This window comes from Nocardiopsis nanhaiensis (assembly GCF_054778635.1).
This window is the reverse complement of record NZ_BAAGZJ010000029.1, coordinates 1-57,671: the sequence shown is the minus strand read 5'-3', so window position 1 is coordinate 57,671 and position 57,671 is coordinate 1. Positions and strand designations below refer to the sequence as shown.

At 68.1% G+C, this 57,671-nt stretch carries 48 protein-coding genes (1 of these 48 running past the window's edge); 28 read left to right on the top strand and 20 right to left on the bottom strand.

All coding sequences use genetic code 11. The annotated features are described in order from the left end of the window. The 6 genes from ACYVD1_RS15810 to ACYVD1_RS15785 form a co-directional block, all read right to left on the bottom strand. Window positions 1–977: the 5' portion of a dihydroxyacetone kinase family protein gene (locus ACYVD1_RS15810; protein WP_460772802.1), read on the bottom strand. Its footprint begins 727 nt before the window's first position; the window shows 977 of its 1,704 coding nt (coding positions 1–977); its start codon is at window positions 975–977; its stop codon lies beyond the left edge, outside the window. 43 nt (window positions 978–1,020) lie between these two features. Beyond that, window positions 1,021–1,890 (bottom strand): dihydrodipicolinate synthase family protein, encoded by an 870-nt coding sequence (locus tag ACYVD1_RS15805; protein ID WP_460772799.1) that lies wholly within the window; start codon window positions 1,888–1,890, stop codon window positions 1,021–1,023. A gap of 51 nt (window positions 1,891–1,941) precedes the next feature. Beyond that, a complete protein-coding gene (locus ACYVD1_RS15800; protein WP_460772797.1) occupies window positions 1,942–3,450 on the bottom strand; it encodes a tripartite tricarboxylate transporter permease in 1,509 nt (502 codons plus the stop codon). Further along, complete coding sequence (locus ACYVD1_RS15795; RefSeq protein ID WP_460772795.1) at window positions 3,447–3,845, bottom strand: tripartite tricarboxylate transporter TctB family protein; 399 nt, start codon at window positions 3,843–3,845, stop codon at window positions 3,447–3,449. The genes ACYVD1_RS15800 and ACYVD1_RS15795 overlap by 4 nt, the downstream gene beginning before the upstream one ends. 112 nt (window positions 3,846–3,957) lie before the next feature. After that, window positions 3,958–4,929, bottom strand: a complete 972-nt coding sequence (locus tag ACYVD1_RS15790; protein WP_460772793.1) for a tripartite tricarboxylate transporter substrate binding protein — start codon at window positions 4,927–4,929, stop codon at window positions 3,958–3,960. A 95-nt stretch (window positions 4,930–5,024) separates the two neighbouring features. Next, window positions 5,025–5,693, bottom strand: a complete 669-nt coding sequence (locus ACYVD1_RS15785) for a GntR family transcriptional regulator (RefSeq protein ID WP_460772790.1) — start codon at window positions 5,691–5,693, stop codon at window positions 5,025–5,027. Between the two features lie 633 nt (window positions 5,694–6,326). Between ACYVD1_RS15785 and ACYVD1_RS15780 the strand changes: the two genes are divergently transcribed. Both ACYVD1_RS15780 and ACYVD1_RS15775 read left to right on the top strand, forming a co-directional pair. Beyond that, window positions 6,327–7,658, top strand: a complete 1,332-nt coding sequence (locus ACYVD1_RS15780; protein ID WP_460772787.1) for a cytochrome P450 family protein — start codon at window positions 6,327–6,329, stop codon at window positions 7,656–7,658. Then, window positions 7,640–8,740, top strand: coding sequence for a cytochrome P450 family protein (locus tag ACYVD1_RS15775; protein ID WP_460772784.1), 1,101 nt, complete (start codon window positions 7,640–7,642; stop codon window positions 8,738–8,740). The genes ACYVD1_RS15780 and ACYVD1_RS15775 overlap by 19 nt, the downstream gene beginning before the upstream one ends. A 36-nt stretch (window positions 8,741–8,776) precedes the next feature. Here ACYVD1_RS15775 and ACYVD1_RS15770 read toward each other — a convergent pair whose 3' ends face one another. Next, on the bottom strand, window positions 8,777–10,504 hold the full coding sequence (locus ACYVD1_RS15770; RefSeq protein WP_460772781.1) for a helix-turn-helix domain-containing protein: 1,728 nt from the start codon (window positions 10,502–10,504) through the stop codon (window positions 8,777–8,779). A gap of 245 nt (window positions 10,505–10,749) precedes the next feature. Between ACYVD1_RS15770 and ACYVD1_RS15765 the strand changes: the two genes are divergently transcribed. From ACYVD1_RS15765 to ACYVD1_RS15705, 13 genes are all read left to right on the top strand, one after another. After that, window positions 10,750–12,465 carry a flavin-containing monooxygenase gene (locus ACYVD1_RS15765; protein WP_460772779.1) on the top strand — a complete coding sequence of 572 codons (1,716 nt, stop codon included), beginning with the start codon at window positions 10,750–10,752 and terminating at the stop codon, window positions 12,463–12,465. After that, window positions 12,462–13,832: an NAD-dependent succinate-semialdehyde dehydrogenase gene (locus ACYVD1_RS15760; protein ID WP_460772777.1), complete on the top strand. Its 1,371-nt coding sequence runs from the start codon at window positions 12,462–12,464 to the stop codon at window positions 13,830–13,832. Before ACYVD1_RS15765 ends, ACYVD1_RS15760 begins: the two co-directional genes overlap by 4 nt. A gap of 37 nt (window positions 13,833–13,869) precedes the next feature. Next, entirely contained in the window at window positions 13,870–14,919 is a 1,050-nt protein-coding gene (locus tag ACYVD1_RS15755) for a 2,3-butanediol dehydrogenase (RefSeq protein ID WP_460772774.1), read from the top strand. A gap of 127 nt (window positions 14,920–15,046) precedes the next feature. After that, a complete protein-coding gene (locus ACYVD1_RS15750; protein WP_460772772.1) occupies window positions 15,047–15,820 on the top strand; it encodes an SDR family NAD(P)-dependent oxidoreductase in 774 nt (257 codons plus the stop codon). Between the two features lie 414 nt (window positions 15,821–16,234). Next, on the top strand, window positions 16,235–17,128 hold the full coding sequence (locus ACYVD1_RS15745; RefSeq protein ID WP_460772769.1) for a LysR family transcriptional regulator: 894 nt from the start codon (window positions 16,235–16,237) through the stop codon (window positions 17,126–17,128). Between the two features lie 10 nt (window positions 17,129–17,138). Then, a complete protein-coding gene (locus ACYVD1_RS15740; RefSeq protein WP_460772765.1) occupies window positions 17,139–18,236 on the top strand; it encodes a TRAP transporter substrate-binding protein in 1,098 nt (365 codons plus the stop codon). Then, window positions 18,221–18,799: a TRAP transporter small permease gene (locus ACYVD1_RS15735; RefSeq protein WP_460772761.1), complete on the top strand. Its 579-nt coding sequence runs from the start codon at window positions 18,221–18,223 to the stop codon at window positions 18,797–18,799. The genes ACYVD1_RS15740 and ACYVD1_RS15735 overlap by 16 nt, the downstream gene beginning before the upstream one ends. After that, window positions 18,792–20,204 (top strand): TRAP transporter large permease, encoded by a 1,413-nt coding sequence (locus ACYVD1_RS15730; RefSeq protein WP_460772758.1) that lies wholly within the window; start codon window positions 18,792–18,794, stop codon window positions 20,202–20,204. The genes ACYVD1_RS15735 and ACYVD1_RS15730 overlap by 8 nt, the downstream gene beginning before the upstream one ends. A gap of 29 nt (window positions 20,205–20,233) precedes the next feature. After that, window positions 20,234–21,136: a VOC family protein gene (locus ACYVD1_RS15725; RefSeq protein ID WP_460772756.1), complete on the top strand. Its 903-nt coding sequence runs from the start codon at window positions 20,234–20,236 to the stop codon at window positions 21,134–21,136. A gap of 5 nt (window positions 21,137–21,141) precedes the next feature. Then, window positions 21,142–21,861, top strand: coding sequence for an SDR family NAD(P)-dependent oxidoreductase (locus ACYVD1_RS15720; protein WP_460772754.1), 720 nt, complete (start codon window positions 21,142–21,144; stop codon window positions 21,859–21,861). Between the two features lie 11 nt (window positions 21,862–21,872). Next, entirely contained in the window at window positions 21,873–22,979 is a 1,107-nt protein-coding gene (locus ACYVD1_RS15715) for a mandelate racemase/muconate lactonizing enzyme family protein (protein ID WP_460772752.1), read from the top strand. 93 nt (window positions 22,980–23,072) lie between these two features. Beyond that, a complete protein-coding gene (locus ACYVD1_RS15710) occupies window positions 23,073–24,119 on the top strand; it encodes a cyclase family protein (RefSeq protein ID WP_460772750.1) in 1,047 nt (348 codons plus the stop codon). Continuing rightward, a complete protein-coding gene (locus ACYVD1_RS15705; protein WP_460772748.1) occupies window positions 24,116–24,814 on the top strand; it encodes an SDR family oxidoreductase in 699 nt (232 codons plus the stop codon). The genes ACYVD1_RS15710 and ACYVD1_RS15705 overlap by 4 nt, the downstream gene beginning before the upstream one ends. Window positions 24,815–25,018: 204 nt before the next feature. On the opposite strand, the gene ACYVD1_RS15700 is transcribed toward ACYVD1_RS15705, so the two are convergent. The 7 genes from ACYVD1_RS15700 to ACYVD1_RS15670 form a co-directional block, all read right to left on the bottom strand. After that, a complete protein-coding gene (locus ACYVD1_RS15700; protein WP_460772746.1) occupies window positions 25,019–25,759 on the bottom strand; it encodes a maleylpyruvate isomerase family mycothiol-dependent enzyme in 741 nt (246 codons plus the stop codon). Beyond that, entirely contained in the window at window positions 25,760–26,584 is an 825-nt protein-coding gene (locus ACYVD1_RS15695; RefSeq protein WP_460772743.1) for a fumarylacetoacetate hydrolase family protein, read from the bottom strand. After that, window positions 26,581–27,732, bottom strand: a complete 1,152-nt coding sequence (locus tag ACYVD1_RS15690; RefSeq protein WP_460772741.1) for a cupin domain-containing protein — start codon at window positions 27,730–27,732, stop codon at window positions 26,581–26,583. The genes ACYVD1_RS15695 and ACYVD1_RS15690 overlap by 4 nt, the downstream gene beginning before the upstream one ends. 69 nt (window positions 27,733–27,801) lie before the next feature. Next, window positions 27,802–29,469 carry a (2,3-dihydroxybenzoyl)adenylate synthase gene (locus ACYVD1_RS15685; protein ID WP_460772738.1) on the bottom strand — a complete coding sequence of 556 codons (1,668 nt, stop codon included), beginning with the start codon at window positions 29,467–29,469 and terminating at the stop codon, window positions 27,802–27,804. A 4-nt stretch (window positions 29,470–29,473) separates the two neighbouring features. Continuing rightward, complete coding sequence (locus tag ACYVD1_RS15680; protein ID WP_460772735.1) at window positions 29,474–31,546, bottom strand: acetate--CoA ligase family protein; 2,073 nt, start codon at window positions 31,544–31,546, stop codon at window positions 29,474–29,476. Beyond that, on the bottom strand, window positions 31,543–33,072 hold the full coding sequence (locus ACYVD1_RS15675) for an FAD-dependent monooxygenase (RefSeq protein WP_460772733.1): 1,530 nt from the start codon (window positions 33,070–33,072) through the stop codon (window positions 31,543–31,545). The genes ACYVD1_RS15680 and ACYVD1_RS15675 overlap by 4 nt, the downstream gene beginning before the upstream one ends. Before the next feature lie 437 nt (window positions 33,073–33,509). Further along, window positions 33,510–34,343 carry a PaaX family transcriptional regulator gene (locus tag ACYVD1_RS15670; protein ID WP_460772730.1) on the bottom strand — a complete coding sequence of 278 codons (834 nt, stop codon included), beginning with the start codon at window positions 34,341–34,343 and terminating at the stop codon, window positions 33,510–33,512. Window positions 34,344–34,496: 153 nt separating this feature from the next. On the opposite strand from ACYVD1_RS15670, the gene ACYVD1_RS15665 reads away from it, so the two are divergent. The 8 genes from ACYVD1_RS15665 to ACYVD1_RS15630 all read left to right on the top strand — a co-directional run bounded on the left by ACYVD1_RS15665 (window position 34,497) and on the right by ACYVD1_RS15630 (window position 45,203). Continuing rightward, the gene (locus ACYVD1_RS15665) at window positions 34,497–35,864 is read left to right on the top strand and encodes an MFS transporter (protein WP_460772727.1); all 1,368 of its coding nucleotides are present in this window, start codon (window positions 34,497–34,499) and stop codon (window positions 35,862–35,864) included. A gap of 26 nt (window positions 35,865–35,890) precedes the next feature. Further along, window positions 35,891–37,342 (top strand): aldehyde dehydrogenase, encoded by a 1,452-nt coding sequence (locus ACYVD1_RS15660; protein ID WP_460772724.1) that lies wholly within the window; start codon window positions 35,891–35,893, stop codon window positions 37,340–37,342. A gap of 22 nt (window positions 37,343–37,364) precedes the next feature. Next, complete coding sequence (locus ACYVD1_RS15655) at window positions 37,365–38,465, top strand: NAD(P)-dependent alcohol dehydrogenase (protein ID WP_460772721.1); 1,101 nt, start codon at window positions 37,365–37,367, stop codon at window positions 38,463–38,465. Between the two features lie 623 nt (window positions 38,466–39,088). Further along, entirely contained in the window at window positions 39,089–40,912 is a 1,824-nt protein-coding gene (locus tag ACYVD1_RS15650; protein WP_460772717.1) for a sulfatase-like hydrolase/transferase, read from the top strand. After that, window positions 40,905–41,876, top strand: coding sequence for a formylglycine-generating enzyme family protein (locus tag ACYVD1_RS15645; protein WP_460772714.1), 972 nt, complete (start codon window positions 40,905–40,907; stop codon window positions 41,874–41,876). Before ACYVD1_RS15650 ends, ACYVD1_RS15645 begins: the two co-directional genes overlap by 8 nt. A gap of 173 nt (window positions 41,877–42,049) precedes the next feature. After that, window positions 42,050–42,352, top strand: coding sequence for a hypothetical protein (locus tag ACYVD1_RS15640; RefSeq protein ID WP_460772711.1), 303 nt, complete (start codon window positions 42,050–42,052; stop codon window positions 42,350–42,352). A 325-nt stretch (window positions 42,353–42,677) separates the two neighbouring features. Then, a complete protein-coding gene (locus ACYVD1_RS15635) occupies window positions 42,678–44,960 on the top strand; it encodes a S9 family peptidase (protein ID WP_460772708.1) in 2,283 nt (760 codons plus the stop codon). Window positions 44,961–45,062: 102 nt separating this feature from the next. Next, a complete protein-coding gene (locus ACYVD1_RS15630; RefSeq protein ID WP_460772705.1) occupies window positions 45,063–45,203 on the top strand; it encodes a hypothetical protein in 141 nt (46 codons plus the stop codon). Between the two features lie 166 nt (window positions 45,204–45,369). Here ACYVD1_RS15630 and ACYVD1_RS15625 read toward each other — a convergent pair whose 3' ends face one another. The 5 genes from ACYVD1_RS15625 to ACYVD1_RS15605 all read right to left on the bottom strand — a co-directional run bounded on the left by ACYVD1_RS15625 (window position 45,370) and on the right by ACYVD1_RS15605 (window position 49,431). Further along, a complete protein-coding gene (locus ACYVD1_RS15625; RefSeq protein WP_460772702.1) occupies window positions 45,370–46,461 on the bottom strand; it encodes an alpha/beta hydrolase family protein in 1,092 nt (363 codons plus the stop codon). A 213-nt stretch (window positions 46,462–46,674) separates the two neighbouring features. Next, complete coding sequence (locus tag ACYVD1_RS15620) at window positions 46,675–47,115, bottom strand: TolB family protein (RefSeq protein WP_460772699.1); 441 nt, start codon at window positions 47,113–47,115, stop codon at window positions 46,675–46,677. Window positions 47,116–47,177: 62 nt separating this feature from the next. Next, window positions 47,178–47,930, bottom strand: a complete 753-nt coding sequence (locus tag ACYVD1_RS15615) for a MerR family transcriptional regulator (RefSeq protein ID WP_460772697.1) — start codon at window positions 47,928–47,930, stop codon at window positions 47,178–47,180. Beyond that, window positions 47,917–49,137, bottom strand: a complete 1,221-nt coding sequence (locus ACYVD1_RS15610; RefSeq protein ID WP_460772695.1) for an MFS transporter — start codon at window positions 49,135–49,137, stop codon at window positions 47,917–47,919. Before ACYVD1_RS15610 ends, ACYVD1_RS15615 begins: the two co-directional genes overlap by 14 nt. 78 nt (window positions 49,138–49,215) lie before the next feature. After that, the gene (locus tag ACYVD1_RS15605; RefSeq protein WP_460772692.1) at window positions 49,216–49,431 is read right to left on the bottom strand and encodes a hypothetical protein; all 216 of its coding nucleotides are present in this window, start codon (window positions 49,429–49,431) and stop codon (window positions 49,216–49,218) included. Window positions 49,432–49,636: 205 nt separating this feature from the next. On the opposite strand from ACYVD1_RS15605, the gene ACYVD1_RS15600 reads away from it, so the two are divergent. Next, a complete protein-coding gene (locus ACYVD1_RS15600) occupies window positions 49,637–49,978 on the top strand; it encodes an ArsR/SmtB family transcription factor (protein WP_460772690.1) in 342 nt (113 codons plus the stop codon). Continuing rightward, a complete protein-coding gene (locus tag ACYVD1_RS15595; protein WP_460772687.1) occupies window positions 49,975–50,637 on the top strand; it encodes an SRPBCC family protein in 663 nt (220 codons plus the stop codon). The genes ACYVD1_RS15600 and ACYVD1_RS15595 overlap by 4 nt, the downstream gene beginning before the upstream one ends. A 35-nt stretch (window positions 50,638–50,672) precedes the next feature. Here ACYVD1_RS15595 and ACYVD1_RS15590 read toward each other — a convergent pair whose 3' ends face one another. After that, complete coding sequence (locus tag ACYVD1_RS15590; RefSeq protein ID WP_460772685.1) at window positions 50,673–53,969, bottom strand: BTAD domain-containing putative transcriptional regulator; 3,297 nt, start codon at window positions 53,967–53,969, stop codon at window positions 50,673–50,675. Between the two features lie 131 nt (window positions 53,970–54,100). Between ACYVD1_RS15590 and ACYVD1_RS15585 the strand changes: the two genes are divergently transcribed. From ACYVD1_RS15585 to ACYVD1_RS15575, 3 genes are all read left to right on the top strand, one after another. Then, a complete protein-coding gene (locus tag ACYVD1_RS15585; RefSeq protein WP_460772682.1) occupies window positions 54,101–55,687 on the top strand; it encodes an MFS transporter in 1,587 nt (528 codons plus the stop codon). Continuing rightward, the gene (locus tag ACYVD1_RS15580; protein ID WP_460772680.1) at window positions 55,684–56,298 is read left to right on the top strand and encodes an NADPH-dependent FMN reductase; all 615 of its coding nucleotides are present in this window, start codon (window positions 55,684–55,686) and stop codon (window positions 56,296–56,298) included. Before ACYVD1_RS15585 ends, ACYVD1_RS15580 begins: the two co-directional genes overlap by 4 nt. A 447-nt stretch (window positions 56,299–56,745) precedes the next feature. Beyond that, on the top strand, window positions 56,746–57,671 hold a 926-nt coding region (locus ACYVD1_RS15575), incomplete at its 3' end, for a transposase domain-containing protein (protein ID WP_460772678.1).

The following is a 57,671-nucleotide window of genomic DNA, read 5'->3' as shown; positions in this document are numbered from 1 at the left end:
GGCGCGTCGAGGAGCCCGGCCAGCTCGCCGTCGAGCGACAGGAGGGAAACCGAGGCGCCCGCCATCTCCAGGCTCGTGGCGAACTCCCCCACGTAGTGCCGGTGGACGATGACCCCGCGCTCACTCAGTACCCGGTGGACACGCCGGTAGATCAGGTACAGCTCCTCCAGAGGCGTCGCGCCCAGTCCGTTCACCATTACGGCGACTCGGTCCCCGGCCCCGGGGTCGAGCTCGGCCAGGATCTCGGTGAGGAAGCGGTCGGTAATCTCATCCGCGGTCTCCAAGGCGCCCCGGTGGCTCCCGGGCTCTCCGTGGATGCCGATCCCGACCTCCATCTCGCCCTCGTCCAGGGTGAAGGTGGGCTCGCCCGCCGCGGGGAGGATCGTCGGGGACAATCCCACTCCCATAGTGCGGGTGGCGTCCACGGTCCGCTGCGCCGCCGCGCGGACCGACTCCAGGTCGTCGCCGCGCTCGGCCGCGGCACCGGCGGTCTTGTAGGCGAAGAAGAGCCCCGCCACACCCCGCCGGGTCTCCTGCTTTCCTCTGGGTGCCGACATCACGTCGTCGGTGCCCAGTACCGTCGCCGTCTCGACCCCCTCCGCCGCCACGACGTCGGCTGCCAGGTCGAAGTTGTAGACGTCGCCGCCATAGTTGCCGTAGAGGTAGAGCACGCCAGCGCCCCCGTGACTGGCGCGCGTGGCCGCAGCGATCTGTTCGGCGGAGGGCGACGAGAACACGTTGCCCACCGCCACCCCTGTGGCCAGCCCTTGGCCAACGTAGCCGAGGAACAGCGGCAGGTGCCCTGAACCCCCTCCGGTGACGATACCCACGCGCCCGTCCAGCGGAGCGTCGGCACGGACCAGAGCCCGCCGGTCCACGGTGGCCGCTCTCAAGCGGTCCGGGTGAGCCAGCAGCAACCCCTCAGTCACCTCGTCGACGAAGTCCTCGGGCCGGTTGATGATCTTCTTCTGTGCCACGGTGCGCCTACCTCCCGTTCTCGCGCCCTCCGTCCGCCGGTGGTCAGGCCAGTGCTTCTGCCGTCTCCCGGAGGACCGACAGGTCGGCCTCGGACACGGCGTCCCCGCACACGCGCGCGGGTCCGGCGAACAGACCTTGGACAGCCAGTCCCGCCTTCAGGTGCGGGATGCTGCCCGCTTTGACGGCCGATACCGCTCGCTCGATCAGCGGTTGGGCCGCGCGGACGCCCTCGTCGTCCCCCTTGTTGAGGGCATCGCGCAAGGCCACGAAGGGTGAGGGGAACACCGAGGAGACCCCGGAAACCACTCCCTTTCCGCCGGAGCGGACGAATTCCTCGAAAGCGATGTCATTGCCGGACAGAACCGAGAAGCCGTCGGGGGCGGCCGCCAGGTAGCTCGAGACCGAAGCATCGGTCTCACCACTGATCTTCACGCCGCGGACACCCGCGTCGGCTAGACGGCTCAGGACCTGGGGCCGGGCTTCCGTGGTGGAGCGTGCCCGGAACAGATAGGCGTGGACCTCAGCGTCACCGGCCGCGGCCACCAGGCGCTCGTAGTAGCGCACTAGGGCATCCTCGGGGGCGGGTAGGAAGTGGGGGGTGATCGCGGCCAACCGGCTGGCCCCTGCGTCCACGGCGGCGCGGGCCAGTTGCGCGGCCTGGCGGGGCGCGGCCGCCCCCACGTGGGCGTAGACGCGGTCCGGTCCGAAGACGTCAAGCGCGATCCGGATGAGGCTCAAGCGTTCGTCGTCGTCGAGGGCGGTGAACTCCCCCGTGGTCCCGGCGACGAACACGCCGTCGACCCCCCGGTCGCGTACCGCGGTGAAGAGCTCGGAGGCGCCTTGGGGATCCAGTCCTTCCTCCCTGGTGAACGGGGTGGGAAGGGCGGTGATCACTTGTGCGTGCACGGGCATGCGTGGTTCTCCTCAGGGGAATCGTGATTGGCGCGGGGGGCGGTACAGGGGTCAGGCCGAGACGGTGGCGGCCTCGTCCCGGCGTGCCCGGCGCGTGCGCCAGGCGGAGCGGAGCGGCGGAATGGCGAGCGCGAGCACGCTCACCGCCAGCAGGAGCACTGCGATGGGGCTGGTCAGAATCGTCTGCGTACCGTCGATCTCCAAGGCCCTGCGCAGGTTGCCTTCGGCCAGGTTCCCCAAGATCAGGCCGAGGACGACCGGGCCGGGCGGGATGCCGAAGCGTTTGAGGAACAGGCCGACCAGCCCGAAGGCGAGCATGATCCCCACGTCGAACACGCTGTTGTTCACCGCGTAGGTACCGACCATGCAGAAGACGAGGATGACCGCCCAGAGGAAGTGCTGCGGCAGTTCCAGGAGCTTGGCCACCCCGCGCATACGCAGCAGGCTGATCACCAGGGCGACGACGGTCGCGATCAGCATGATGCCGGCGATGCTGTAGACCAGGTCGGGCTGGTTGGCGAACAGGGAGGGCCCGGGCTGGATGCCCCAGACCACCATGGAGCCGATCATGACGGCCATGACCGAGTCGCCGGGCAAGCCCAGGGCCAGGGTCGTGGTGACGGATCCGCCCAGGGTCGCGTTGGACGAGGTGTCGGCCGCGGTGAGTCCCTCCAGGGAGCCCTTGCCGAACTCCTCCGGCCGTTTGGAGGCCCGGCGCGCCTGGTCCCAACCGAGGATGCCCGCGATGTCACCGCCAGTTGCGGGGACGACGCCGACGACGCCGCCTACACCGCCGCCGACCGCGAGCGGTTTGAACATGGTGCGCCAGTCACCCCGGGTGGGGAACCAGCGGCCGAACGCCTTGATCGGCTCCGCGGCACGGCCCCGCCGGTGCACCAGGATCTGGTTCATCACCTCAGCGATGCCGAACAGACCGATGATCGCGGCGATGAAGGGGATGCCGTCGGAGAGCTCGGTCGCGCCGAACGTGAACCGGGGCGTACCCGTGATCGGATCGCGGCCCAGAGCCGCCAGGAGCAGGCCGAGCACGCCCGCCATGAGCCCCTTCACGATCCGCCCTCCGGACACCCCGACCATCATCGTCAGGCCGAAGACGACCAGGGCGAACATCTCGGCCGGACCGAAGTTCAAGGCCAGCTGTGACAGCGGGACCGCTGCGATCATGAGCAGGATGACACCGACGAGCGTTCCCCATGCGGAGGCGAAGGCTGACGAAGTCAGGGCCAGACCGGCCTTCCCCTGGCGCGACATGGCGTAGCCGTCGAAGGTCGTGGCGATGGAGGCCGGCGTTCCCGGTGTGTTGATGAGGATCGCCGGAACACGGTCGCCGAAGTTGGCCGCGACGTAGATGGTGAGCAATACGGCCAGGCCGGGCAACGGGTCGAGCGAAAGGGTGAAGCCGCTGGCCAAGGCGACGGCCATGGTCGCTGTTACACCGGGGAAGGCACCGACGAGCATGCCCAGGAGGGCGCCAACGGCGATGCACAGGATGACGGTGGGATCCAGCAGCGCGCTGAACCCCTCGATGATCGGACTCATAGTGGCACTCTCAGGAGGACGCCGAACAGCAGGTAGAGGACCCCTGTCGCCAGGACGGGGAAGAGGATCAGCGCCTTCCAGCCGCGGCCGCCGCCGAACCAGGTCAGAGCGATGAACAGGACCGTGGTCGAGACCCGGAAGTCGATGAAGTACCAGAGCACCCCGTATCCCGCGACGGCCGCGAGCATCAGGACCAGGCGCCGGGTGCCCTCACGCGTGGCGGGTTCGGGTGCGGTGTCCGCGGCGGCGTTGGAAGGCCTCCGAAAGGCTTGCACGGCGAGGCAGGCGCTCAGGGCCAGCAGGACGACCGACAACAGTTCGGGCCACCAGCGGGGGCTGAACTGCGTGAGCTGCGCGCCCTCGGGGATCTGCGCGGCCAAAGCGAACACGGACACGGCGAGCAACGCGCCGGCCCCGGCGGGGGCGAGGTCGCGGAGCCTGCGGCGGGGCGCCCGTCCTGTGCCTCCGGCGGCGTTGCCTGGTCAACAGCTCGGGTGGGCACAGCACTCAGTCCTGTTCCGTGATCAGGTCGCCGAAGCGGGCGTACTCCTGGTCGACGAACTCGGCGAACTCGCCCGAGGGCACGTTGACCGGGATGTCCCCGGAGTCGGTGATGACGGAGACGAACTCCTCCGAGTCGGCAGCCTGGTCGAAGGCCTCCTCCAGCTGCTGGAGCACCTCCTCGGGCACGCCGGCCGGAGCTCCGATACCTCCCCAGCCACCGATCACGACGTCCAGGTCCTGCTCGGCGGCGGTCTCCACCCCAGGCAGGGCCTCCGACGGCTCGGAGTCGAAGACCGCGAGGACCCGGATCTGGTCGTCAGCGTGAGCGGGCGCGGTCTCGGACAGGCCCGCGATCACCGCATCCACCTGGCCGCCGACGGCGGCCGTGACAGCGGGGGATCCGCCGTCGAAGGGCACCGGCTGGAACTCGGCGTCGGCGACCTGCCCGAGTTCGGTGGTGGCCGCCTCCCAGATGGACCCGGCCCCCGAGTTGGAGACCGAGACGGAGCCCGGATCGGCCTGGGCGGCCTCGACCAGGTCGTCGAGGGTCTCGTGGGGGCTGTCCTCTGGCACGGCGATAGTAGCGGGGACCGAGACCATCTGTCCGACGAGGTCGTAGTCCGCGGGGTCCACCTCGTAGCCCTGGTGATCGAGCATGACGGTCTCCACCGGCAGATATCCGATGCTGTAGCCGTCCGCGGAGCGTCCGGCCAGGTCCTCCAGGCCCACGGAACCGGCTCCGCCGCTGCGGTTCTCGACGACGATGCCCTGTCCGAGGACCTCCTCCATCTCGGAGGCGAGGGTGCGGGCCGCCAGGTCCGAGGCGCCTCCGGCCTCGTAGGGCACGACCAGGGTGAGGTCCTCGCTGGGGTACTCCCCCGCGTCCTCGTTGACGCCGCCCCGGTCGGCGCACCCCGCGGTCAGGGCGGTGATCGCCAGTGCGGACGCCGTCAGGCGGAAGGTACTGGAACGCATGGTGCTCTCCGGTGTTTCGGTGGTGTCGGCTCCGTAATGGCGTCGCGGGACATGAGCCGTGGGACGGGGACCGGGTGTTCAGTGGCTACCCGGGGTCAGTCGGATCCGGGGGTCGTGTAGGGCTCCCTGAGCCTGAGCCGGGCGTTGTCCAGGTGCCCGCGGAGCTCCTCGAAGACCGCGTCGGGCTCACCGGTCTCGACCAGTCCGGCCAGTACCTCGTGCGCGGCGACTGAGGGTCCGAGGTCGGTGTAGCGCTCGTTGGACGCCAGGAGCAGGACCTCGATGGTCGGTCGGTACTGCGCCCACACGTCAGCGAGGCGCCGGTGTCCGGCTACGTCGTAGAAGACGGAGTGGAACCGCACGTCGGCGGCGGTGAAGGCCTCCGGGTCGTGTGCCTCTCGCGCCCCACGCATCTGTTCGAGCGGAGGTCGGAGCTCCCGAGCGAGCCTGTTCCGGTCGCGCCCGATCCCGATCTCCAGGGCCAGGCGCTCCAGCGAACCCCGTAGGGAGAAGAGCTCGTCGATGTCCTCACCGTTCAGTCCGACGACCGTGGCACTTCGGCGGTTGGTGTCGATGAGCCCTTCGGAAGCCAGGGTCTTGAGTGCGTCACGGATCGGGCCGCGGCTCAGGTTGAACTGTTCGGCCAGGTGCCCTTCGACCAGCGACGTTCCCGGGGCGTAGCGCCCGGTGATGATCAGGCGCCGGAGCTCACTGGCGACCTTGTCACCCAGTGCCTGGTGCTTGATCGGCAGGATCTCCGGCATGATGTCCTTTCGGTTAACCGTTAACGGTTAACGGTTAACCAGATTGGCTCACCGTGTGACGTGTGTCAATAGCTGCAACGAGGGGCACCTGAGTGAGTGTTGCGAGGTCGGGCGCGCTTTCCTTGCGTTGCAGGGGCTCCCAGCGGAGAGAACCCGAGGATTCCGATCTCCGACCCGGACCTCGGCCACGCCAAGACAGCGGCCAGTGGCCACCGTCGGTAATCAGAATGTTTCCCAAGAGTGAACTTTCAGCGCTCAACGACCCCCTCGACCACCGGTGCTGTGAAACGGGCCGACGCGTTCCCGCTGATTCACACCGCGAGACCCCGAGGAGTGCACGCTGGCATCCGGGCGAGCCGGCTTCAGTGGAAGCCACCGTGAATCGGCTGCAGGATGAGCAAGGCCATGACTCTGGGGATCAGCTACATGACCCCGGGCGATCGAACCTTCGCCCAGGTCAGCGCGGTCGGCCCGTGGGGGCGCCGAGCGGGCGGGCGCGCTCGCCCGACACGGAATGTGGGAAGCCCTGTAGGACAGGAGTTGTGGGTGTTGCGCGATGGGTCTAAAGTCCGGGTTGTGACATAAGACTGAACCGTCCCGTCACCCCCAGCCACCCTCTTGGACAGGATCTCCTTGGCCCCCCGCTGCCCGTACGCCGAGCTCCACTCCGCCGACTTCCACGCGGACCCGCACGCGGTCAACCGCCGTATGGTCCAAGAGCACGGGCCCGTCTTCCCCGCGGAGATCTTCCCCGGGATCAGGGCCTGGATCGTCGCCGACTACTCGAAGATCACCGCCTGGTGCCGGGACACCCGCACCTTCCGCCGCGACTCGCGCCTGTGGCGGGACTGGCGGGAAGGCCGGATCCCCGACGACGCGCCCGCCGTCGCGATGATGATGCACCGGCCCAACCTCCTCTTCACCGACGGCGACGAGCACGCCCGGCTCAAGCGCTCGGTGGTCGACTCCCTCGGGCGTATCCCGGAGAGCAGGGTCGGCGACATCACCCGCCTGCACGCCCACACCCTCATCGACGCCTTCACGGAGCGGGGCCGCGCCGATCTGGTCTCCGAGTACGCGCGCCTGCTGCCGCTGCTGGTGCTCTGCGACCTGTTCGGTTTCTCGCGCGACGTCGGTGAGCGGGTCCTCAACTCCTTGAGCGACCTGTGGGACGGCATCGACGCCGCCAAGGCCAACGGCGAGTACGAGCGCGCCCTGTCCGACGCGATCTCCGCCAAGCACGCCGCCCCCGGGGAGGACGTCACGTCGTGGCTGCTCCAGCACCGGGCCGGGCTCTCCGACGAGGAGATGCTGCACCAGCTGGTCGTGACCATCGGCGCGGGCGCCGAGCCCACCGCCAACCTCATCTCCGGAACCATGCGAGCGCTCATGGCGGACGCCGAGGTCAGGCGCGCCTTCAACAGCGCCCGGGTCGGGGTCGGTGAGGCGATCGACCAGGTGCTCTGGCGCGACCCGCCAGTCAACAACTACCCCGTCCTCTACCCGGTGGAGGACGTGCGGGTCGACCTCGACACGGTGATCCGGGCGGGCGAGCCGGTCCTGCTCGGGTACGCGGCCGCGCACGCCGAACTGTCCGGAGGGGGTCCCGACATCGAGCTGGGCAACCGCGCCCACCTGGCCTTCGGTGTCGGCCCGCACCGCTGCCCCGCCCAGGGGTTCGCCTACGCCATCGCCCAGGTCGGGGTGGAGACGCTGACCAGACGCCTCTCCGACGTGCGGATAGCGGAGGGCGACGCCCAGTGGCGCCCGGCGCCGTTCGCGCTGGCACTGTCCCAACTCCCCGTCATGTTCACCCCCGTACCCCCGAAGGGCACCACACCGCCATGGCAGCAGACATCCCCGTCCTCCACCCCTACGACCTCCACCGACAGACAGCCCGACTACGCGAGCGAGGCCCCGTCGTCGAAGTTGAGATCACTGGTGGCGTGGTTGTTCGGGCGCTGACCGGCCACGACGTCATCACCGAGGCCCTGGCCCACCCGGACGTGCGCAAGGAGGCCCGGCACTGGCGTCCCTGGACCCGAGGCGAGATCCCCATGGACTGGCCGCTGATCTCCTGGATCGCCCCGGACAACATGCTCACCGCGGACGGTGACCGGCACCGCCGCCTGCGCACCCTGGTCTCTCAGGCGTTCACCCCCCGCCGGGTGGAGGTCCTGCGGCCGCGCGTCGAGGAGATCACCGACGAGCTCCTGGACTCCGCCGAAGCCGCCGGTCCCGGGCCGGTCGACCTCAAAGCCGCGCTGTCGCTGCCCCTGCCCATGACGGTGATCTCCGAACTGTTCGGGGTCGGCGTCGAGCACCGGGACACCCTGCACACCCTGGTGCACCGGGTCTTCGACGCGACCACCACACCGGAGGTGGCGGCCCAGACCAACACCGACCTGCAAGCCTTCCTGGCCGGGCTGGCCGAGGCCAAGGCGGTGGACCCCGGGGACGACCTCACCAGCGCCCTGCTGGAGGCGCGCGCCGAGGGGGACGAGAAGCTCTCCCACACCGAGCTCGTGTGGACCCTCATCCTCATGATCGGCGCGGGCTACGAGACCACGATGAACCTCATCAGCAACGCCGTGCACGCGCTGCTCACCCACCCCGAACAGCTCGCCCAGGTGCGGAGCGGCGAGGCCTCGTGGGCCGACGTCGTGGAGGAGACCCTGCGCTGGGACGGCAGCATCCAGTACCTGCCGCTGCGCTACACGGCGGCCGAGGTCACGCTGTCCGGGGTGCGCGTGCCCGAGGGCGAGGCCCTGCTGATGGGCTTCGGCGCCGCGGGCCGCGACCCCGCCCAGCACGGAGCGGACGCGCACGTCTTCGACCTCACGAGGAAGCAGCGCGGGCACCTGGCGTTCTCGCACGGCCCGCACTTCTGCCTGGGCGCGGGGCTGGCCCGGCTGGAGGGAATCACCGCCCTGGAGAAGCTGTTCACCCGCTTCCCGGACATCCGCCTTGCCGAGGGCGAGGAGGTCCCCGAGGCCCCGTCCATCGTCTCCAGGGGCGCCGAGCGCCTCCCGGTGGTCCTGGGCTGAGGCACTACCCGACTTCAGCTACCGAGGCGAAGGGGCTCAGAGTGACCGCTCGTCCGCGTTGATCCCCAGCTGGCGGAGGCGCCGGTACAGGGTCGTACGCCCGATGCCCAGCGTCGCCGCGGCCTCGGACTTGTTGCCGCCAGCGATATTCAGGGCTCTGAGAATGGCCTCGCGCTCAGCCGTTTCAAGGGGGGTCAGTCGGCGCCGCGGCGGTGCCTGCCGGAGGTGCTGCGGCAGGTGTCGGCGCTGGATGACCGGAGCCTGCGCCCCGCTCACCACCGCGGCCAGGGTGTCGGACAGTTCGGCGACGTTTCCCGGCCAGCTCCACTGCACGAAGGCCTGCAGCGCCGCTGGTGTCAGGGCGTGTCGGCCGTCCGGGTCGACACGGCTGAGGACCTGCTTGACGAGGCCGGGGATCCGTTCCGGGGCTCGGGCCAGGGCCACGGTGCGTTCTGCCGGACCGGTCTCGTCGACCAAGGTGCGCACAGCCGCACACGCCTGCTCGCGGCATGCCGTGAGCAGGAGGGTGCTCGTGCGCCGCCCCGCGGATACGGCCGCCCGGTGCTGGGTGACGAGTTGGACCAGCTGGCGGGTTTCGTGTTCGGGGACGTTCTCGCCGCGCCGGACCAGTACATCCGTGCCCTCCGCCAGGAGGTCGGCGATCTCGGCCCAAGGCGTGGTCGGCCCCGGCGCGACGGTGACGACCTCGAGACCCGCTCCGGCGCGGTCCCGGTTCGCGTGCAGCTCTTCGGCGACCGTCGCGCGGCCTGACCCGCGCGGCCCCTCCACGATGGTCAAACCGCTGTCGGTGGCCTCCAACGCGGGTGCCGGCCCGAGGACGTGGCGGGTCGGCTCGGTGCGGCTTGCGCCGCGTTCACCCGGGGAGGAGAAGTGGAGGACGAAGTGGGCCCGCGGCCCGCCGGCCACCCGTCGTGCCAGCACCTCCGAGGCCGCCCCGTCGAGTGAGAGGCGTGCGGTGTCGCCGCTCGACCAGTCATGGGCGTTGAGCAGCTCCCAAAGCGTGACATGGGAGTTGACGCTCACGTACGGCAGACCCGGCGTGTTGACCAGTATGGACTCGTGGTCCATCACCACCGTCGGCCGGCCGGAGTTCCTGAACCGCATGAACGACATGGCCAGCGCGAGGTCCTGGGGCCGGGCCGAACTCCGCAGCCGCTCTTCGATCTGGTGGCCGATCTCCAGGGTCAGCGACAGCATCATCGGATTGGCGACCTCGATCGGCCCGCCGACCGAGACCGAACCGAGGACTGATCCGGCGGGTGTGCACACGGGAGCCGCCGCGCAGGCGAGGGCGGAGAGGGCGTCGTTGTAGTGCTGGCTGCCCTCGACGTAGACGGCACGCCGCTCGATCATCGAGGTCCCGAGCCCGTTGGTGCCGACGGAGTCTTCGGAGTAGTCGAACCCCTCCGCCGCGTGCACGCTGTCCAGACGCCGGAGCACGCTGCTGTCCGCGGCACGGCGGGAGACGATGTTGCCGGTGCTGTCGCTGAGGAACACCGTGGCACCGGTGTCGGCCAGCTGGTGCTGCCAGCGGTCGAGGACGGGCGCCGCCGCCCGGCACAGGATGGATTCGGTGTCGATGTCCTGGTAACGCTGGCTCAGTCCCGCGGTGTCGACGCTGTTGCCGATCGACCGGCGCCAGCTCCGAAGGATCAGGTCCGGCACCACCCCCTCGGCCCGAACCTCGCCGCGGAGTCCGACGCGCATGAGTTCCTGGCGGGTCTCCCGGACCACATCTGGCATCGAATCGCCTCCTATGCCGGTTCAGCTCTGCACGTGGACTTCTGGCAACTGTGCCCTCGAAGCCGCCGCAACTCCAATACGCGATGCGTCCGGCAATATTTCGTTCCGAGTATCAGCGCAGTTAACGGCACGTGTCGAACTGTGTTTCAGATCGGAACACCGCTGCTCCGGCCTGCTCTCCCACCATGGTGTCACGAACGTGAGGCACACCACATAGGCCGTTCAGGCCGGAGGAGACAAGCACCATGGGAGCCAACCCCGACCAGACCCGCTGGCTCGACGCACTCGTCGTCGGTGCGGGTTTCGGCGGCATCTACGCGCTGCACAAGCTGCGCAACGAACTCGGCCTCGACGCGGTGGCCGTCGACAAGGCGGGCGGAGTGGGCGGCACCTGGTACTGGAACCGGTACCCGGGTGCGCTGTCGGACTCCGAGAGCTTCGTCTACCAGTACTCGTTCGACCGGGAGCTCTACGAGCAGAACCCGTGGCGGACGAAGTACGTCACCCAGCCGGAGATCCTCGAATACCTCAACGGGGTCGTCGACCGCTACCGGCTGCGCGAACACTTCCGGCTCGAGACGGGCGTGACGGGGGCCGAGTTCGACGAGGAGACCGGAACCTGGACCGTGCGCACCGACCGCGGCCTGGTATTCCGGTGCCGCTACCTGGTGACGGCGGTCGGTCTGCTCTCCGCCACCAACCTGCCCCGCATCCCCGGCATCGAGGACTTCCGGGGACGGGTCGTGCACACCGGAGCGTGGCCGGAGGGCCTCGATCTCACCGGCAAGCGCGTCGGCGTCATCGGCAACGGGTCGACCGGCGGCCAGGTGATCACGGCGATCGCACCCGCCGTTGAGCACCTGACGTCGTTCCAGCGCACGCCCCAGTACACCGTGCCCGCCGGAAACCGGGAGCTGACCGCCGCGGAGCAGCGGTCCCACCGCGAGAACTTCGAGGACAAGTGGGAGCACGTGCGCAACTCCAGCGTCGCCATGGGCTTCGAGGAGAGCGCCGTCCCCACCTTCAGCGTCTCCGCGCAGGAGAGGGAGCGGATCTTCCAGCGCTCCTGGGACGAGGGCGGCGGTTTCCGCTTCATGTTCGAGACCTTCAGCGACATCGCCACCGACCCGGCCGCGAACGAGGAGGCGGCGGAATTCATCCGCCGCAAGATCGCCGAGATCGTCGAGGACCCCGAGACCCGGCGCAAGCTCACCCCTACCGGTGTGTACGCGCACCGGCCGCTGTGCGACTCGGGCTTCTACGAGACGTTCAACCGCCCGAACGTCAGCCTGGTCAACATCAAGGAGAACCCGATCGTCCGCATGGACCGGGACGGGGTCGTCACCGAGGACGGCACCGCGCACGGGCTCGACGTGCTGGTGTGCGCCACCGGGTTCGACGCGGTCGACGGGAACTACAAGCGGGTCGACATCCGCGGCCGGGACGGCGAGCTGCTCAAGGACAGCTGGGCCGACGGGCCGACCAGCTACCTCGGTGTCGCCACCACCGGCTTTCCGAACATGTTCATGATCTTGGGCCCGAACGGCCCGTTCACGAACCTGCCGCCGTCGATCGAGACGCAGGTGGACTGGATCGTCGAGACCGTGCAGCACACGCTCGACACCGGCGTTTCCTGGCTCGACGTCAAGCCGGAGACCCAGGCCGCATGGACGGAGACCTGCGCCGACATCGCCAACCAGACGCTGTTCCCGCAGGCTGCCTCCTGGATCTTCGGTGCCAACATCCCCGGCAAGAAGCGCACCGTCATGTTCTACCTGGGCGGGCTGCAGAACTACCGTGCACTGCTGTCCGAGGAGTCCTCCGCTGACTACCCCGGCTTCGTCACCAGCGCCGACACTCTCGTACCGGCCGTATCCGGACCTGCCTTAGAACCGGCCGGGCCTCCCGGCCCGCCAGAAGTACCACGAATGCCAGAAGTGCCGCGAAAGGACCAGCAGTGACCAGGTACGCAACCGTCGACCCCGCCACGGGCAAGCTGGTGCGCGAATTCCCCGTCATCTCCGACGCCGAGGCAGAGCGGGCACTCGGGCGCGCCGCCGACGCCTACCGCGGCTGGCGCGGGACCGACCTCGCCGAACGGGCCGCCGTGCTGACCCGTACGGCCGAGCTCTACCGGGAGAACGCCGCCGAGCTGGCCGAGCTGACGACCCTGGAGATGGGCAAGCCCATCGCACAGGCCAGGGGCGAGATCGAGCTGTCGGCCAAGATCTTCGACTACTACGCCACGACGGGCCCGAAGTTCCTCGCCGACGAGGAGCTCGACATCGCCGGATCCGGTCGGGCCGTGGTACGCACGGCTCCGATCGGGCCGCTCCTGGGGATCATGCCGTGGAACTTCCCCTACTACCAGGTGGCCCGCTTCGCCGCGCCGAACCTGCTGCTGGGCAACACCGTCCTCCTCAAACACGCCGGCAGCTGCCCGCAGCAGGCACTGCGCATCCACGAGATCGCCGAGGCGGCCGGCACGCCGGACGGCGTCTACCAGAACGTCTTCGCCGACACCGACCAGGTCGCGTCCATGATCGCCGACCCGCGGCTGCAGGGCGTATCACTGACCGGATCCGAACGGGCTGGCAGCATCGTCGGCGGACTGGCCGGGAAACACCTGAAGAAGTGCGTGCTGGAGCTGGGGGGCTCGGACCCGTTCCTCGTTCTCTCCGGGACCGACCTGCAACAGGCGGCCTCAGCTGCCGCCACCGGGCGTTTCGCCAACACCGGTCAGGCCTGCACCTCCGCGAAGAGGATCATCGTCGAGGCCTCCGTGTGGGACGAGTTCCTGCCGGGATTCCTGGCCGAAGCGGAGAAGTGGCGCACCGGGGACCCGATGGACGCCGAGACCCGGCTCGGGCCGATGTCGTCGCTGTCGGCCCGCGACGAGCTGGCGGAGCAGGTCGCCGACGCCGTCGCCCAGGGTGCCACGCTCCACATGGGGGGCGGGATCCCCGACGGCGACGGTGCGTTCTACCCGGCCACGGTCCTCTCCGGGGTCACCCCGTCGATGCGCGCCTACCACGAGGAGCTTTTCGGCCCGGCGGTCGTGCTGCACAAGGCGGAGTCGGCGGATGCCGCCGTCGAACTGGCCAACGATTCGCCGTACGGGCTGGGCAGCACCGTGTTCGCCCGCAGCCAGGCCCAGGCCGACGCCGTCGCCGATCGTCTCGACGCCGGAATGGTGGGCATCGGCACCACGGTCAAGAGCGCCCCGGATCTGCCCTTCGGCGGGGTGAAGAACTCCGGGATCGGACGCGAACTCGGCCGCTTCGGCCTCGACGAGTTCGCGAACAAGAAGCTCATCCGGATCGCCTGAACGACGGCGGTCCGGCAACGACTGCAGGAGGACACACATGCGCGCAGCTGTCTACTACGGAAACGGTGACCTGAGGATCGAGGACGTCCCCGAGCCGACCCCCGGGGACGGACAGGTGAAGGTGCGGGTGAGCCGCAACGGGATCTGCGGAACCGACCTGCACGAGTACTACGACGGGCCGATCTTCATCCCGCCCGCCGATCCGCACCCGCTGACCGGCAGGAGTATGCCGCTGGTCATGGGACACGAGTTCTCCGGTGTGGTCACCGAGACCGGTCCGGGCGTCACGGGCGTGCAGGAGGGCGACCCCGTCGCCATCGAGCCGATCTACCGCTGCGACCGGTGCAGGGCGTGCCGCACCGGCAGCTACAACGTGTGCAGCACGATCGGTTTCCACGGGCTCATGGCCGACGGCGGCATGGCCGAGTACACCGTGGTCCCCCAGCACCAGGTCCACGTGCTGCCCGACGGCGTACCGGTCGAGACAGGTGCGCTGGTCGAGCCCATGGCGGTCGCCTACCACGCGGCTGTGAAGGGGCAGGTGAACGACCAGAGCAGGGCACTGGTCTACGGCGCCGGGCCGATCGGTATCGGCATCTGGTTCGCCCTGCGCGGGATGGGGCTGAGCGAGATCGACGTGGTCGAACCGTCGGCCACCCGACGGAAGGCGATCGAGGCGCTCGGTGCCCGCACGCTCGACCCGTCCGAAGTGGACGTCCCGGAGCTGATCGCCGACCGCACCAGCGGCGAGGGGGTGGACGCCGCCTTCGACGCGGCGGGCGTCGCCCCTGCGATCGAGTCGGCGGTGCAGTCCGTAGGCGAGCACCGGCCGCTGGTCAGCGTCGCGATCTACGACCAACCACTGGTCACACCGCTGATCCACTTGGTACTGCGGGAGCGCCGCATCCAGGGGACCCTCTGCTACACCCGCGACGACTACCGCGCCGTCATCGACCTCATGGCCCGCGGCCACTACGACACGACCGGCTGGGTCGACACCGTTCCGCTCAGCGGCGTCGTGGAGCAGGGCTTCGAGGAGCTTCGGGCAGGGCGGCGGATGAAGCTGCTCGTCGACCCCGCTGGTTGAGCCGCCACCCCATCGCTCTTCCCCCGAACCCGGCGCTGTCTACCGCCCCGGACGGCCGGGGCGCCGCGCGGGTCCGCGCGGGCGCTACCCCGAACCGCCGCACACCCCCGACCGACAGGAGAAGGCCATGACCGTCGCACACGTCACCGGCGCCGCCCAGGGCATCGGCAGGGCGATCGCACTGCGGCTCGCCCAGGACGGCCACGACGTGGCCGTCTCGGACCTGCCCGGCAAGCAGGAACAGCTCGAATCCACCAGCCAGGACATCACCGCCCTCGGCGTCCGCTCGGTCGCCCTGAACGGCGACGTCTCCGAGGCCGCGTCGGTGTCCGGCCTGGTCACCGGCACCGCGGACCAGCTCGGCTCACTGGACGTGATGGTCGCCAACGCTGGGGTCGCCCAGACGAAGGCGCTGCTGGACGTCACCCCCGACGAGTACGACCGCGTGCACGCGGTCAACGGCCGCGGCATCTTCCTGACCTACACGGAAGCCGCCCGGCAGATGATCCGCCAGGGGAACGGCGGCAAGATCATCGGCGCCTGCTCGATCGCGGGGCACAAGGGCTTCGGTCTGCTCGGCGTCTACAGCTCCTCCAAGTTCGGTGTCCGGGCGCTCACCCAGGCCGCTGCCCAGGAATGGGCCGAGCACGGCATCACCGTCAACGCCTACTGCCCCGGCATCGTCGACACGCACATGTGGGTCGAGGTGGACCGCGACCTCGGTGCCATCAACAACGTGGGGACGGGCGAGTCCATGCGGGCCATGGCACAAGGCATCACGCTCGGCCGTGTCGCCACCGGTGACGACGTGGCCGGGTACGTGTCCTACCTGGCGGGGCCGGACTCCGACTACATGACGGGACAGTCCGTGCTCATCGACGGCGGGATGCTGTTCACCTGACGGGAGGGCAGGTACAGGGAGCGGGGTACCCGGCGGGGAGCCGGTTGCCCCGCTCCCTCCTGTCGGATCCCGGTACGCCACGGACGAACCGCAGCACCCACCCGGCCCCATCCCGTACCCCGGTGTCCTGTTCGCGTCGTCCGCGCTTGTCCGCCGCCCCTTGACACACCGGCGGCCACTCGGCATTTCGGTGCTCGGAAGGCGTGCCCCGCGTCGGCTCCCACGGCTTGTCGCTGGTCCGCGCCCCGCAGCTCCCCTCCCCGCCACCCGAAACACGGCGCGGCCGCGTGTTTCCATTTATTCCTTCTGCGAATGGATCAAGTGATATTTGGACATTGTCCTGTATGACACACCTGGTTAAGCTCCAGGAGTCAGAGCAGTACACGGGAAATTAACACGAAGGGAGGGTTGAAGATGGACCTGCGCCAACTCGAGTACTTCGCCAAGGTCGCCGAACACCGGCACTTCGGGCACGCCGCCGATGAACTGCACATCACCCAGCCGCCGCTGTCCCAGACGATTTCCGCGCTGGAACGGGAGCTGCAGGTGACCCTCCTGGACCGCACCACCCGTCGCGTCGAACTGACCGAGGCAGGCCAGGTCCTCCTGACCCACGCCAAGGACATCCTGGGTCTCACGGAAGCCGCCAAGGGAGAGGTCGTCGAGATGGCCAAGGGCTCCCGCGGAACAATCAGACTCGGTGTCATCGGCTCGGCCATGTACCTGCAGCTACCGGCTGTCGTGCACGCACTCCGCGGCGCCTTGCCGGAGGCCGGCATCCAGGTGGTGCCCGAGTACTTCACCTCGCCCCAGATGCGGATGCTGGGCGACCACCGGTTGGACATCGGACTCGTCCGCAACTCGGTCCCGGACGACACCATAGACACGGTGTCCCTCGGCTACGAGTCGCTCGCCGTGGCAGTGCGCGACGAAGACGTCCTGGGCCGCACCGTCGCACAGCAGGAACTCGCGAACCGCAGCGTCCTCTGCTACCCGGCGGACCAGTCCATCATCGGACGGCTGGTCCAGCACTCGCTGGTAGACGGCCTGACGGACCCTCCGTCCTTCATCGAGGTCCCGCACACCTCCAGCATGCTGGCCATGGTCGCCGCCGGCGTCGGTGTCGCGGTGATCCCCGAATCCGCGACCGTGCTGCAGCTCGCCGGCGTGCGCTACGCCCGTATAGGGGACCTTCCCCGAATCGGCCTCGAAGCCGCGTTCCGCAAGAGGGAAATGAGGCCCTTGGTTCGCGCAGCGGTCGAGGTCATCGAATCAGTCGACATCCCTCGGCTGTCGGACCATCCCTAGGAGCATTCACATGGCACCAACCCCCCGGCAGAGGTGTGCCCAATTCGCTGCCGCCATGGCGGGCACCTTAGTCCTGACGGCATGCGCGCAAGGCGCTGCATCCGACGAAGCGGAGACGACGGAACTCGAGCTGGCCACGTTCGTCGGACCGAGCACCCCCTACGGCGAGGTCCTGACCGAGTTCGCCGAACAGGTCTCGGCGGACACGGAAGGCAGGGTCACCGTGGAGATTTTCTGGAGCGGCTCCCTGCTCTCGGGCGAGGACATCCTGAACGGCGTCGAAACCGGACGCGTGGGCATGGGCTACGTCAATACGTCCTATCATCCGACAGAATTGCCGCTGTCCCAGCTGGTCTCGGTCCCCTTCCAGACGGACAGCACCGAGACCGCCCAAGCAGCTTGGAACGAGCTGCTCGAGACCAACGGGGCCTTCGCCGCCGAGTGGGAGTCAAACAACGTGGTGAACCTGGGGATCCAGTCCGTGACCCCCATGATCGTCAGCGGCGAGAACGGGCCGACGGGCGTCGAAGAGATCTCGGGGCAACGGATCCGGGCCACCGGCTACACCGCCCAGGCCGTCCAGCTGGCCGGCGGCAGCCCCGTCGGACTGACCATCAACGAGCTCTACGAGTCCCTCGAACGCGGGGTCATCGACAGCTACACGTCGATGAACCTGGGCACCGTGCCTTCCCTCAGCCTCCACGAAGTCTCCCCGTACATAGCCGACCCGGGCCTCGGCATCTACTCCATCGTCGGCCTCGTCGTCAACCAGGACACCTTCGACGGCCTGAGCGGAGCAGACCAGGAAGCGCTCGGCGCCGCCGGGCGCGACCTCGGCGAAAACTACCTCGAGACCGTCGACCGGGTCGAGGACGAGGCGTGTTCGACCATCGAGGAGGCCGGCGGCAGCGTCACCGTTTGGGACGCACCCGAGGTCGACGCGTGGCGGGACCTCGTCGGTGACGAGCTGATGGACAACTGGAAGGCGGACGTCGCCGACACCGGGAGCGGTACCGACGCCGACGGGTTCGCCGCAGCGTACGCCCAGGCGATCGAGGCGAATCCCACCGACGCCGAAGGGGCTCTGGGACGATGCGCGAGCCAGTAGACCCCCGAACCGACCGCACACGCGGCGCCGGCTCCCTGGTGAGCCGGTTCACCACCGTGCCCCTCGGCTACTTCACCGCGTTCGTCATGGCGGCGCTGCTGGGGCTGACGCTGACCGACGTCGCGCTCCGGACACTCTTCGGCCGCGGCATCGACGGCACACTCGAATACACCGAGACCCTGCTGGTCATCGGCGTCTTCGCCTCCCTTGCCTATGCGCAGAGCACCGGAACCCACATCGCCACCTCCGTGGTGACGTCCAACGTCCCGGCGCCGCTCGCGAGGACGCTCAACGCCGTCGTCGGCGCTGTCGGCGCCCTCGTCCTTTCAGTCACCGCATGGGCCGCCGGGGAACGCTTCCTGCAGTCGCTGGCGACGAACGAATACGCCATGGGCGTCGCACGGGTGGACCTGTGGCCGGCGAGGCTCGCCGTGGCCGTGGGCCTGGCCGTCTACCTGTTCGAGTACCTGCGCACCATCCACCGCGGCCCGTCCCGCGTGTCACTGATCGAAGAAGGCCGCTCGGAGTTCGAGCACGAAGTGAAGCGGGCCGAAAATGACTGAAGGCATCATCGTCACGATCGCGGTCGTCGTCCTGCTGCTGTTCATCGTCTCGGAAGTCCCCATCTGGGTCGGTCTCCTGTCCTCCGGGGCGGTCGGGCTGCTCCTGTTGGACGGCTTCACCCTGACGGCCAGTGCCCTGGGGACCACCGCGTTCAGCATGGTCTCCAACTACTCCCTCTTCGTCATCCCGATGTTCATCCTGATGGGCGTCCTGGCGAGCAACTCGGGCATCGCGTTCGACATCTACGACGTGGCCCGGCGTGTGACGAGGAGGGTCCCCGGCGGGTTGGGCGTCGCGACGGTCCTGGCCGCCGGCGGGTTCTCCGCCGTCACCGGTTCCAGCGGCGCCACGGTGGCCACGGTCGGCAAGGTCGCCGTCGGAGAGATGACGCGCAACGGCTACCGGGCGAACCCCTCCGCGGCCCTGGTCGCGGCGGGCGGTACCCTCGGCGTCCTGATCCCTCCCAGCGTCATCCTGGTGATCTACGGGTCCCTCACGACCCAGTCCATCGGAACGCTGTTGCTGAGCGCGGTCGTCCCGGGGCTCCTCACCTTGGCCGCCTACGCGGTCACGGTCGTCGTCCTGTACAAGGCCGGAAGGCTGACCGCCGACGGACGCGCGGCCTCGAAGGACCGCCCGTCGGGGCCGTCGGGATCAGCGGGGCCGGACACCGCTCAAGCAGGAGGGGGCCTTGCGCTGGCCCGGGCGGACGCCGCGCCGAGGACCCGGGTGCCCAGGAAGAGCGTCGCCGGAACGGCCTACATCCTGCTGCTGTTCACGATCGTCATCGGCGGCATCTACTCAGGGATCTTCACCGCAACCGAGTCAGGTGCCATCGCCGCGGCGGTCGGCGTGGTGATCCTGGTGGTCAGGACGTACCACCGGGGAGTCCGCCGGACGGCGGTGACCGTTCTGGACTCCTTCAAAGAGGCAACGGCGATGTCGAGCATGATCTTCGGACTGCTCATCGGCGGATCGGTGTTCTCGTACTTCCTGGTGAAATCGGGCCTGCCCTCGGACGCGGCCCAGATGGTCGACGAAGCCGGGATGAGCAGCTATGCGCTTCTCGCCGTGGCACTGCTCATCATGCTGGTCCTGGGATTCTTCCTCGACTCCCTCTCCATCCTGATCATCGCCATTCCCCTGATGTATCCGATCATCTCCGCGGAAGGGCTCGACCCGATCTGGTTCGGAATCCTCACCGTGAAGGCCATCGAGATCGGTTTGCTGACCCCGCCCTTCGGAATCAACGTCTTCGTTGCGCTCGGTACCTCCAAGAAAACCACCCTCGACGGGATCTTCCGGTCGGTGCTCCCCTTCATCGTCGCCGAAGTCGTCGTCATCCTCATTCTCATCGCCTTCCCAAGCCTGACCTCGTTCCTGCCGTCACTCGTCGGCAGCTGACCGCACGCAACCGGAAAGCAGGAAACTCCATGGCACTGCGCCTACACCACACGAACGTCTGCTCGGACGACATGCACAAGCTCCAGTGGTTCTACGGAGACGTCCTCGACCTGTTCCAACTCCCACAGCCCCCGATGGTCGGCGACACCGAATCCGACCAGGACGGCTCCGAGGAATGGGGCGACTCCGCCGCCTTCTTCGTCGCCGGACACGAAACCGAACTACAGATCCACGCCACACTCCGACGCCCCTACGTCAGCCACGAACACAAACACGCGATCAACCCCCTGGCCAACGGCCACTTCTGCTTCCGAACCGACACCATGGACGAAGTCCTGGCCCGACTCGACCACCACGGAATCCCCTACTCCGACTACGGCTACTGGGCAGTCCAAGGATGGCGACAGGTCTTCCTCTCCGACCCCGCAGGCAACATCATCGAAATCCACCAGGTCGACGAACTGGGCGAGCTCGTCGAATTCGAGCCCGAAGGCCCTCTGCGCCTACACCACATCAATGTCTGCTCGGACGACATGCACAAGCTCCAGTGGTTCTACGGAGACGTCCTCGACCTGTTCCAACTCCCACAGCCCCCGATGGTCGGCGACACCGAATCCGACCAGGACGGCTCTGAAGAATGGGGCGACTCCGCCGCCTTCTTCGTCGCCGGACACGAAACCGAACTACAGATCCACGCCACACTCCGACGCCCCTACGTCAGCCACGAACACAAACACGCGATCAACCCCCTGGCCAACGGCCACTTCTGCTTCCGAACCGACACCATGGACGAAGTCCTGGCCCGACTCGACCACCACGGAATCCCCTACTCCGACTACGGCTACTGGGCAGTCCAAGGATGGCGACAGGTCTTCCTCTCCGACCCCGCAGGCAACATCATCGAAATCCACCAGGTGGACAAGGGCGAATAACGACGATGGCGAACAACACCAACAAGACGGTCGTCGTCACGGGGGCCAACGGGGTCTTGGGCCGCGCGCTGACCGGGCAGCTGGAGGCGACGGGGTACACGGTCGTCGGCGTCGACCGTGAAGCGGCCGCCGCACCCGGGGGCGTCGGGGTCGAAGCCTGCGATATCACCAGCACCGAACAGGTGTGCGCGCTCCTGGCGGGTATCGCTGACCGCGGCCTGTCCGTGTACGGCCTCGTCAACTGCGCCGCCGTCATCCCCACAGCCGGGTTGTGGGAGATCGAACGGGACGAGTTCCTGCACACCGTGCACGTGAACACCTGGGGCACCCTGAACATGTCCCGGGAGGCGGCACGGCTGATGAAGGACTCATCAGAGGGCCGGATCGTCAATATCGCCTCCGTCGCCGGCTACGCCGGCGGACTCGTGGGCGGACCCGACTACGCGGTATCCAAGGCCGGGGTCATCGTCCTGACCAAGGTCCTGGCGAAGGAGCTCGCGCCCCACAACATCACGGTCAACGCCGTGGCACCCGGTGCCCTGGCCAGCCCTGCCACGGAAGCCCTCACCGACGAACAGCGCGAGCAGGTCGTCGGCAGTATCCCGCTGGGCCGGTTGGGCGACACACGCGAAATCGTCGCGTCGGTCTCCAACCTCCTCGCCGACCACGCCGGATACATCACCGGATCGACCCTGGACGTCAACGGCGGCGTCTACCTCCGCTAAGGGGCACTGCTATGAGCCGCATCGCAACAATCGAAGCCATCCCCTACTGCATCGACTACGCCAAGACCCTCAGGTTCGCCTCGGGCTTCGTGGACAGGGCCGACCACGTCCTGGTCAGGATCCGGACGGACGACGGTGTCGAGGGGGTCGCGGACGCCCCGCCGCGCCCCTACACCTACGGGGAGACGCAGCAGTCGATCCGGACCATCATCGACACGGTTCTGGCACCGCAGCTGCTCGGAGCACGGGTCGACGACACGGCCCGCATCCACGAGGTCCTGAGGCGGACGGTCAACAACAACGTCGCGAAAGCCGCGATCGACATCGCCCTCTGGGACATCAAGGCCAAGTCCTACGGGACGACGCTGACCAGGATGCTGGGAGGGTTCACTGACAGGGTCCAAGTGGCCCACATGGTGGGATTCGCGGAGACCCGGGACGTCCTGGCCGAGGTCGACTCCCTGATCGAGCGCTACGGGATCACCGCGTTCAAGGTCAAGGTAGGGCGCCCGGACGTACAGCAGGACATCGACGTCTGCCGTGCCCTCCGCGAGAAGTTCGGCGACGGCATCACCATGTACGTCGACGGCAACCGCGGGTGGAACGCCCGTGAGAGCGCCTTCGTCATGGACGCGCTGTCCGGACTCGGGCTGGAATTCGTGGAGGAACTCAATCCCGCCAGCGAGGCCTTCGGCCGACGCGGCATCGTACGGGCAGCCTCCGTGCCGTTCGTCGTCGACGAGTCCGCGCCCACACCGTCCGACGTCTGGAGATCGCTACAGGACGGCGACGGGACCGCGGTGTCCATCAAGACGGCCCGGACCGGTTTCACGGACTCGCTGCGGATCTGGGGCCTGTGCTCCAGTGCCGGCGTCGACATGGTCATGGGCAACCAGATCGACACCCAGGTCGGCTCCTCGGCCACCGTCGCCTTCGGCGCGGCGTTCCGGGAGACCTCGACGATGGCCGCCGAGGTGTCCAACTTCCTGGACATGAAGGACGACCTCCAGGCCGAGCCCTTGGAGATCCGGGACGGCTACGCCCTGGTCCCGGACCGCCCCGGCTACGGCGCGGAGATCGACGAGGACAAGCTCGCCTTCTACAGGACCGACACGTGACCCGCCGGTATCCGAGCGGCCGCGGCAGCACCGCGGCCCCAAGGCGACGCATTGACGAGGGCACACCAACACGCGAAGGGCAGGTGGTGACCGGTGTCCGTACGCTGGACCGTGCGTCCTGAGGGCTCCACATGGGGCGATTTCGGCCCCGACGACTTCCTGGGACGGCTCAACCTGCTCACCCCGCAGAGGGTCCGGCGCGGCGCGGCGGAGATCCGGGACGGCCTGAGCCTGCCCCTCAGCCTGCCGCTCGACCTGCCCGGCGGCTCGGTTCTCAACCCGAACCGCCACCCGCCGGTCGTCAGGCCGAACGTGCGGCAGGGCCGGGTCAACATGAACTGCGACATGTCCGAACTCGATCCGGACAGGACAGACGTCCTCAGTGACGACCTGGTGCTCCTGTACACGCAGTACTCGACACAGTGGGACTCGCTGGCGCACGTCGGATCCGTGTTCGACGTCGACGGATCGGGGCGGCCCGTCGCCGTCTACTACAACGGGTTCCGGGCGGGGGTGGACGTCGTCGGCCCGGAATCCGTGGACGGAGCCGGGGTCCCCGGCCCCGGGGACGGCTCCACGAGCTCGGCCGGGCGCCTGGGCATCGACGGTATGGCCCGGCACGGAGTCCAAGGGCGGGGCGTGCTGATCGACCTGAAACGCCACGTGGGCGAGCGGCGCGTGACCGTCACCTACGAGATGCTGCAGGAAATCCTCGACCGTGACGGCATCACCGTGGAAACCGGAGACATCGTCCTGTTCCACACGGGGTTCGCGACACGGCTGGCGGAGATGGACGGGCGGCCCGACCCCGACGCCCTCGCCGGTGTCGGCGCAGCACTCGACGGCAGGGACACCCGCCTGCAGGAGTGGATCACCGATGCGGGCATCGCGGCCATCGCCGCGGACAACTACGCGGTGGAGGTCTACCCCTCAACCCGGTCGGCCCCGCCCTCCTCGATGCTCCCGCTCCATGAGCACTGCCTGTTCCGCCTCGGCGTCCCGCTGGGCGAGCTCTGGTACCTGGACGAGCTGGCCGCGGCACTGGCCGAACGCCGACGTTCGCACTTCTTCCTGACCGCTCCGCCGCTGCGCCTGCCCGGTGCGGTCGGCTCTCCTCTCACCCCGGTGGCAACCCTATGAACAACGACCGAGTCCTCATCACCGGAGGAGCCAGCGGCATCGGTGCCGCTATCGCCGAACGCTGCCGCCAGGACGGGCTGGAGGTCATCACGGCCGACAGGATCGGAGGCGACATCGAGGTCGACCTGACCGACGCCGAGGCCACCACCGGCGCGCTGCGCGCATGCCTGGAGGACGGGCCGATCACCCGGCTCGTCAACAACGTCGGGGCGGTGTTCCCCGGGCCGGTCGAAGAGCACACCCACGATCAGATGACAGCGGCCTGGGACGTCAACGTGCGGACCGCGCTGACCTGCCTGCAGCCCCTGCTGCCCGGGATGAAGGGGGAAGGCTTCGGCCGCGTCGTGAACATCTCCTCCCGGGCCGCTCTGGGCAAGGAACTGCGGACGGCGTATGCGGCCACCAAGGCCGCGCAGATCGGGATGACGCGAGTGTGGGCCCTGGAACTGGGACAGCACGGCATCACGGTCAACGCCATCGCACCCGGACCGATCTCGACCGAACTGTTCGAGCAGGCCAACCCGCCCGGCAGTGCGCGGACCCGGGCCATCCTGGACTCGGTCCCCGTGGGCAGGATGGGCACACCGGAGGACGTCGCCCACAGCGCCGCCTACCTTCTCGACGAGCGCAGCGGGTTCGTCACCGGGCAGACGGTGTACGTGTGCGGAGGAATCACCGTGGGGCTGAGCGGATAGCGGGACCCCGGGCGGAGACACGCTGTGCGCCCGGTCGGGCAGGCCGAACCACACGAGCGCCTGGTGCACCGACGTGCACCAGGCGCTCGATATTCCGGTCGGCCCCGGCCGGGCGAACGCTGCTTCCCGGTCCCCGTTCGGGGAGTCCGCGAGCGCACAGGCCGGCCCACCGGAACCGGGTAACGGCCGCTGCCGGCTCCGGGTTCAGAGCCACCGAGGCGCGGTCACGTCCCTGCCCTGCGCAAGAGCGGAGCCGCCCCGGCCGGAGGCCCAGGCGACCACCGCCGCAAGGCTGCCTCGGACTACTGCCGCAGGGTCCGTCTGCGCTCCTGTCCCCAGTACCCCGAGGTCCTCCCGGCCGTCGACGCGGACCGCGAAGCCCGGGTCGGTCCCCCGTTTGGCCCACATTCCGACGATGTCGCCAAGCAGACGCTCGAGGACGCCCTCCGGAAGATCCGAAACCCGGGCACCGTTGTCCAGGTCCACCGCGTGCAGCCACACTTCGCGGGTGCGCATCCACACCGTCTCGATCAGCGGCACCGTCCTTCCCTGGGCCGTCCTTACCTCGTAGGTCCAGCGGTCTTCCGGTGTGTCCCGCCATTCGACGTTGAGGGAGACGGCGGCGTGGTGGTTCAGGTGCCGAAGCGCCCGGACCGGCATCGTCGACCCGAGCTCGATCTCACGCCCGCGCTCCTGCGGCGACGAGTACATCGGGTGTTCGACTCCGGTGTTGGCCCACAGGACCAGGCGGGAGATCGCCCGGGCGTTGTAGCCGACATGGGCGATGAGGTGCCGACGGCTCCACCCCTCCAGCAGACTGGGGTGGTCGAGTTCGGTGTCGCTGAGCTCCTCGACCTTGCGGTGCCAGAACGCGGTACCCCGGCGGACCGTCAGGAGTGCGTCGAGGAGCTGCGGGTCCCTTGTCTGATCAGTTCTGGCGACCATTCAGGGCTCCACGATGTCCGAACGCATCGGACCGATCCCCTCGACCTCGACTTCCACGACATCGCCGGGCTTGAGGAAGACCTGCGGATCGCGTGCGCGTCCCACACCGCCCGGGGTTCCGGTGAGGACGATGTCGCCCGGCTTCAGCGGGATCATCGTGGAGATGTAGGAGACGAGCTGCTCGGGCGTGAACACCAGGTCTCCCGTCGAGTGTTCCTGCATGACCTCGCCGTTGACGCGGGTACGCAGAGTGGAGGAGCGGTAGTCGAACTCGTCGGCGGAGACCATGACGGGGCCCACCGGCGTCGACCTGGCCCACATCTTGCCCTGGAGCCATTCCTTGGTGCGGAACTGCCACCCGCGCATGGAGATGTCGTTGGCCGAGGTGTAGCCGGCGATCTTCGCACCGGCTTCCTCCTCGGAGACCCGGTAGGCCTCAGCGCCGATCACGGCGACCAGCTCACCCTCCCAGTCCAGTTCAGGGTCCTCCGCGACCGCGGTGACAGGATCGAAGGGACCGGTCAGGGTCTCGGCGTACTTGGCGAAGAGCGTGGGATGGCTCGGCAGGTCGCGGCCCATCTCCTTGATGTGCGAAGCGTAGTTCAGGCCCACACAGACGACCTTGCCGGGAGAGGGCACCACGGTCTCGAGCTCGGCCTCCCCGGCCTTCACCTCGGTTCCACCGGCGTTCTCCGCCAGCTCCCGCCAGTTCGGCTGGGCGAGCAGCGCACCGAGGTCGGCGTATCCCTCGATCAGGGTCCATGTGTCGCCGTTCCGGCGCGCCGGAGCGGTCCCACCGCGATGGCGCAGCGTAGCGAGCTTCATTCGTTCTCTCCTTCGACGTAGGTGCGCTGGAAGTGCAGCTTCTCGATGATCGGGTGGTCGCCGAACTGGAACAGGTCGAACTCCGTCTCGGCCTGCAGCTTGAACGGGGCCCAGGAAGGAACGACGAAGATGTCACCCGTCTCGACGTCGTACTGCTGGTCCCCGACGGTCGCGTGACCGCGCCCCTGGAAGACCTGGTAGACGCTGGACCCGACCTCGCGCGTCGTTCGCGTCTCCACTCCGGGGCGCAGGCGGTGGAACTGGGCCCGGATCGTGGGCATCACGTCCCCGCCGTTGGTCGGATTGACGTACCGCACCGCGGCATGGCCCGGCCCGGCGGTTGCCGGATAACCCTCGTCCTCGATCAGGAGTTGCTCCCTCAGGGCACGGTCGGTGTGTTCCCAGCGGTACGCCCCGATCGGCGAGGAGACGGTGTTGCGCAGACCCGAGAGCGGACGCAGCCCGGGATTGCACCACAGCCTTTCCCCTCGGGAGACGTCCGGGGTGGAGTCATCGGTGACCCGGTCGATGCCGAACTCGAAGAACGACGTGTCCGTGTAGTGGACGAACGGAATGTCCAGACCGTCGATCCAGGCCATCGGCTGATCGGTCTCGTTGTGGTGCCCGTGGAAGTTCCATCCGGGGGTCAGCAGGAAGTCGCCCCGCGACATGCGCACCGGGTCGCCGTTGACGACCGTCCACACGCCTTCGCCCTCGACGACGAAGCGGAACGCGTTCTGCGAATGGCGGTGTTCGGGCGCGACCTCGTGGCCGCCGAGGTACTGGATCGCACACCACAGCGTCGGTGTCGTGTAGGGGCGCCCTCCCAGCCCGGGGTTGGCCAGGGAAATCGCGCGGCGCTCCCCGCCCCGGCCCACCGGGACCAGGTCCCCCGCGCGCTCCGCGAGCGGCAGGAGCTCCCTCCAGCGCCAGAGGTGGGGGACCGCGGAAGGGCGCGGTTCCGGCGGCATGAGGTCGCCGATCTCCTTCCACAGCGGGATCATGTGCCCCGCCTCGAAGTCGGCGTACAGCTGGTTGAGCTTCTCCTCGTCGGGGGGCGGCGGGAGCGTAGCGCCCTCTCCTGGTCCTCCTGGAAGGTCGCGGCCGCCGTGTGCCGTTCCCCCGGATGCGTTCGCCTTGTCAGTCATTGGTCCTCTCCATCACCGCGGGTATCGCTGTTGACCTTCGTTCCGTGTCGTTGGCCGTTGCGGAAGGCGCTAGGACTCCTTGGAAACGCGTTCCGCGATATCCACGCGCAGGGCCTTCTTGTCGATCTTTCCGACCTTGGTCTTCGGGATTTCATCGACCACGACGACCCTCTCGGGGATCTTGTAGTCCGCAACACCGATGTCCGTAAGGTGCTGCTGTACCTGCGCCAGGGTCAGCGTGCCGCCGGCGGACATCTGGGCGTAAAGGCAGACTTTCTCGCCGAGGACCTCATCGGGCATGGAGACCGCCGCGACGATGCTCAGTCCGGGGATCTGGTAGACCAGCGACTCGATCTCCTCCGCGGAGACCTTCTCTCCCCCACGGTTGATCATGTCCTTGTCCCTGCCCTGCACGACGAGGTTTCCGTCCGGGCGCCTCTCGACGATGTCGCCGGAGGAGTACCATCCGCCCGGCTCGAACGACTTGGCGTTCGCCTCCGGTGCCGAGTAGTAGCCGCGCGGTGTGTAGGGGCCGCGTGTCAGGATCGCGCCGGGGGTTCCGTCCGGGAGGTCCTCCAGGTGCGGATCGACGATCCGCACCTCGTCCGCCTCCGAGACAGGGCGCCCCTGGGTCGTGCAGACCACCTCTTCCGGGTCGTCCAGGCGGGTCATGTTGATCAACCCCTCCGCCATTCCGAACACCTGCTGAAGCGTGCAGCCCAGTACGGGTCCGACCCTCCGTGCGAGTTCGTCGGGCATCCGGGACCCCCCGACCTGGATCGCGCGCAGACTCGCGAGGTCCCCGGTCCGGTGCTCCTCCTCGAACTCGATCCACTTCTGGGCCACCGCGGGCACCACTGCGGTGTCCGTGACCGACTCCGCCCTGATCACGGGGAAGACCTTGGCCGGGTTGGGGCTGGGCACCGAGACCACCCGGGCCCCCAGCAGGAGGGCTCCGAGGACACCCGGGCACGCCAGCGGGAAGTTGTGGCTCACCGGCATCGAGACCAGATACGCGGAGTCCTCGTCCAGCGCCGACACCGCGGTGGTGGCCTTGATGTTGCAGGCGTAGTCGTTGTGCGTACGGACGATGAGCTTCGGCACTCCCGTGGTCCCACCGGAGAGGAGGAACAGGGCGGGATCGTCGCCCTTGGGCGCGTCCCTGTCAAGCCGTGCTCTGGCCCCTTCGGGGTCGTCCCCGGGGGCGAGCAGCTCCTTCAACGCGATGTTTCCTTCTCGGGCTGCCCCTGAGATGACCGCCCATTCCAACGTCGGGACGTTGGACCTCAGCTCGTCCGCCAGGTCCTGGTAGTCGAAGCCCTTGACGGCGTCAGCCGCCACGAACGCCCTGGCCTCGGCGAGGTTGCTCAGGAAGCGCAGCTCGTACTGCCGGTGCGCGGGCAGCGCCATGACGGGAATGATCCCCGCCCTCAGGCAGGCCAGCGTGAACACGATGAACTGCCACCCGTTGGGCAGCACGACCATCACCCTGTCGTCACGCCGCAGACCCGTCTCCAGCATCCGCTCGGCGGCGGCGTCCGCCCGGTCGACCAGTTCGGCGTAGGTCATACGCGTTCCGTCGACCGCGTCCACAACGGCGATGCGGCCGGGAACGCGTTCGGCCGTCTCCAGGATCTGGGCCGCCAACGGCCTGTCCTCCCAGTAGCCGGCCCTTCGGTAGCGCTCGGCCTCGGGCCCGGGCCAAGGAACGGCCCCTTCACTGCTGTGCTTGACCACGTCCTCAGTCCTCCTCAGCTGCGCTGCCACGCGCAACGATCACGGCGTCCAGGGCGATGAGGCCCTCCGGCGTCAGTCGGAGGGGGTTGATCTCCATCTCGCTGACATGCGGTTGGCTCTCCAGCGTCGCCGTCATCACGGCGAGCACATGGTCCAGTTCCTCCGGATCCGCGGCGGGCCCGCCCCGCCAACCGCGGAGCAGGGCACCCCCCAAGAGTTCGTCGATCATCGTCACCGCCGTGCCCTCGCGGATCGGGGCGGACCGGATCGAGACATCCCTCAGCGCCTCCGCTGCCGTACCCCCCAACCCGAGCACGCCCACGGGGCCGAAAACGGGATCACGGTGCGCACCCACCAGCAGGTCGATACCGGAGGGAGCCATCTCCTCGATGAGGTACTCGGATGCCCCGGCCCGGTCGAGGGCGGCCAACGCCTCCCCCAGCTGGGCGTCCGTGCTGATGTTGAGGTGCACTCCGCCGATCTCGGTCTTGTGGAGCACCGCGTCGTCGACGAGCTTGACCGCCAGCGGGCCCGACATCTGTTCCGCTCCGGCGCGTGCCTCCTCGTGGTTCGCAGCCCTGATGCTCGTCGGCACCTTGATGCCCGCGGCCCGGAGGAGTTGCTTGGCCCGGTACTCGTCCCACGGCCCTTCGCCCACCGCGACGGGGTCGGGTGAGCACACCGGCCGGCCCATCGCGTACTGACTCTTCGAGTCGCGCACCAGCGCGGTCAGGCCCCGTGCCAGTGCGGTGGGGCCGCTCAATACGGGAAGGTTCTGGCCAGCCCCCGCGAGCACGACGTCGAGTGCCTCCCTGCTCAGCCCGTCCACGCCGATGACGGCGGGCACACCTGCGGCCCGTCCCTTGGCCACCGCGTCGGGAAGGTCGACGACGGGTTCGAGGATCCCGTAGACGCCCACGGCGTCGATTCCCGGGTCCGTCGCCACGCTGCGGACCACTTCGGGGAAATCGGGTCCGGGGCGGCCGGTGTCCACGGGGTTCTTCTGGTAGGTGAGGGGCGGCAGCAGCTCCGTGAGCCTCGCCGTCGTCTCGTCCGACAGGGCAGGCATGCCGACACCGGCTCCGCTCAGGTGGTCGGCCATGATCAGGCCGGGACCTGCCTGCCCCGTGATCAGCCCGACACCCGGATCCGGGTTCGCGGGGATCCTGCCCCTCGCCAGTGTCGCAGCGACGTCGACGAGTTCCGTTTCGTCCTCGACGCACACCGCCCCGTTCTGGCGCAGCACCGCACGGCCGGTCTTCCAGGATGTGGCGAGGGAACCCGTGTGGGACTGGGCGAACTCCGAAACGTCGTTCTGCCCCACCATCAATGCCACCACGGGTTTCCGCAGCGACGCCCGCCGTAGGGCAGCCGCCGTTCCGGGACCGTCCGCCACGGTCTCCATGTGCAGCGCGATGACGGAGGTACAGGGGTCGTCCGCCAGATAGTCGACGACCTCGGGTGCGCTGACATCGATACCGGCTCCAAGGCCGATGCCCAGGCTCACTCCGGTCCCCGCGTTCTGAAGGCGGAAGCTGACGGAGTGGTTCACGCCGCCGCTCGACGAGACCACACCGACGGCACCGGTACCGATGGCCGCGACGCCGGGCACGAAACTGGCGTGGAGCCCGTTCCGGGGCACGAAGAACCCTGACGTGTTGGGGCCGAGCAACCTGATGCCGGTCTCCCGGAGCACCTTCTCCATCTCCCTCTGGTGCTCCGAACCCGCCACTCCCGCCTCGGCGAAACCGCCCGCGCAGACGAGTGCCGCACGTGCGCCCGCGTCCGCCGCGGACCGCAGGGATTCCGCGGTGGCGGCGGCCGGAACACACAGGATCGCCAGGTCGAGTGCGCCGTCCAGTGCCCGGGCTGCTTCTCCGACGGAGTCGTACATGCCCTCACCGCGCGGATTGACCAGCGCGATCGGTGCGTCATAGGCCGCGACGGCTTCAGCCATCGTCGCGCCCAGTTTCCCGGGTGTCGACGAGGCTCCGATGACGGCGATCCCCCGCGGGGAGAACAGCGGGTCCAATCCGGCCTCCGGCTTCGACTCGTGCAGCTGCGCGGGGGCCGTCATGAGGTGCTCCCCACTGCTACGGCGTCGGCTCGGCCGGTCAGCACTGCTGTCTCAGCGGCGTCCCGGTCGGCGTCCTCGACGAGGACCGCGGTCAGTCGGCGGGCCATGCGCGCCTCCTCGCACAGGAGCCTGCGGGTCAGCGGGGTTCCCGAGTGGATCAGGACCGCCCCGGAATTCGGCAGCTTCCGTTTGGCCTCGTCGGTGCCGGATTCCGCCTCCGGCGCTTCCACGAGGGAGAGGTCAGGGGAGTCCAGTGGCACGGAGTGGCCTCCCCCGGACAGCCCTTCCGGGCCGACTGCGAGGATCCGCTGGGCGAACTCCGTCTCTCCAACAGTCAGCGGAGTGTCCAGCGGTGGTGCTCCATGGCGGTCGTTCCATTCCCGTTCGGCTGAGACGACCAGCTCGGGATCCCGCCGACGGATCTTGTCGAGTCCGATCGAGCGCGAGAAGAAGTGCAGCGTGAACTGCAGTGGATCCAGCGCGTTGTGGTACTGGCCGAAGTGCTCCCACCAGCTCAGGGAGGGGCCCGCGGCGTTCTGGATCTTCTCGACTTCGGGTTGGCGTTCCTGCTCGTAGTCTCCGAGAGCCTTCGGCAGGTCTCCTGGGCTGGCGGCGACCGTACTGGCCAGGACGATCGCGTCCTCCATGGCCATCTTGGTTCCAGATCCGACGGAAAAGTGGGCGGTGTGGATCGCGTCGCCCAGAAGGGCGACGTTGCCTGCATGCCAGCGCCGGGTACTCCGGGTGCGGAAGTTGCCCCAACGGGAGTTGTTGACCACGACTTCGTGGCCCTTGAGGTCGTCCGCGAAGAGTTCTTCGATGTACTTCTTCGACTTCGTGTCCGAGGTGCCCGCGGGCTGTGAGGTGTCGAACTCGTCCAGTCCGGCGTTGCGCCAGGTCCGCTCGTCGGCTTCGACGATGAAGGTGGAGAGGTCTGCGCTGATGGGGTACGCGTGGGCCGCGAAGTTGCCGTGCTCGTTGCGGCGGTGCACGAACGTCAGGCCGTCGAACATGTACGTGGTGCCGAACCAGATGAACTTCGCACTGGCCTCGACGGCTTCGTGGCCGAGTACGTCCTCGCCCAGCTCGTGCCGTGAGTGCGAGTTGGCCCCGTCGGCCGCGACGATGAGGTCGTAGTCCTCCAGCTCATCCGGGGTCCGCACGAAAGAGCCGAAGCGCATGTCGACGCCCGCTTCTGCGGCTTTCTCCTGGAGCTCGGTGAGGAGCACGCGCCGGTGGACGGCTGACATCCCGTTGCCGTGGAACTCGTGTTGCTGCCCCTTGAGCCACACCTGGATGGCCTCCCAGTGCCGCCCGTGCCGCTCAAGGACCTCCTGGAGGACCGGATCGGCCTCAGTGATGCGGCGGAGCGCGGCATCCGAGAAGACGACTCCGAACCCGAAGGCGTCGGAGGCCTGGTTCCTCTCGAAGAGCACCACCTCGGCGCCAGGGAGCGCCCGCTTGACGAGGGTGGTGAAGAACAGACCTCCCGGACCGCCTCCGATGCACGCAATCCGAATGCTCATGGTGGGTCACGTCCTTGCTCGACAGATCAGATGTGATCGCGGTTACGCTTAAACTGTAACAGTCTGACGCGATCCACGTGAAGGATGTCCTCTATTTCTCTGCCGGGCACTCTATGCCCGAGGCCAGTGGCGGGCAACAGGATGCTCGTGCGCGCAGGCATCAGGGCCCTCGATCGGCACGCTGAGGCCGCTTGGCCGCACGGGATGCGCCGAGTGGAATCCGGTCGACGACTTCGGTCAGCCGTTCGGAACTCCCCCGGACAACGCAGGCCCGGACCGCGGCACCGCTCGGCACCGAGTCTCGTCCGGCCTGTGGGGACACCGGCGCTTCCGCAAGCCGTCAGCATCGGATGCGGACGCCGGAGCGCGCGGCGGACGCCCGGGAACGGCGGCCGCCACCGGAGCGCGCGGGCTCTTTCGGCGGATCGGACGGCTGGTCAGACCCCGCCCGCGAAGCCCCCGGTCGAGCCAGACCCGCCGCCGAAGACCACTGCTGAGATATGCGCGTTCGCCTGGGCCGTCAGCCGCTGGTGCTCCCGGACGAACAGGGTGTAGGCCTCGTCTCCTGGCCAGTCCGGCGGTTGGATCCCCTGGGGAAGATTCGGGTCGCGGAAGGGGAAGTGCCGGTAGTCCCAGACCAGCTTCACCCGGAGCCGCCACGCCTCCTCGTCACTGACCTGCTGCGCCGCGGCGTCCAGCTCGGCCCCCCACTCCTCGATGAAGCGCCGGTAGGCGACGGCCAGCTCCTCCAGGTCCCAGCACTGCGCGGCCAGCTCCTTGTCACGGGCCCAGCTCCCCGTGGACATCGTGACCACGTGGATCGTCGGATCGCTCTCGCAGCCCAGCAGTTCGTACATCTGCTCCCGGACGCTGTGGGGCGACACCCAGGTGGTGGAGTTCAGCTGGCCGAATCCCTCCCAGGCGAGCGTCCGCTTGAGCCGTTCACGCTGGCGCCGGCGGGTTTCCGGAATCTGGTAGAGCACCATGGTCCACTGGCCCGTCCAGGGGGAGCGCGACGGCGAGAAGATCCTCTCCCGCCCCTCGTCGAGGACCTTCAGGAGTTTCGGCGTCGCCGAGTAGAGCATCTCCCGGCCCTGCCGTTCGGCAGCCACCCACCCGTCCTTGCGCATGCGGGACAAGGTCACGCGAGTGGTCGCCGGCTCCACATCGAAGAGCGCCAGGAGCTCCACAATCTGGCCCAGCCGGATGCTGCCGCCCATATAGCGGACGTAGTCCCCGAAGAGGTCCATCACCAGGTCTTTCGGACGCACACCTACCCCTCTCAACTCGCTCCCGTGACCGACGGAAATCTACCGCGGCGCACTACTTGTGCTGCCGGTCACACTGTGCTTCCATCGCAAGTAATACATTATTAATGTGTATCGACGGCCAAGTGTCACACATTGAGTGCGTCAAGGAGCATCATGGCCACCACACCGAGCGACTCCTCCGCTCAGCGACGACCCGACTCCGCGGGCAACGGCGCAGGACCTCCCAAGAAGTCCGCTGCCGCGGTCATCGCCCTGTGCTTCGTGGCCATCGTCTTCGACGGCTACGACCTGGTCATCTACGGAGCGATCGTCCCCTCCCTGCTGGAGTACGAGCCGTGGGGCCTGACCCCGGTGCAGGCCGGAGCCTACGGCAGCTACGCACTGGCCGGCATGTTCGTCGGAGCCCTGATCGCGGGCTACCTCACCGACGTCGTCGGGCGACGCAAGGTGATGCTCTGGTGCATCACCTCCTTCTCACTGCTCATGGTCGCCACCGCGTACGCGCCGACACCGGAGCTCTTCGGCCTCTTCCGCTTCCTCACGGGCCTCGGACTCGGCGGCGTGATCCCCACCGCGATCGCCGTGACCGTCGAGTTCTCCCAGCCGCATCGACGGAACCTGAACAACGCGCTGATGTTCTCCGGCTACGCGGTCGGGGGCATTCTCTCCGCGCTCTGCGCGATGGCGCTCCTCGAGGCCATCGGGTTCCGGGGGCTGCTGGCGATCGGCGGGCTCCCCCTCGTCACGGTCGTGCCCCTCCTCTACATGCTCCTCCCGGAATCCCCCGCCTACCTGAGGGCGCGCGGCCGACACGAGGAGGCCGCCCGGATCACCGAGGACTACGGCCTCGCCCGTGAGGCGGAAACCGCGAGGACGCCCGCCCCTCCCGAGGGCACACCCACGAAGGACAACCAGTTCAAGGCGATTCTCAGCGGTCGCTGGGCCGTGGCCACGGTTCTCTTCTGCGTGGCGGGCATCGCGGGCCAGACGTTGGTCTACGGGCTGAACACCTGGATGCCCACCCTGCTCGTCCTGGCCGACTACTCCCTCACCTCGTCCCTGAGCTTCCTCCTGACCACGAACATAGGCGCGGTCATCGGAGCGGTGCTCTCCTCGCGGCTCGCCGACGCCTTCGGGCCCCGCTACGTGACGGCTGCGTCCTTCGTCTTCTCGGGCACGGCACTCCTCCTCATGGGAACCGGCATGTTCCCCCTGTGGGCCATGTACGTCCTCGTCGCCATCGTCGGCTTCGGCTCCATCGGCGCCCAGATCCTGATCAACGGCTTCGTGGCGACGTACTTCACCGACGCCACAAGGGCCACGGCGCTGGGCGTCACGCTCGGCATCGGCCGTATCGGCGCAGTCGTCGCCATCTCAGGAGGGGGAGTCCTCGTAGCCGCCGAGCTCAGCAACTTCAGCAACTTCGCGGTGTGGTCGGCGGCGGCCCTGGTCGGCGTCATCGCGGTTCTGACCGTTCCCGCGGTGAAACGAACCCCGAAAGCTTCCCCAACCCACTCGTAGAGAAACGGATCGCAAGAGAGGCAGCAATGAAATCCCACCTCATCATCGACAACGAAGCCAAGATCAGCAGTGACGGGAAGACCTTCACGAGAAGGCACCCGCTGACCGACGAGGTCATCAGCCACGCGACCGCGGCCACGCTGGACGATGCGATCGCCGCGGTCGAGTCAGCGGACGCGGCTTTCGAGACGTGGTCCAGGACCGGCCCGTCCGAGCGTCGGGCCATTCTGCTCAAAGCAGCGGACATCATGGAGAACCGGGCCGCGGAGTTCACCGAGACCATGACCCGTGAGGTCAGCGCCGCGCCGCTCTGGTCGGGTTTCAACACCCATTTGGTGGCCCAGCTCTTCCGGGAGGCAGCGGGGCTCGCCACGCAGATCCAGGGCGAGACCATCCCCACGGACAAGCCCGGGACCCTGTCCATGACCGTGCGGCAGCCGGCGGGCGTCGTGCTGAGCATCGCCCCCTGGAACGGTGCGGGCGTTCTCGCAGCCCGCGCCATCGCCTACCCGCTGGTCTGCGGGAACACCGTGGTGTTTCGGGCCTCGGAAGGAAGCCCGCGTTCTCATCAGTTGATCGCTGAAATCCTGCACGAGGCCGGACTGCCTTCCGGTGCCCTCAACTTCCTCACCAACGCCCCCGAGGACTCAGAAGCGCTCGTCGAGTCGATGATCGCCCACCGCGCGGTGCGCAGGGTGAACTTCACGGGCTCCACTGCCGTCGGCCGGATCATCGGTGAGAAGTCGGGGCGCCACCTGAAGCCCGCCCTCCTGGAGCTCGGCGGCAAGGCCCCCCAGGTCGTCCTGGACGACGCCGACATCGGCGACGCCGTCAACGCGGCGATCTTCGGGACCTACATGTACCAAGGCCAGATCTGCATGTCCACCGAGCGCTTCGTGGTCGACGAGGCCGTTGCGGAGGCGTTCGTGTCTGCCTTCGCCGAACGGGCCGCCCAACTGCCCGTCGGCGACCCCGCGGAGGACCCTTCCTGCGTGATCGGCCCCATGTACAAGCCCGAGTCCGGTGAGCGGATCAACCGCTTGATCGATGACGCCCTCGCCAAGGGCGCGACTCTCGTGACCGGGGGCAGGGCCGACGGCGCGGGCATGCAGCCGACCATCATCGACCACGTACGGCCCGGCATGGACATCTACGACCAGGAGACGTTCGGACCCGTCACGACCGTGGTCCGCGTGTCCGGTTTCGAGGACGCCGTCCGAACGGCTAATGATACTGAATACGGCCTGGCTGCCGCGGTTTTCGGACGCGACAGCACCCGGGCCCTGGAAGCGGCCATGCGCATCGACGCCGGGCACGTCCACGTCAACGGTGCGACTGTCCAGAACGAGGCCCAGGCTCCCTACGGGGGAATGAAGGCGAGCGGATACGGGCGGTTCGACGGCCGGGCCGTCATCAATGAATTCACCGACCTCAAGTGGATCACTGTCGAGCCCTCAGGCCAGCAGTACCCGATTTGAGCCCGGAAGAAAGGTACGCTCCATGCACGTCACAGCAGCGGTAGCACGGGGACCTCACCAGGATCTGTCCCTCGAGCAGGTGAGCCTGGACGGGTTGCGGGCGAACGAGGTCCGTGTGCGGATGGTGGCTTCAGGCGTCTGCCACACCGACCAGCTCGTCAGGGACCAGATCTACCCGACTCCCCTTCCAGCCGTTCTCGGCCATGAGGGGGCCGGCATCGTCGAGGACGTGGGAGCCGCGGTCACCACCGTGGAACCCGGTGACCACGTCCTCCTGGCGGCGGCGTTCTGCGGCAAGTGCCGGAGGTGCCGCTCGGGCGAGGTCGCCTATTGCGAGAACCTCTTCGCCGCCGACTTCGGCGGCCGCCGCCCGGACGGGTCGACCGCGTTCAGCACCGGGAACGAGAGTGTTTCGTCGCACTTCTTCGGGCAGTCGTCCTTCTCCTCGTACTCCAACGTCGTGGAGGAGAGCATCGTCAAGGTGCCCTCGGACATCCCGTTGGAAACGGCGGCACCACTCGGATGCGGAATCCAGACAGGCGCCGGAGCAATCCTCAACGAACTCCGGCCAGCTCCTGGGAGGTCACTCGTCGTCATCGGGACCGGCGCGGTGGGAGCCGGTGCGATCATGGCGGGCGCGGTGGCGCACTGCGCACAGATCATCGCCGTGGACATCCACAGCGATCGCCTGGAACTGGCGCGTGAGCTCGGCGCGACGGAAACCGTCAACACGCGCGAGACCGACCTCACGGAAGAGGTGCTTCGGCTCACGGGCGGCCTCGGTGCTGACTACGTCCTCGACACGACGGCTCGGCCCGAGGTCATGCGTCAAGGCGCTGACGCCCTCGCCCACCGCGGCACGTTCGGACTCGTGGGTGCGGCCGCCCCGGGCACCGAGGTCTCGTTCGAGATCGGGCAGTCACTCGTCAAGGGCTGGACCTTCAAGACGATCGTCCAGGGGAGCTCCGTCCCGCAGGTCTTCATTCCCCGGCTGCTGTGGCTGTGGCAACAGGGCCTGTTCCCCTTCGACAAACTGGTCAAGCACTACGAATTCAAGGACATCAACGATTGCTTCCGGGATTCGGCATCCGGGGCGACGGTCAAGCCCGTGGTCGTGTTCTAGTTCCCTCGTGCCGCGATAGTCAACGCGACGAAGTAGCCAGCTGGCCCCTGTGAATCGTTGCCGGACGGCTCGCTCTGCTCGCGCGGAGCGAGCCGTCGCAGCGGCGATCCGGGATCGGCGCCGCCTGGGGCAGCTTGACCGTGCATATCCGACCGACGATCTCATCTTCGCCTGTCAGCCACTTGAAGAACATCCCCTGGCATCGGCACTTGTTATTCTCGTACCTCGAATGGTCGATTGCAAACAACGAGACCGTCACATCCGAAGTCGCTGACATTCCGCTGACCCCTACAGTCAGCCGAAGCTCCAAGCACGAAAACCCATCCGAATCATCGGATTTTCACTTTCCGCGAGATGGTTCGGCTCCAGTTGTGAGCACGGATTATGAACAATCCTCCAGGTCACATCAAGGAACGCTCAGCTTTCATCGACAGATTCAGGATGCGACCCAAAGGATAAAGGCATAACTCAAGCACATGACAGGGGCGCCGAATCGATGCGCCCGAATTCGATGTCGATCACCTCGCAGACCGCTGGTCGGACACGAAGACCTACTCAACTAAGACGCCATTAACACTAGATGGCGAAACGGAACCCCAAGACCTCGAAAGCAGAATAGAACGATGACCAATCGCTCACGTGAATCCAATTCCCTCAAGGGTAAGGCTACTCTCTCATTCGGCCTCTCGGCCCTTCTCGGCGTGACACTGACAGGTTGTGGAATCTCCCCGCTCAACGGAGGGCAGGAAGACAGTCAAGGCTCAAGCGAACAAGCTGCACCAAATATTATGATGATCCTAATGGATGATCTTGGATATACTGATCTCGGTGCTTATGGAAGCGAGGTCGAGACTCCGAACATCGACGCTCTAGCACAGGACAGTGCACAGTTCACGGATTTTCACGTCACACCCCTATGCGCGCCAACCCGAGCCGAACTCATGACTGGCCAGAATCGCCACCAGGTCGGCTTGGGGTCGATGGAGGGCCTGACTCCACCAGGCGTTCCAGAGACTACTCCCGGCTATAAAGGTAGCTTGGAGGGTGAATTCACGGGCATATCTGAACTGCTGGGAGACGCGGGTTATGACACTTACCAGGTTGGCAAGTGGCACCTGGGTGGCGATGAAGGGCAAACCCCCCAGGATCTGGGATTTGATGAGAACTTCACCCTATATGACGCTGGCGCGTCATACTTCTCGGACGGGCACCGTCTGTTTAATAGGGGCGAAAAACCGGAAGACACCGTAATCTATGAAAGCAACGGAGAGTTGGTGGACTCCTTGCCTGAGGACTTTTTCGCCACCCGGTCGTTCACTGACGAGATGATCGAAATGGTCGATCAGAACGCCGATTCAGATCTGCCCTTCTTCGGCTATCTTGCACACATTGCGCCCCATGATCCATTGCATGTAGAAGATACGAATCTCATCGATCATTACCTCGCTACGTATCCTGGCGACTACAATTATGAGGATCTTCGAGAAGACCGAATCGAACGCATGTACCAACTGGAGCTGATTGACAGTGATGTAGATACTCGATGGCTGGAGAGCTCTCCGGGATGGGACTCCCTGACTACTGAGCAGCAGGAAGACATGGCTTATCGCATGGCTGTCTACGCGGCAGTTATACATGAAACAGACGAGCAAATCGGCCGACTTATTGACCACCTCGAAGAGACGGGCCAGTACGACGAGACGCTGATCGTCCTAGCGAGTGATAACGGTGCTTCGGCCAGCACCCAGAAAAACTACAATGCGTTTGCTCGCGACGGGTGGCACGAAGAAACCTACCCATTGTTGAATGAGATGGAGTCGTATGGGCTCCAGGGGTCATTCCCCTCCATTGGACTTCCTAACGCGCAGGTTGCCTCCGGACCGTACTTTCAAGCCAAGAACACTCTGATGGAAGGGGGAACACGTGTTCCCGCGCTCATCAAGACTCCCTCGTCAAATGGCGATAGTGAACACAGGATCGTCGACAGTCTAGCCCACATCCACGACCTATACCCAACATTCGCCGAATATGCAGGGGTGGATCTCGAATCTGCGGAGAATCTGATAGGTGACTCCGCCAAACCGCTGCTGGAAGGCACCTCAGACACTATCGGCGACGACGAGATCGGGTGGGAGCACTTCGGACACCGCTCGTACAGGTCGGGTGACTGGAAGCTAAACTTCACTCCGGAGCCCATGGGCGGCACCGGGAAGTACGCACTGTATGACCTTGCCAATGATCCGGGTGAAACCGACGATATCATTGACGACCATCCCGAAATTGGCGAGGAACTGGCTCAGAAGTGGGACCTGTTCGCGGAGGACAACGGAGTCGTGGTTGTTGACTTCGAAGATGTCAATGAAGGCGCGCAGGATATTGCCGATGCGTGGTACGCCATCGACTGGTCCCACGAGGCCTCCGACGAGGAGGAGGCTGTGAATGATTAATTGCTGCTGCCCGGGTTCAGAACTACATCGCTATTACCAGAGAGGAGTTCTGGGGACTACTGGAACAATTCCAAAAAGCCCCGGTTCCTCCGCTCAACTGGGACCATCAGACGAGCTAGTAAGGATTCCCGCTGGAACATTCTCAATGGGCGACCACTGGGGCGCGGGGTACCCTGCAGATGGCGAAACTCCAGTCCATGACGTCCGTTTAGAAAGCTTTCTCATGGGGGCTACTACGGTGACCAACGCTCAATTTGAAACGTTCGTAGAGGAGACTGGATACCGAACCACAGCTGAACTGCACGGCGTTTCAGCTGTGTTCTACGCAGCGTTTCAGGGGCCGCGTTCAGCGATTCTTCACCAAGTAGCAGGAGTTCCGTGGTGGCTCGCGGTGGACGGTGCAGATTGGCGACACCCCAACGGCCCAGACTCAGGCATTGAGGAAAAACCGGACCATCCCGTCGTCCACGTCTCCTGGGATGATGCCGTTGCCTACTGCTCTTGGAGAGGCGCACGGCTGCCAAGTGAAGCTGAATGGGAATATGGAGCCCGTGGTGGACTGGAAAGGAAAAAATATGCATGGGGCGACCAGCTCACCTTAGAAGGAAAGTGGAACTGCAATATATGGCAAGGAAAGTTCCCCATCGATAACACCGCAGAGGATGGGTACCTGACCACGGCGCCGGGTAGAACCTACCAGCCCAATGGGTACGGCCTGTGGCAGATGGCCGGGAACGTTTGGGAATGGTGCCTGGACTGGTTTGCTGCCGATTATTATTCCCATTCGAAGTTTGCCGACCCCTGCGGTCCCTCTTCGGGCGATTATCGCGTAATGAGAGGTGGCTCCTACCTCTGCCATAACTCGTATTGCAATCGATACCGAGTCTCAGCTCGGAGCTACAACACGCCCGATGCCACTTCGGGGAATATCGGTTTCCGATGTGCGACCAGCGATCCCCGTTGACGGCAGTACCATTCAATTGGATCACTGCGGATTTGTGGGGTGGGCCGTCGGGTTGGGGCCCAATTCTGGGAGATCGTCCAGGCCTCGGGCTGCTCCTGGTAGCGAGCCGATGGCCTGTTCGGTGTCAACAGCGCCACCGCCGCAGGCACTGCACCGTCAAGGACAGCCGCGAGATGGTCTTCTCCGTCACCGATCTGAACGCTCACCAGGTTTCACCTGCGGAGTTGGCCGCTCATGCCCGTGGCCACCGGACGGTGGAGAACCGGGTGCACTACGTGCGGGACGTGACCTTCAAGGAGGACACCCGCCGCACCCGCATCGGAGTAGCACCGGTCGTGCTGGGGGCTTTGCCGGATCTCGTCCACCAGGCGCTGACCGCCACGGAGGGGAAGAACCTCGCGTCAGGCCGCAGGGCCCACACTGATCCGGACAAGGTCTCAAACTCCACGGCATCACTCCAGACCGTATGGATCTGAACCGCGAGAACTCCGGGGCCCCCCGGGATGCGCAATGCGGTCCTGACGGCCGTGGTGAATAGCAGGGCCGGTAACTCCTCTTGATGCCTCGCTTTGCTGCGTCGGCGACTTCGGCCAAGTGTTCCCCGGCCACATTGGCCAACCCCCGTGTCTTGATGGCGGACCACACAATCTCCACGGGGTTGAGTCCGGGGGCACCACCATGCGTCCGCGCCATCACGCACCAACTCGTTGGATGCGGTGTCGGTCACCTGTCTGTTGACCCCGACGCGACGTCACCCTGTTGAGTGGGCGGCGTCAAGCACCACGAACGGAAGGCTTCCCCGTGAACGATCCGACAGAACGAACACACCTTGAAGCCGCCGATTACGCCCGCGCTGAGCAGATGCTCGCGCCCTACCGGTCCCGCCTCATCCCGCAGGCCGCCGTCGCACCACAGTGGTCCGGCGACGGCACGCGGTTCTGGTACTCATCAGGGACACGGCACGTCGTGGTCGACCCGGCGGCGGGCACCAGGCGCGACGCGTTCGACCACGATCGGCTCGCCGCGGCGCTGACTCAAGCCTCGGGGCGTGCGGTCGAGGCCGACGCTCTGCCGCTGGTGTCCCCCGACCTCGAAGTCCCGGGCCGCGAGGCCGACGTGATCCGCTTCTCGGCGTTCGATTCCCGGTGGGAGTGGTCGGATCGTGACGGGTCCTGCACCCGGATCGACGGCGAACATCTCGCGGGACCGGGCGAGGTCGCCTCACCGGACGGGGCGTGGGTGGCGTTCCGCCGCGACGGCAACGTGTGGGTACGCAGCCGCGACGGCCAACGGGAGTTCGCGCTCACCGAGGACGCCGAGCCGGACTGGGAGTACGGCGGCCTGCCCGACCCCACCACGAAGGTAACGCTGACCTCGCAAGGCCTGGGGTCGCTGCTCATGGCCGAGTGGTCCCCCGACTCCACCCGCCTGCTCACCCACCGGATCGACCAGCGAGGACTGCCCGAACAGGTGCTGGTGGAGTCAGCTCCCCCCGGCGGCGGGCGGCCGGTGGAACACCGCATCCGCTACCCCATGCCCGAAGACGAGGCCCAGGCCACGGTGTCCTGGAACGTGCTCGACGTCGGTACCCGAGAGGTCGTCGGCGAGCAAGGCGACCCGGAGGTCCTCTCGGTCCACAACCTCTCGCGGCGGTGGTGGGCGGGGGAGAAAGGCCACGCGATCCACGTCCTGCACCAGTCGAGGGACGGACGCACCGTGGAGCTGCGCCGTCTGGACCCGGCCACCGGGGCACGGACGACGTTGATCACCGAGACCGACCGCACCCGGGTCGACCCCTCCCCCTACCTCCACCTCCCACCGGTGATGCGTGTACTGGACTCCGGGGAGATCCTGTGGTGGTCCCAGCGCGACGGCTGGGGCCACCTCTACCTCTACTCCGCCGACGGCGGGCGGGCCGAACAGGTCACCGAAGGGTCGTGGCCGGTCCACCGGGTGCTGTGGGTCGACGAGGACCGCCGCCAGGTGTGGTTCCTCGCGTGCGGACTCCACGCCGACGATCCCTACGTGCGACAGATCTGTCGAGTGGACCTGGACGGCAGCGGGTTCGTACGGCTCACCGACGACGACCTCGACCACGACGCGGTCAGCCCGCCGCAGGGCGGCTATCTCGTCGACCGGGCCTCGAACGTCGCCACGCCACCGCGGACGCGGGTGCTCGACGGCGACGGGCAACTGCTGGTCGAGCTCGAAGCCCCGGACACCGCATCACTCGAAGGGGCGGGCTGGAGTCCGCCCGAGCGGTTCCGCACCCTCGCCGCCGACGGACGCACCCCGATCTACGGGGTTCTGTGGCGCCCGCACGGCTTAGACCCGGCCCGGCGCTACCCCGTCATCGACCACTGCTACCCCTGCCCCAACACCCCCCGAGCCTCACCGGCGTTCGGAAATGTGTTCACCGGGGAGCCCGAGGCACTGGCCGCGCTCGGGTTTGCCGTGGTCGCGATCGACGGCCGCGGCACCCCGATGCGCACCAAGGCGTTCCTGGACCACTCCTACACGGGGGACCTGGGCATGTCGGCGGCGCTGGCCGACCACGTCGCCGCGATTCGCGAGCTGGGGCGCCGCCACTCCTGGTTGGACACCGACCGGGTGGCCATGACCGGCCATTCCGGGGGCGGGTTCGCCACGGCCCGCGCCCTGCTTACTCACCCGGAGTTCTACTCCGTGGGTGTCGCGCAGGCCGGTGCCCACGACTTCACGATCTACCTGCCGTTCTGGGCCGAACAGTTCTGCGGCGAGCCAAGCGCGGAGAACCGCCGGGCCATGGTCAACGCGCACCTGGCCGCCAACCTGCGCGGAAAGCTCCTGCTGATCGACGGGGAGCTCGACGACAACGCGCTGCACTACCAGAGTCTGCGCCTCGTCGACGCGCTCATCGACGCCGACGCCGACGTCGACATGCTTCTCGTGCCCGGTGCCGACCATAGTTTCACCGGCCGCCATCACTACATCACGCGGCGGACCTGGGACTACCTGGTGCGCCACCTGCACGGCACCGAACCCCCGGCGTACCGCATCGCTCCGCTCCCGCCGATGCCCGAGTGGGCCCTCATCCCGTCCTGAGGACGCGGCCGTAGGACCCACCTGGAGTCACAGCCGGTTCAGGACGGCCCCGAAGCAACGGACTGTTGCTCGGGGGCCGTCCTGGTCGGCGATGCCGCCACGATGACCCTGCCCGATGCGGACACTGTGGCGGTTCGCGAGCTGGGCACCGACGAGCACCGCTTCGCCGGCACCCGGTTCCTGCTCGACCTGGAGACCCGCTCACGGCGGCGGATCGAGCCGTTGCGGGTCATAACGCTGTAGGCACGTCGCGGGGACGAATGAACGGGTCTCATACCTCGACGTTCCTCCGTATCGTCGGCGCCCCACCCGCCCGTTACCGGGCCGAGAAACGCCGAGGCGTGTCCGCCCCGGTCGTCTCCTGACCGCGGGCGCTCGGCGCGCACGCGGTCAGGAGACGGGGCGCATGTCACGAAGCCTCCGAGGAGCGCCCTCCCAGGTGCTTCGCCAAAAAGCTCTCGAGCCTGCTGTACAGCTCGATGTTGCTCTCGGAGTTGATGAACCAGTGCCCCTCGTTCTCGTTGAGCAGGTACTCCACCCCGGCGCCGCGGGCGCGCAGGGCTTCGAAGACGCGGTCGGAGTTGCGACGCTGCACGCGCACGTCGCCGGCGCCGTGGATGAGCAGCACCGGCGCGGTGATGTCGTCGACCCGGCTGTTCGGAGAGCGGGCGAGCATGTCCGCCCTCTGCCCGGGCATCTCGGGGTCGCCGAAGTAGCGCAGGTAGCTGTTCACGAGGCTGCGACGGGCGAACGGGACGACCCCTTCGGCCAGGTCCACAAGGTCGGACATGCCGGTGTAGCTGATGGCGGCGGCGAACCGGCCCGGGGTGAACGCGGCCCCCACGAGGACGGCGTAGCCGCCGTAGGAGCAGCCGTAGATACCGGCCCGGGAGGGGTAGGTGCAGCCCTGGGCGACGGCCCAGTCGACGGCGTCCATCAGGTCGTCGTGCATCTTGCCCGCGAACTCGCCGATCGCGGCCTGGGTGTGGGCCTTGCCGTAACCGGTCGAGCCGCGCATGTTGACCTGGAGCACCGCGTAGCCGCGGTTGGCCAGCAGCTGCACCTCGGGATCGTACACCCAGCTGTCGCGGTACCACGGTCCTCCGTGCACCAGCACGACCGTGGGTAGGTCGCGCTGCTCGACACCGGCCGGCAGGGTGAGGTGGACGGGCAGGAGCAAGCCGTCGCGCGCGGTGACGGTGACAGGGGTTACGGGGGCCATCTGGGCCGGGTCCAGGTGCGGGAAGGACCGGAACAGGCGGCGTGCCAGCCCTGTGGAGTGGTCGTAGAACCAGGTCACGCCCGGGTCTCGGTCGTGGGTGAAGTCCACCACCCAGCGCTGTCCGGTGGCGTCGCTGGATACGTGCGCCAGGTCCCCATTGGAGAGTTCGGCCAGGTTCGACAGCACCTCGGCGACGTGCGGGGCGAGTGCGCGGATCTCGTGGCGGGCGCCGAGATTGCGGGCGCCGAGCAGCTGCCCGGTGGTCGCGTGCACGATCACCGAGGAGGAGGTAGCGCGGTTCGGCCTCAGGGCGCGGGGTGTCCAGGTCGAAGACGGGGTGGGAGTCCACCTCGGTCTGCTCACCGGTCTCCAGGTCCAGGTGGACCAGGCGGATGAAGTTCGAGCCGGCGGCCACCCAACCGAGGACGTCGCCGGGGTTCTCGGCGGCGGTGGTCAGCTCGCCGGTGTCCAGGTCCAGCTCGTACAGGTCGATCAAGTCAGGGCGGCGCTAGTTGAGTTGCACGAAGGCCGACCCGACCGGTCCGAGGACAGTCTGGCGCCCATCAGCCGCACACCCTCGTCGGGAGTGAGGTCGACCTCGGGCTCCTCGGGCCGGGTCAGGTCGACCCGGTACAAGTGCGCGTTCTCGTCACCGTTCTTGGCCTGCTGGGAGAGCAGGTAGCGGCCGTCGGTGGTCCAGAAGGCGGCCTCGATGTTGCGTTGGGCGTTGGCGGTGACGCGCCGTGCGTCCGAGCCGTCGACGTCGTCGGGGGCGGACCAGTCCGAGTCCAGGTGGCGAACGAACACGTTCAGCCGCCCCAGCCACGGGGAGAGGTAGGCGGCCTTGGTGCCGTCCGGGGACAGTAGGGCTCTGCTGCGGACGGGCGGACCGAAGGACTCTTCGACGGTGATCAGCTTCGACGGGGTGGTCATGGTGAATCCTCCTGGTCGGTGGGTCCGGAGACACCAGCCAACACCCTGACGACGCATCGGGCTCAAGCCTCGTGCGAGCCGGGCCGTTCCCGTGCGAGGCGCTGCTGGATGGCGCGCACAACGCGGTGCTGCACCGGGCGGAGGCTGCGGGCGCCCAGCTGGTCCAGCAGCGCGGGGGCGCGGGGGTCGAGGGACGACATGCTCTCCGCGGTCGTTACGAGCGGTCGGCTCTGCTCGACCCATTCATCGATCAGTGCCTCGACTTCGTGATCAGGGGTGTCGGCATCAAGGGCGTAGAAGCGAGCGGTCAGCCTGGCGGAGGCCGCCCTGGCGTCCTCCGGGATATCGAACAGTGCGGCCAGAACCGCCGCGCCCTTCTCCCCGAGCAGATGAGCGATCAGGATGAGCTGGTCGCGCTCGTACCTGACCATGTCCTCGGGCACTCCCGGACTGGGCGCGGCAGGCCCGGCGGAGAGCTCCGGCGGCAGGTCCAGCGGGGCCCCGGTGTTGCGCAGCACGTCGATGCTGGCGCGGCGAGCGGTGAGCCGTTCGATCTCGGCGGCGGCCTGGCGATCGAGCTGGTCGAGCAACTCCGCGGCTACCGTGGCATCGTCCAGCACCTCGGGGAGGGCGGACAGTGGGACACCCAGCGCCGTCAGTCGCGTAATTCGCAGGACGCGCACGAGGTGGCCGACATCGTACTGCCGGTAGTCCCCGGATGTTCGCGGCGGCTCGGGCAGCAGCCCGATCTGGTGATAGTGGCGCAGCGCGCGTACGGTGACCCCGGCCAGACCGGCGAGTTCACTGCTGAGCATCGGGCATCTCCTTCGATTCCAGGTCGCGCAGGGCGCGCGAGGCGATCACGGTTAGCAGCACCAGGATCCACACCCCGGTGACGCCCACTGCTGCCAGCAGAGGCGAGCCGAGCTCCGCGAGCACACCCGCCAGCCCGATTCCCGCTGGTGCGGCGACCATCAGCAGAGATGTCTTGACGCTGAGCACCCGTCCGAGAAGGGCGCCGGGGGTGTGCTGGACCTGCAGCACGCCGGTGACCGATCCGACCACGGAGTTGCCGAGCCCCAGCACCACCGCTCCCGCGAACACCAACCCAGGGGAGAGGAGCGAGGTCATCAAAGCGAATCCCACAGAGGCGACGATGCACCCCGCCGACAGCCATGTGCGCGCTGACAGCCGGGCTCCGATGCCGCGATAGATCGTCGCTCCGACCAGCATCCCGGCTGCCAAGGCGGTGAGGACCAGGCCCAGGAGGTCGGGGCGGGCCAGGAGGTCGAAGTACACCGGCATCACCACTCCCTGCAGTCCGCCGATCGCGACGGCCAGACCGAGGACCAAGAAAATCGTACCCAGTAGGAATCGGCTCCGGCCTACGACGACCAGGCCGTCGACGAGCTCGCGCCGAAGGGGCCGACGCGCACCGGGGGAGGAGCCGACCTCACCGAGACTGCGCGGCAGCGTCCGGGTCAACACCGCTGCGAGCGTGGAGGTGGCCGCGGTGATCCACAGCACGGACATGGAGTCGACAGTGGCCAGCAGTACGCCGGCCGCTGCGGGACCGATCACCAGGGCGACGGATGTCAAGGCCTGGCGCAGGGCTACCACGCGCCGCAGGTCGATACCGGTGTGCCGGGCCACCATCGGTGCGAGGACCTCACGGGCCGTGATCCCCGGAACGTCCCCGAATGCGCCCAGGATGCCCAACAGGATGAACCACACCAGGTCCAGTCCCCACAGCATGTCCATCACAGGAAGTGCGGCGATCGCCGCGGCGGAGATGACATCCGAGACCACCGAGGCCGTACGCCGGTTGATCCGGTCGATGATCACCCCGCCAAGGAAGCCGACCAGGACGGAGGGGACCGCGGTCGCGACCGCCAGGGCGGACATGCCCAACGGGCTACCCGTGGTCTGCAGGACAATCAGCGGCAGCGCTACCGAGGCTATGCCGTTGCCGAGCAGGCTCAGCAGGTGAGACGCGTAATAGACAAGTGCGACGAATGGCATTTGGCCAGGAAAGACCCTGACGTCACGTCGGGGTCAAGCACGAAGGGCCGTTCCCCCTTGACTGTGGACACCTGTTGATCAGGCGGCGACCATCCACTCCTCGTAGTCGCGGGTCTGCCGGATCACCTGGCGCCAGGCCCGGTCGCGTACCTCTCGGGCGAGCGCGCCGTCCAGCAGCAGGGCACGCAGCTCCGCCAGGTCCGTGGGGCGTGCGTCGGGGTAGGGCTGGACGAGTACTCGCGGCTGAACAGCTCCCAGTCCCGGACGGGCTCGAAGGCGACCACGCCAGCGCACCTGTCAGTGGCTGACTCACAGCGGCGGTCGATGTCAGCGGGGTGACCGTCGGCCGACATGTACTCGGCGGCGAACCAGGCAACGAAGCTACGTGGGAGCGATCTCGCCATGGGAGCTTCCCCAGGTCAGGAAACGTGAGAGTCGACGAGGGGACCTGAATCCCTAACCTGTAACTTATATAAGCCATCATTGACATCCTGAAGTCATGCACGCCTTCGACGTTCTCGGCGACCCGGTCAGACGGCGCCTCCTGGAGCTCCTCGCCGACGGGGAACTCAGCTCCGGCGAACTGAGCGCTGTGGTCAGCGAGGAGTTCGGGATCAGTCAGCCCGCTGTCTCCCAGCACCTGCGGGTGCTGCGGGACAGCGGGTTCACGACTGTCCGGGCCGTGGGCACCCGGCGCCTGTACTCCGTCGACGCCGATGCCCTGCGCCCCGTGGACGACTGGTTGGACCCGTTCCGCCGGTTCTGGGCTCCGCGACTGGCCGCGCTGGACACCGAGATCGCCAGGGGGAAGCGGCAGCGACGCAACCAGGGGGAACCATGACTGAGCGCACACCCGTCGACGTCGACGGCCAGATCAAGGCCGTGTCCCGGGCTCTGACCACCGGGGAACGGGACGGAAGGAAGACGCTGGTGACCGCGATCAGCCAGCGCTACGACACCACGGTCGACGACCTCTGGGAGGCCTGCACCTCGCCCGAACGACTCCCCCGCTGGTTCGCCCCGGTCTCCGGTGACCTTCGGTTGGGCGGGACGTACCAGGTCGAGGACAACGCGAGCGGCACCATCGAGGCCTGTGATCCGCCCCGCGCTTTCAGCGCCACCTGGGAGTTCGGCGGCCATGTCAGCTGGATCGCCGTCCGGGTGGACCCCGACGGTGAAGGCGCCCGTCTGACTCTGGAACACATCGCCTACGCCGAGGTGGAGGCGGAGTTCTGGAAGCAGTTCGGCCCGGGCGCCACCGGCGTCGGCTGGGACCTGGCCTTCCTCGGCCTGGAGCGGCACCTGCACGCGGGGGCGAACACGCCCCAGGAGGCCGACGGTTGGGAGGGGACCGAGGAGGGCCGCCGCTTCATCACCGCCAGCAGCACGTGCTGGGGCGACGCGAGTGTGGAGATGGGTACCCCGCGAGGGGAGGCCGAGGTGGCCCGGGACCGCACCACCGCGTTCTTCCTGGGTGAGGGTCCCGGGGCGCAGGGCTAGGGCGGGGTGCTGGACCGATTACGCGTTCGCGCCGCTCAGATCTCCCGGTGACGTCCCAGGTCAGCCAAGCGTTCACCCTCGGCGAGCCCGTCGGCGAGGTCCTCTTCGGAGAGCAGGGCCCGGACCGCCTCGAACACCCTCCGACCGTCCGGATGGGCCGCGGACTCGGGAACGGCGTCCGGCGCGTACGTGCTGACCGGCCCCGGCCCCCGGGCTGCCCGGGCCGCACCGAGGTACCGGCTGGCCCGTTTGCCGTCGCCCGCTCGGGCCCAAGCCCCGGCCAGGCCCTCCAGCGCCGGTGCGGCCATGGGCGGGGAGCCGGTGCCGAGAGCCAGTTCGAGTGCCTCGCCGTGCGCGGCCAGGGCCGCCGCCACATCCCCGTCCGCCTCGGCCAGAAAGCCCCGCTCCACGAGGGCGACCGTGTGCAGCGCCGACACGGGCGCCTGGCCGAACACCTCGAACCAGCCGCGGAGCCGCTCCGCCGCGCGTTCGTGCTCGCCCTCCAGTCTGGCCCCGGTGACCAGACCCAGCACGGCGTGGCACTCGCCGTAGACCTCCCCCATCTCGACGGCCGTGGCCCGCGCCCGCTCGTGCAGGCGTGCGGCCTCGCCGTAGTCGTCCCGTTCGCGGTCGCCGCGCAGGAGGAGGACCCTGCCCAGCGAGGAGAGCCAGAAGCACAGCTCGCCCCGCATCTCCAAGCCTTCGGCCAGCTCCAGGGCCTCCCCCGCGATCCGGACGGCCTCCTCGTATTCCCCGCGCACCTCCGCGTCGCGGCACAGGACGGAGTCCGCGCGCAGCCGGCCCCACCCGCTGCCGAGCGAGCCGAACAAGTGCCACGCCCGTTGTGCGGCCGCCCTGACCTCGGCGTTCTTACCTCGGAGCTGATCGAGCTGGGCGTTGGAACACAGGGCCCGGGCCAGGCCCCACGTGTCGTCGTGCTCGGTCAGGACGGGCAGTGCGGCACCCAGGTGTTCCTCCGCGGCGGCCAGCTCACCGACCTCCACCAGGAACGAGCCCACCTGTTGCTGTGCCCGGGCCCGGTCCACCGGCTCTTCGGCCGCGTCGAACCGCTCCACCGACCGCCGTGCGGCGCCCACGGGGTCGTCGGTGGCGGCGAGGAACACCTCCAGCAGGGTCCGTTCCGTGACAGCCCTGGCCCGGTGGACCGAGGCGCCGCCGTCCATCTCCAGGGCGGTACCGAGCTCCCGGTAGGCCGCCCCGAAGCGGCCGCGCAGCCAGCGGTGCCAGGAGGTGGCGACGGCCAAGCGCAGGGCCTCGTCGGTGCGACCGGCAGAGACCGCGTGGTCGAAGGCCGCACGGATGTTGGCGGTCTCGGTGTCCAACCGGCGCGACCAGGCCACCTGGTCGGGTCCGCGCAGCCCGGTGTCCGCGCGTTCGGCGAGGTCCAGGTAGTAGCTCAGGTGCCGGTCGCGTACAGCCCCGGCCTCGCCCGCCTCCACCATCCGCTGCTCGGCGTAGCCGGCGACGGTCTTCAACAGCCGGTAGCGCAGACCCCCGCCGTCGTCCGCGGCGACGACCAGGGAACGGCCGACCAGCCTGGCCAGGGGTTCCATCACTCCGTGGGCCTCGATCCCGTCGCCAGCGCACACCGCCTCCGCCGCGGGAAGGCCGCATCCTCCCGCGTGGGCCGCCAGCCTGCGCAGGACCAGGCGTTCGGGTTCGGTCAGCAGGTCCCAACTCCAGTCGACCACCGCCTGCAGGGTCCGCTGCCGGTCGGGGACCCCGCGCGCACCTCCGGCCAGCAGCCCGAAGCGGTCGTCCAGGCGCGCCGCCAGCTCCTCCACACCGAGCGCGCGCACCCGGTTGGCCGCCAGTTCCAGGGCCAGGGGCAGCCCGTCCAGCCCGCGGCAGATCACGTCGACCAACGGTCGGGTCCGTTCGTCCAGGGTGAAGCGGGGTGCGGCCGCACGTGCGCGTTCCACGAAGAGCCGCGTCGCGCCGGGTAGGTGGCCCTCCCCCAGATCCCCCGGTCCGTCGGGGTCCGCTGGGAGTTCCAGGGGTGACACCTCCAGGACGGTCTCACCGGGAGCGGTCAGGGGCTCCCGGCTGGTGGCCAGACAGTGCACGGTCGGCGCCTCGGCCAGCAACCGCCGCACCAGGTCGGCGACCGCTTCCACCACGTGCTCGCAGTTGTCCAGCACGACCAGGGTCTTGGTGGATCGGAGCGCCTCCGCGAGCAGAGTGACGGGGCCCCCGCTCCCAGTCCTGCCGACGCCGGTGTCGCGGAGCCCCGCCGCCGCGGCGATCGTCTCGGCCACGCTCGCCCCCTGGTGAGCCCCGGAAGGCAGTGCGCCCAGCTCCACCCACCAGACCCCGCCCGCGAAGGCCGGTCCGAGCTTGGCCGCGGCCTCCAGCGCGAGCCGGGTCTTGCCCACACCGCCGGGCCCGACCAGGGTCACCAGCCGCTCCGACACCGCCCCGGCAAGGACGTCCTCAATGTCGCGCTCCCTACCGATGAGGGCGGTGGCCGGTGCGGGGAGGTTGGTTCGGGGGCGCGGCGGTCGGCTCTCCGAGGGCTCCCCCGCCTTCTGTGGCGCCCAGGGGCCCTGCGCGTCGGGGTCGGCGCCGAGCACCGGGTCCTGCTGGAGGATCTCCCGGTGCAGCGCGGAGATCCGGCGGCCGGGGTCGGCGCCCAGTTCCCCGGCCAGCTGGTGCCGCAACCGTTCGAACACGGCCAGCGCCTCGGCTTGGCGGCCGGAGAGGTAGAGGGCCCGCATGCGCAGCTCCTGCACGCTCTCGCGCAGCGGCTCGGCCCGGGCCGGTTCGGCGAGCTCGTCGACGACCCTGCGGTGTTCACCGAGCGCGAGCCGGGCCTCGGCCCGCTCCTCCACGGCGCCCGCGCGCTCCTCCGCCAAACCGGCGGCCACCGCCTCGGCGAAGGGCGCGTCCACGAACCCCGCCAGCGCCGGTCCCCGCCACAGGCCGAGCGCCTCGGTCAGCGCCTCGACCCGTTCCCGCCCCGAGAGCTCACGCGCCCGTTTCCGAAGCTCGCGGAAGCGCCAGGCGTCCACCTCCCCGCTGTCGACTGCCAGACGGTATCCGGCGGCCGAGCGGACCACCCTGGCGCGCCCGTCGGGTTCCACCCCGTCCAGCACGGTGCGCAGCTTGGACAGGTTGGAGCGCAGCACGCGCTCGGGGTTCGCGGGAGGCCGGTCAGCCCAGAGGTCGTCGGCGAGCGTGTCCGCGCCGACCGGACGCCCCTCGCGGACCAGCAGCCCGACCAGCAGCGTTCGCACCTTCGCCTCGGGGACCGGGACCACCACTCCGTCGTCGCGCCGTACCTCGAGTGCCCCCAGAACCCCGATTCGCATGCGTTCAGCCTAGGCCTCCGGGCAGCGGGGATCGAGTGGGATTTCGGCGGACGCCCGGGGCCGGGGCTTTTCCGAAACCCCTCCGGGCGAGAGTGCGGGCAGTTCACAACGACACCAGGAAAGGGGAAGACATGCCTCCCCGCACACCCACCCACCCGTCCGGAACGGCCAGACCCCCGACACGGTCGGCCGGGGCCCGCGAGTGGACCGGCCTCGCGGTCCTCACTCTCCCCGTCCTCCTGCTCGCGATCGACCTCACCGCCCTGCACCTGGCCCTGCCGCACCTGGCCGCGGACCTCGCCCCGACCGGCGCCCAACAACTGTGGATCCTCGACATCTACGGCTTCATGATCGCCGGGTTCCTCATCACCATGGGCACCCTCGGCGACCGGATCGGCCGCCGCAGACTCCTCCTCATCGGCGCCGCGGCCTTCGGGGCCGCCTCCGTGGCCGCCGCGTACTCCACCAGCCCGGAGATGCTCATCGTCACCCGGGCCCTCCTCGGCATCTCCGGCGCCGCCCTGATGCCCTCGACCCTGTCGCTGATCCGGAACATGTTCCACGTGCCCCGGCAGCGCGCCCTGGCGATCGCCGTCTGGGGTGCCGCCTTCTCCAGCGGCGCGGCGATCGGCCCGCTGGCCGGGGGTGCGCTACTCGAGTGGTTCTGGTGGGGTTCGGTCTTCCTCATGGGTGTCCCGATCATGCTGTTGCTGCTGATCGCCGGACCGTTCCTGCTGCCCGAGTACCGCGACCCGCAGCCCGGCCGTCTCGACCTGGCCAGCGTGCTGCTGTCGCTGGCCGCGATCCTGCCGCTGGTGTACGCGGCCAAGGAGGCGGCCAGCAGCGGCTGGGGATGGCCGACCGTCACGGCCCTGGCGGCGGGTGTGCTGTTCGGGTGGTGGTTCATCCGCAGGCAGCGGAGGCTGGACAGCCCGCTCGTGGACCTGAGCCTGTTCCGGAACCGGCCCTTCTCCGTGGGCCTGGCCAGCATGATGCTCGGCGCGCTGAGCATGGGCGCCTTCGTGTTCCTGTTCGCGCAGTACCTCCAGCTCATCCACGGTCTCACCCCGCTCCAATCGGGACTGTGGATGGTGCCCTTCGCCGCCGCCAGCGTGATCGCGTCGATGTCCACCCCGGCCATCGGGGCGCGGCTCGGCACCCCCAACACCGTGTCCCTGGGGCTGGCACTCTCCGCGATCGGCTTCGCGGTCCTCGCCCTGGTATCGGCCGACTCGCCGCTGGCGCTGATCGTCACCGGCTCGATGGTCCTGGCCGTCGGCCTGGCCCCGCTGATGGTCCTGGTGATCGACCTGGTCATCTCGTCCTCTCCCAAGGAGAAGAGCGGTTCGGTGTCGTCGATGTCCGAGACCAGCTCCGAGCTCGGGGTGGCCATGGGCATCGCCACCCTCGGCACCGTTGTCAGCGCGGTCTACCGCCAGGTGATGGCCGGACCCCTTCCCTCAGGCGTGCCACCCGAGGCCGCGGACGCCGCCCGGGACAGCCTCCCCAGCGCGGTCGCCACCGCCCAGAACCTGCCCGCCGAAACCGCCGACGCGCTCATGTCCCAGGCCCGAGAGGCCTTCATGACCGGGATCACCGTGGTCGGTTACACGGGCGTCGCCCTGCTCCTGGTGCTCGCCGCCGTCACAGGGCTCTTCCTCCGACCCGCCAAAACCACCGGAAACAACGAGAACAACACCCTCAAGGAGAAGGCATGAACCCGCAGCAGACCAAGAAGTTCAAGGTCGCCGTCATCATCGGCAGCACCCGCGACCGCCGTTTCGGCCCCGTCCCCGCCCGCTGGATCGCCGAGCAGGCCAGCCTGCGCGAGGATCTGACCGTGGACGTCATCGACCTCCAAGAGGTCCAACTGCCGGACGTGATCGCCGCCCGCCACGAGGAGCAGGCCACCACCGAGGACGACCCCGCCGTCGCCAACGTCCGAGCACTCTCCACGCGCCTGGCCGCGGCGGACGCGTTCATCGTCGTCACCCCCGTCTACAACCGGGGCTACCCGGGGACCCTGAAGAACGCCATCGACTGGTTCTTCGAGGAGTGGGCGGCCAAGCCGGTCGGCTTCGTCTCCTACGGGGGCATCGGTGGCGGTATCCCCGCCGTCGAGCAGCTCCGCCAGGTGTTCAACGAGGTGCACGCGACCACCATCCGCGAGGCGCTGAGCTTCGCGCAGTTCTGGGAGTGCTTCGACGCCGGGGGACAGCCCATCCGCCGCGAGGCCACCCTGGGCGCGTCCAAGGAATTCCTGGACCGCCTCACCTGGTGGGCCCGCGCCCTGCGCACCGCCCGCGAGGACCACCCCTACGAAGTCTGATACGAAATCCGGCGAAGTCTGACACGGCGTCTGGTCAGGGGCCTGACGAGGAAACACAGGGTGCCGGGGTCGTTCGGGAAGCGGCCTCGGCGCCTAGTGCGTCGGCCGCCTCATCAGCATTGGAGTGTGCTGAGGTTGAATTGATTCCTGCGCTCCTGGATTCCTGCAGACCTGGATTTTCGGATTTCCGGATTTTCGATTTTCCCTGTTCCGACTGGGGGCCTTTCGGGCTGGGGTGTCCTCCTTTCCCGCCGCCCGATTGTGGCCGTCTCCGCTGCGCGCGTCAAGGTCGTCGCCATCGAGCGCTTCGCGCCAAGACCGCGTAGTTAGCGCTCCGGGCCCGATGTCAAGTCCGTAACACCACACCCCTGCACCCATGACAAAACAACGGGACCTCCGATAAAACGCAGGAAATCGACCAAGATCCACCTGCACCCGGAGGCCCCGTTGCCCGACCAGTATGCCACCACCACCCACACCCGCACCATCACCGTGGCCCAAGGCCCCTACGCCCCCGGCCACCTAGGCGAACTCACCCGCTACCTGCCCTTCGACCTCGTCGATGACGCCCTGCAGCGCACCCACACCCAGCAACAACGCCTCACCACCCTGCCCGCCCGCGTCGGTGCCTACTTCGTCCTAGCCCTGACCCTGTTTCCCCACGTGGGCTACACCCGCGTCTGGGACAGCCTCGTCGCCGGACTGCACGGGCTGCCCCTGCCCCGCCCCAGCGAAGCCGCGCTGCGCCACCTACGCCGACGCCTGGGACCCGCCCCCTTCACCACCCTCTTCGAGACCATCGCCGTCCCCCTGGCCCAACCCACCACCCCCGGCACCTGCTACCGGCACCTGCGCACCGTGGCCTTCGACGCCTGCCACTCGATCAAAGCCCCCGACAGCAAACGCAACCTGACCTGGCTACGCAAGATCGACCAACCCCACGGCCAGGAGGGCTACCCCCGCCTGCAGGTCACCGCCCTGTGCGAGACCGGCACCCGCTCCCTACTCGGCGCCACCATCAGCCCCGCCCCCAGCGGCGAACCCGACCAAGCCCGCCAACTCCTGGACCTACTCACCCCACAGATGCTGGTCCTAGCCGACCAGGCCTACCAAGGCAACACCTTCCTGAACCAGACCGCCGCCACCGGCGCCCAGTTCCTGATCCGGTTGCACCCGCGCCGCCGCCCCCGGGTCGAAACCCTGCTACCCGACGGGTCCTACCTGACCCACCTAGACGGGCTCAAAGTCCGCATCATCGAAGCCCGCATCACCGCCACCACCGACGACGGCGAACAGATCCAGGGCCTGTACCGGCTGGCCACGACCCTGCTCGACCACCACACCGACCCCGCCCACCAGCTCCTGGCCCTCTA

What these genes read in the sequence shown, in the direction of transcription:
- ACYVD1_RS15705 (WP_460772748.1), top strand. Translation starts at nt 24,116, where the DNA reads ATGAACAACGACCGAGTCCTCATCACCGGAGGAGCCAGCGGCATCGGT.
- ACYVD1_RS15640 (WP_460772711.1), top strand. Translation starts at nt 42,050, where the DNA reads ATGGTCTTCTCCGTCACCGATCTGAACGCTCACCAGGTTTCACCTGCG.
- ACYVD1_RS15740 (WP_460772765.1), top strand. Translation starts at nt 17,139, where the DNA reads ATGGCACCAACCCCCCGGCAGAGGTGTGCCCAATTCGCTGCCGCCATG.
- ACYVD1_RS15645 (WP_460772714.1), top strand. Translation starts at nt 40,905, where the DNA reads ATGATTAATTGCTGCTGCCCGGGTTCAGAACTACATCGCTATTACCAG.
- ACYVD1_RS15655 (WP_460772721.1), top strand. Translation starts at nt 37,365, where the DNA reads ATGCACGTCACAGCAGCGGTAGCACGGGGACCTCACCAGGATCTGTCC.
- ACYVD1_RS15610 (WP_460772695.1), bottom strand. Translation starts at nt 49,137, where the DNA reads ATGCCATTCGTCGCACTTGTCTATTACGCGTCTCACCTGCTGAGCCTG.
- ACYVD1_RS15665 (WP_460772727.1), top strand. Translation starts at nt 34,497, where the DNA reads ATGGCCACCACACCGAGCGACTCCTCCGCTCAGCGACGACCCGACTCC.
- ACYVD1_RS15620 (WP_460772699.1), bottom strand. Translation starts at nt 47,115, where the DNA reads ATGACCACCCCGTCGAAGCTGATCACCGTCGAAGAGTCCTTCGGTCCG.
- ACYVD1_RS15680 (WP_460772735.1), bottom strand. Translation starts at nt 31,546, where the DNA reads ATGACGGCCCCCGCGCAGCTGCACGAGTCGAAGCCGGAGGCCGGATTG.
- ACYVD1_RS15615 (WP_460772697.1), bottom strand. Translation starts at nt 47,930, where the DNA reads ATGCTCAGCAGTGAACTCGCCGGTCTGGCCGGGGTCACCGTACGCGCG.
- ACYVD1_RS15580 (WP_460772680.1), top strand. Translation starts at nt 55,684, where the DNA reads ATGAACCCGCAGCAGACCAAGAAGTTCAAGGTCGCCGTCATCATCGGC.
- ACYVD1_RS15715 (WP_460772752.1), top strand. Translation starts at nt 21,873, where the DNA reads ATGAGCCGCATCGCAACAATCGAAGCCATCCCCTACTGCATCGACTAC.
- ACYVD1_RS15660 (WP_460772724.1), top strand. Translation starts at nt 35,891, where the DNA reads ATGAAATCCCACCTCATCATCGACAACGAAGCCAAGATCAGCAGTGAC.
- ACYVD1_RS15785 (WP_460772790.1), bottom strand. Translation starts at nt 5,693, where the DNA reads ATGCCGGAGATCCTGCCGATCAAGCACCAGGCACTGGGTGACAAGGTC.
- ACYVD1_RS15750 (WP_460772772.1), top strand. Translation starts at nt 15,047, where the DNA reads ATGACCGTCGCACACGTCACCGGCGCCGCCCAGGGCATCGGCAGGGCG.
- ACYVD1_RS15690 (WP_460772741.1), bottom strand. Translation starts at nt 27,732, where the DNA reads ATGACTGACAAGGCGAACGCATCCGGGGGAACGGCACACGGCGGCCGC.
- ACYVD1_RS15700 (WP_460772746.1), bottom strand. Translation starts at nt 25,759, where the DNA reads ATGGTCGCCAGAACTGATCAGACAAGGGACCCGCAGCTCCTCGACGCA.
- ACYVD1_RS15600 (WP_460772690.1), top strand. Translation starts at nt 49,637, where the DNA reads ATGCACGCCTTCGACGTTCTCGGCGACCCGGTCAGACGGCGCCTCCTG.
- ACYVD1_RS15650 (WP_460772717.1), top strand. Translation starts at nt 39,089, where the DNA reads ATGACCAATCGCTCACGTGAATCCAATTCCCTCAAGGGTAAGGCTACT.
- ACYVD1_RS15595 (WP_460772687.1), top strand. Translation starts at nt 49,975, where the DNA reads ATGACTGAGCGCACACCCGTCGACGTCGACGGCCAGATCAAGGCCGTG.
- ACYVD1_RS15755 (WP_460772774.1), top strand. Translation starts at nt 13,870, where the DNA reads ATGCGCGCAGCTGTCTACTACGGAAACGGTGACCTGAGGATCGAGGAC.
- ACYVD1_RS15735 (WP_460772761.1), top strand. Translation starts at nt 18,221, where the DNA reads ATGCGCGAGCCAGTAGACCCCCGAACCGACCGCACACGCGGCGCCGGC.
- ACYVD1_RS15805 (WP_460772799.1), bottom strand. Translation starts at nt 1,890, where the DNA reads ATGCCCGTGCACGCACAAGTGATCACCGCCCTTCCCACCCCGTTCACC.
- ACYVD1_RS15745 (WP_460772769.1), top strand. Translation starts at nt 16,235, where the DNA reads ATGGACCTGCGCCAACTCGAGTACTTCGCCAAGGTCGCCGAACACCGG.
- ACYVD1_RS15725 (WP_460772756.1), top strand. Translation starts at nt 20,234, where the DNA reads ATGGCACTGCGCCTACACCACACGAACGTCTGCTCGGACGACATGCAC.
- ACYVD1_RS15675 (WP_460772733.1), bottom strand. Translation starts at nt 33,072, where the DNA reads ATGAGCATTCGGATTGCGTGCATCGGAGGCGGTCCGGGAGGTCTGTTC.
- ACYVD1_RS15730 (WP_460772758.1), top strand. Translation starts at nt 18,792, where the DNA reads ATGACTGAAGGCATCATCGTCACGATCGCGGTCGTCGTCCTGCTGCTG.
- ACYVD1_RS15765 (WP_460772779.1), top strand. Translation starts at nt 10,750, where the DNA reads ATGGGAGCCAACCCCGACCAGACCCGCTGGCTCGACGCACTCGTCGTC.
- ACYVD1_RS15695 (WP_460772743.1), bottom strand. Translation starts at nt 26,584, where the DNA reads ATGAAGCTCGCTACGCTGCGCCATCGCGGTGGGACCGCTCCGGCGCGC.
- ACYVD1_RS15590 (WP_460772685.1), bottom strand. Translation starts at nt 53,969, where the DNA reads ATGCGAATCGGGGTTCTGGGGGCACTCGAGGTACGGCGCGACGACGGA.
- ACYVD1_RS15630 (WP_460772705.1), top strand. Translation starts at nt 45,063, where the DNA reads ATGACCCTGCCCGATGCGGACACTGTGGCGGTTCGCGAGCTGGGCACC.
- ACYVD1_RS15770 (WP_460772781.1), bottom strand. Translation starts at nt 10,504, where the DNA reads ATGCCAGATGTGGTCCGGGAGACCCGCCAGGAACTCATGCGCGTCGGA.
- ACYVD1_RS15800 (WP_460772797.1), bottom strand. Translation starts at nt 3,450, where the DNA reads ATGAGTCCGATCATCGAGGGGTTCAGCGCGCTGCTGGATCCCACCGTC.
- ACYVD1_RS15720 (WP_460772754.1), top strand. Translation starts at nt 21,142, where the DNA reads ATGGCGAACAACACCAACAAGACGGTCGTCGTCACGGGGGCCAACGGG.
- ACYVD1_RS15790 (WP_460772793.1), bottom strand. Translation starts at nt 4,929, where the DNA reads ATGCGTTCCAGTACCTTCCGCCTGACGGCGTCCGCACTGGCGATCACC.
- ACYVD1_RS15585 (WP_460772682.1), top strand. Translation starts at nt 54,101, where the DNA reads ATGCCTCCCCGCACACCCACCCACCCGTCCGGAACGGCCAGACCCCCG.